This window comes from Billgrantia pellis (assembly GCF_008297955.1).
Lineage (GTDB): Bacteria > Pseudomonadota > Gammaproteobacteria > Pseudomonadales > Halomonadaceae > Halomonas > Halomonas pellis.
Genome location: NZ_VTPY01000007.1, coordinates 224474 through 279928, shown reverse-complemented (window position 1 = coordinate 279928; position 55455 = coordinate 224474). Strand labels below are relative to the sequence as shown.

Sequence of the window (55455 nt, the reverse complement as noted above, 5' to 3'; positions counted from 1 at the left end):
GTCACCCTGCGGCGCCCAGCCAGAACGCTACCGGCAGGCCCGGCAGGCCGCCGTTGACTTGCCCCATTCTGCCGCAGGCGAGGAGCTTACCCAAATGCCATCCCGTTTCGAACTGGCCAACGCCATTCGCGCCCTGTCCATGGATGCCGTACAAAAGGCCAAGTCCGGCCATCCCGGCGCCCCGATGGGCATGGCAGATATCGCCGAAGTGCTGTGGAACGACTACCTGAAGCACAACCCCAACGACCCGAAATGGCCCGACCGTGATCGCTTCGTGCTCTCCAACGGCCACGGTTCGATGCTGCTCTACTCCCTGCTGCATCTGACCGGCTACGAACTCGAGCTCGAGCAGTTGCGTAACTTCCGTCAGCTGCACTCCAAGACCGCCGGCCACCCAGAGTTCGGCTACGCACCGGGCATCGAGACCACCACCGGTCCGTTGGGCCAGGGTCTGGCCAACGCCGTCGGCATGGCGATTGCCGAGAAGACCCTGGCGGCGCAGTTCAACCGCCCCGGCCACGAGATTGTCGATCACCACACCTACTGCTTCGCCGGCGACGGCTGCATGATGGAAGGCATCTCACATGAGGTGAGTTCACTGGCCGGCACCCTGGGGCTGGGCAAGCTCACGGTGTTCTACGATGACAACGGCATCTCCATCGACGGCGAGGTCGAAGGCTGGTTCACCGACGACACCGCCAAACGCTTCGAGGCGTATGGCTGGCACGTGATACCCAATGTCGATGGCCACAATCCCGACGAAATCAAGGCCGCCATCGAGCTGGCCCGCAGTCACGACGATCGCCCCAGCCTGATCATCTGCAAGACTATCATCGGCTTCGGCGCGCCCAACAAGCAGGGCAAGGAGGAGTGCCATGGCGCCCCGCTGGGCGACGAGGAGGTAGCCGCAGCACGCCAGCAGCTCGGCTGGCCGCACGCCCCGTTCCACGTGCCCGAGCCGATCTACCAGGCCTGGGATGCCCGTGCCCAGGGCCAATCGCGCCAGGACGACTGGCAGGCCCGCTTCGCCCGCTACCGCGACGAGCATCCTGAACTCGCCCGCGAATTCAGCCGTCGCGTGCAGTGCAAGTTGCCGGCGGAGATCACCAGCGAGGCCTTCATCGAGAAGATGCAGCAGAAGGGCGAGACCCTCGCCACGCGCAAGGCATCGCTGCTGTGCCTCAACGAGCTCGGCCCGCAGTTGCCGGAGCTGCTCGGCGGCAGCGCCGACCTGGCGCCCTCCAACCTGACCTTCTGGAGCGGCGCCAAGCCGATCTCACGGGAAAACCCGGGCGGCAACTACCTGCACTATGGCGTGCGCGAGTTCGGCATGGGTGCGATCATGAACGGCATTGTGCTGCATGGCGGCTTCGTCCCCTACGGCGCCACCTTCCTGATCTTCATGGAATACATGCGCAATTCGGTGCGCATGGCGGCACTGATGGGCAAGCGTGCCATCTACGTGTTCACCCACGACTCCATCGGCCTGGGCGAGGATGGCCCTACCCACCAGCCGATCGAGCAACTGACCAACCTGCGCACCACGCCCAACCTGTGCACCTGGCGCCCCTGTGACGCGGTGGAAACCGCCGCCGCCTGGGACGCCGCGATCAAGCGCAATTCCGGCCCCACGGCGCTGGTGCTGTCGCGCCAGAACCTGCCGCACCAGGCGCGCTCCAAGTCGCAATTGGCCGAGATCCAGCGTGGCGGCTACGTGCTGAAGGACAGTGAGGGGGCCCCCGAGCTGATCCTGATCGCCACGGGCTCCGAGGTGGCGCTGGCCATGGATGCCGCCGCCGAACTGGAAAATCAGGGCCGCGCGGTGCGCGTGGTCTCCATGCCCTCCGCCTACCGCTTCGACGGCCAGGATGCCGAGTACCGCGAGAGCGTGCTGCCGAGAGCGGTCACCAAGCGCATCGCCATCGAGGCCGGCCACACCGATTACTGGTACAAGTACGTGGGCCTCGACGGCCGCGTGATCGGCATGACCACGTACGGCGAGTCCGCCCCGGCGGGCGAGCTGTTCAAGTACTTCGGCTTTACCGTCAAGAACGTGGTCGAGCAGGCGGGCGAGCTGCTGGGCTGATTCCCGTCAGCACTGAGTGCAACGAGAAAGGGCACGACCTCGCGGTCGTGCCCTTTTCCTACTTGCTGGCGATTCGCGCGCACAGGCATTGAGCGCTTCCTCAGGCCACCGTCACCTTCTTGTCCAGATAGACGTCCTGAATGGCCTGGAGCAGTTCGACGCCCTCGCCCATGCTCTTCTGGAACGCTTTGCGCCCCGAGATCAGGCCCATGCCGCCGGCACGCTTGTTGATCACTGCGGTGCGCACCGCCTCGGCCATGTCGGAGTTGCCCTTGGCGCCGCCGCCGGAGTTGATCAGCCCGGCACGGCCCATGTAGCAGCATGCCACCTGATAACGGGCCAGATCGATGGGATGGTCGGAAGTCAGTTCGCTGTAGACCTTGGCGTGGGTGTGGCCGAAGCCGATATCCTGATAGCCGCCATTGGTTTCGGGCAGCTTCTGCTTGACGATGTCCGCCTTGATCGTCGAGGCGAGATGGTTGGCCTGGCCGGTGAGATCGGCGGCCACGTGGTAGTCCTTGCCCTCGTGCTTGAAGGCCGGATTACGCAAGTAGGCCCACAGCACCGTGGCCATGCCCAGCTGGTGGGCTCGCTCGAAGGCTTCGCTGATCTCCATGATCTGGCGACGGCTCTCGGGTGAACCGAAGTAGATGGTCGCCCCCACCGCGACGCAGCCCATGTCATGGGCCTGTTCCACCTCGGCGAACAGGGTCTGGTCGTACATCGCGGGGTAGCTCAACGTCTCGTTGTGGTTGAGCTTGAGCATCATCGGAATGCGATGGGCATAGCGGCGCGCCACCGACGACAGCACACCCAGGGTGGACGCTACCCCGTTGCAACCGCCCTCGATGGCCAGCTCAACGATGTTGGCCGGGTCGAAATAGCGTGGGTTGGGAGCGAAGGAGGCACCGGCGGAGTGCTCGATGCCCTGGTCCACCGGCAGCAGGCTGAGGTAGCCGGTACCGGCCAGCCGGCCATGGTCGAACAGCGCCTGCAGGCTGCGCATCACCGCCGGGCTGCGGTCGCTGTCGGCGACGACTCGGTCGACGAAATCCGGCCCTGGCAGATGGAGCTGCTCGCGGGGAAAGCCACGGCAGCGATGGTCGAGCAGGTATTCGGCTTCTTCACCCAACAGTTGGGGTATGTCGGTCATGTCTTCCTCTCCATGGTGTCGTGATTCGCTATTCCCAGCGTAGTGAAAACCGTACCGAGCGTACGCCTCGCTTGCAAACGGAAGCGCCCTTCCCATACGGGAAGGGCCCTCGCCGGGGGTCGCTCAGGCCGCCTTGACCTCGATACGGCGGCGCTGGTGCGATGGCTTCTTCGGTAGTTGCAAATGCAGCACTCCGTTCTCGATGCGCGCCTCGATGGCGTCGCTATCGATCTCGTGGCTGAGCGTGAAGCGGCGTGCAAACCGCTGGGCCCGGACTTCGGCATAGATGGCTGTCATGCCCTCGGGCATCTCCAGACGAATCTCGCCTTCCAGGCTTAGCATGTTGTTGTCCACCTCGATGCTCAGCGACTCCGGCGTGACGCCGGGAAGATCGGCCAGCAAGTGCAGGGCGTTACCCTCCTCGAAGATATCGACCGGCGGCGGCAGCGCCCGGTCGCGTTCGCTGCGGGAACCCTCGCTCCCCTGCACCTGGGGCTGACGGGTCGCTTCTTGCCGAGTGATCTCGTTCATTGCCGTTCACCTCCTTCTGTCTCGACCATCATGCCGCCTGGATCTCGATACGCCGCGGTTTGAGCTCCTCGCGCTTAGGCAGCGTGATCTCGAACACGCCATGGTGCCAGCGCGCCTCGGCCCGGTCGGCATCAAGCCCCTCGGGCAGGGCAATGGAGCGGGCGAAGCCGCCATTCGCACGTTCGCGGCGGAAATAGGGGCGCCGCTCGTCGCCCTCCGATTCGTCGGCGGCAGCATTGCGCTCCCCCCTCACGGTCAGGACATTGTCCTGAAGGCTGAGTTCGAGATCGCCTGCCGTAAGGCCAGCGGCGAACACGTAAACGCGCACCGCGTCGTCGGTACGGCCGATATTGATCATCGGGTAGGTCCCGCGCGGTACCGCACGGATGTCGGTCGCCCCGGGCTCGGGAAATATCTCGTCCAGCCATTCCCGGAACCAGTCCACACCCCAGGGAGACCCGGTATCGAAACGCCTGAGATCTCCGAACATGACGAACACCTCCTACGCTTTGCATTACCAGGAACGGGATGCGACCGACCGCGGCAACCACGCCGGCCGGTAACGTCCCGTAAGGAAAATAAGGGCGCTCAGTGCGCTTTCAAGCCCCTGCGACGCGCCATATAACGCTCCGCGAGCCGGGACGCCGCGACGCTTTTGCGGTAGAATTCCCGCTTTCCGTTCGAGGAGAGCCAGGCAAGCATGGCCCAGCGCATCGCCATCAATGGATACGGCCGCATCGGCCAGTGCGTGCTGCGCGCGTTGGTGGAGCGCCAGCAGACCCACCCCGACGCCGCGGCGCTCGAGGTGGTGGCGATCAACGAACTTTCCGACCTGGACACCATCGCCTACCTCACCCGCTACGACACCACCCATGGCCGCTTCCCCGGCCGGGTGAACACCGCCGCAGGCCGCCTGGTCATCGATGGTCGCCCCATCGAGGTGCTGAACGAGCCCGACCCCATGCGTCTACCCTGGGGCGAGCTGGGCATCGACCTGGTGCTGGAATGCTCGGGCAGTTTCAAGGATCGCGCCACCGCCGAGCGGCACCTCGCCGCCGGCGCCGGGCGGCTGCTATTCTCCCAGCCGGCCGAGAACGACGTCGACGCCACCATCGTCTGCGGCATCAATGACGCGGCGCTCGTTCCCGCGCATCGCATCGTCTCGGCAGCGTCGTGTACCACCAACTGCCTGGTACCGGTGCTCACCGTGCTCGACGAGGCGCTGGGCATCGAGCACGGCGTGACCACCACGGTGCATTCGGCGATGAACGACCAGCCGGTAATCGACGCCTACCACCAGACCGACCTGCGGCTGACGCGCTCGGCGATGCACTCCATCGTGCCCGTCGACACCAGCCTGGCCCGCGGCATCAACCGCCTGATGCCGCACCTGGCCGGGCGCTTCGAGTGCCTGCACATGCGCGTGCCGACGATCAACGTCTCGGCCATGGACATGTCGATCTGCGTGCGCCGCGATACCTCGACTCGCGAGGTCAACGAACTGCTGCGCCACGCCAGCGAGTCCCGCCTGGCGGGCCTGCTCGGCTACACCGAGGAGCCCATGGCCTCGGTCGACTTCAACCACGACCCCCGCTCGGGTATCGTTGACGCCACTCAAACCCGGGTTGCGGGCAACCGCTTGATCAAGCTGCTGTGCTGGTTCGACAACGAGTGGGGCTTCGCCCATCGCATGCTCGATGTCGCCCAGCGCCTGGCGGCTCTGCCGCCGGTAGCTTCGTGAAACCGGCTTCGGTTCCCCATCAACGAGGATGATGCCTGATGAACGTGCTCAAGATGACCGACCTCGACCTGCGTGGACAGCGCGTGCTGATCCGCGAGGACCTGAACGTTCCCGTCAAGCACGGCAAGGTGAGTAGCGACGCCCGCCTGCGGGCCAGCCTGCCGACCATCAAGGCGGCCATGGAGGCTAGCGCCAAGGTCATGCTGATGAGCCACCTGGGGCGCCCGACCGAAGGCGAACCGGCCGAGGAGTTCTCGCTGGCGCCGGTGGCCAAGCGTCTGGGCGAGCTGCTCGGCCGCCCGGTGCGGCTGGTCGAAGAGTATCTCGACACCGCTCTCGATCTGGCCGACGGCGAGGTGGTGCTGCTCGAGAACGTGCGTTTCAACCAGGGAGAAAAGAAGGACGACGAGACGTTGGCCAAGCAGTACGCCGCGCTTTGCGACATCTACGTGATGGATGCCTTCGGCACCGCTCATCGCGCCCAGGCCTCAACGCATGGCGTGGCCCGCTTCGCCCCGCAGGCCTGCGCCGGCCCACTGCTTGCCGCCGAGCTCGACGCCCTGGAAAAAGCGCTGGCCACGCCCAAGCGCCCCATGGTTGCCATCGTCGGCGGCTCCAAGGTGTCGACCAAGCTCGACGTGCTTAACGCGCTCTCCGAGAAGTGCGATCAGCTCATCGTCGGCGGCGGTATCGCCAACACGTTCATCGCCGCGGCCGGCCACAACGTCGGCAAGTCATTGTACGAGGCCGATCTGGTCGACCAGGCCAAGGCGCTGATGACCAAGGTCGAGATCCCGCTGCCCACCGACGTGGTGGTGGCCACCGAGTTCTCCGAATCGGCCGAAGCCGCGGTCAAACCGGTCGACCAGGTGGGTGACGACGAGATGATCCTCGACATCGGCCCCGACAGCGCGGGCCGGCTGGCCGGCCTGCTCAAGGATGCCGGCACCATTCTGTGGAACGGCCCGGTGGGCGTGTTCGAGATCGACCAGTTCGGCCACGGCACCGAGGCGCTGTCACGCGCCATTGCCGAAAGCAACGGCTTCTCCATCGCCGGCGGCGGCGATACCCTGGCCGCCATCGACAAGTACGGCATCGATGACAAGGTCTCCTACATCTCTACGGGCGGGGGCGCGTTCCTCGAATACGTGGAAGGAAAGACCCTACCCGCCGTCAAGGCGCTGGAAGACGCCGCGCGCTGATAACCCTTGGGGCCGTCCGGCGCCTACCGACCGGCCTCGACCGCCCTGCCCAGACAGACTGCATACAGAAAACAGGTGAGTTCATGGCACTGATCAGCATGCGCCAGATGCTGGACCACGCCGCCGAGCGCGGCTATGGCATTCCAGCCTTCAACGTCAACAACCTCGAGCAGATGCGCGCCATCATGGAAGCGGCCGACGCCACCGACTCCCCGGTCATCGTCCAGGCTTCCGCCGGTGCGCGGAAGTACGCTGGCGCGCCCTTCCTTCGCCACCTCATCCTGGCCGCGGTGGAGGAGTTTCCCCATATCCCCGTGGTGATGCATCAGGATCACGGCACGTCTCCTGCAGTGTGCCAGCGCTCGATCCAGCTCGGCTTCTCCTCGGTGATGATGGACGGTTCGCTGGGAGAGGACGGCAAGACACCGATGGACTACGACTACAACGTCGACGTCACCCGCCGCACCGTCGAGATGGCCCACGCCTGCGGCGTTTCGGTGGAGGGCGAGCTGGGCTGCCTGGGCAGCCTGGAAACCGGCATGGCTGGCGAGGAGGACGGCATCGGCGCCGAGGGCGTGCTCTCCCACGACCAGCTGCTCACCGACCCGGAAGAGGCCGCGGACTTCGTCAAGGCGACTCAGGTCGACGCCCTGGCCATTGCCATCGGTACCAGCCACGGCGCCTACAAGTTCACCCGACCGCCCACCGGTGACACCCTGTCGATCCAGCGCATCAAGGAGATCCACGCCCGCATCCCCGACACCCACCTGGTAATGCACGGCTCCTCCTCGGTGCCCCAGGAGTGGCTTGCGATCATCAACGAGTTCGGCGGCGAGATCCCCGAGACCTACGGCGTGCCGGTCGAGGAGATCGTCGAGGGCATCAAGCACGGCGTGCGCAAGGTCAACATCGACACGGACCTGCGCTTGGCCTCCACCGGCGCGGTACGCCGCTTCCTGGCCAACAATCCCAGCGAGTTCGACCCGCGCAAGTTCCTCAAGGAAACCGTGTCCGCCATGCGCGAGATTTGCATCGCCCGCTACGAAGCCTTCGGCGCCGCCGGCAACGCCAGTCGCATCAAGCCGATCAGCCTCGAGGCGATGTTCGAGCGCTACGACCGCGGCGAGCTCGATCCCAAGGTGAAGTAAACGTTTCATCTAAGTCGAAAAGGGCGGCCCCCGGGCCGCCCTTTTCTTTTTCTGCATTGCCACGCACTGCCTCCTTCTTCCCATCTTTACGGCGTCTCTCGCGCTCGTACTTGCCCCGGCGCTTCGCACAACCTAGGATGGGAACGTTCCCATTGTGAGCGATGCCATGTCCGTGCGCGCTTCCCGACACGCCACCCTGCTCGAAGTGGCTCGCGAGGCAGACGCCTCCAAGACCAGCGTGTCGCGCTACTTCGGCGGCGAGCGCGAGCGGCTCTCGCCCGCGCTGCGCCAGCGCATCGGCGAGGCCGCACGCCGACTCGGCTACCGCCCCAACCAGATCGCCCGCGGCCTCAAGGGTGGCCGCTCGCGGCTGCTCGGCATGCTGGTGGCTGACATTCGCAATCCCTATTCGATCGCGGTGATGCACGGCGTCGAGCAGGCCTGTCGCGAGCACGGCTATTCACTACTGGTGGCCAACACCGACAACGACCCCGCTCAGGAGCGCACCCATCTGGCCTTGCTGGCCTCCTACCGGGTGGAGGGGCTGGTGGTCAATGTCGCCGGCAGCCCCACCCGCGAGCTGCAGGACATGGCCGACCAGGGCTTGCCGCTGGTACTCCTCGACCGTTGGCTGGCGGAGGTGGAAGCGGACGTGGTCGGGCTCGACAATCCTCTGGCCATCGACATGGCGGTCGATCACCTGCGCCGTCAGGGCTACCGGAACTTGCTGTTTCTCAGCGAACCCTTGGGGCAGGCCAGCCCGCGCCAGCAGCGCTGGCAGCGTTTCGAGCAGCGTCTGGCCGACGAGCCGACGCTTTACGGCGAACGCCGCGCCCCGCCGCTCGGTGGCGAGGCCGTAGAAGACGTCGTACGCGATTTCCTCGCCCGGACAGGCCGGTCCGCCGCGCTGCTCTGCGCCAACGGCAACGTGACGCTGGCCGCTACCCGCGCGCTGCAGGCGCTGGGCGTTCCCCTGGGCGAGGTCGGCCTGCTCGGCATCGACGAGCTCGACTGGTGCGGCCTCGTCCCGCCCGGCATCAGTACCCTGGCGCAGCCCACCGAAGCCATCGGTCGCGCCGCCGTGCAGCATCTGTTGGCACGCCTCGACGACGCGACGCAGCCGCCCCGCCGCACCCTGTACCCGGCCCGGCTGAACGCACGCGGTTCGACCCGCCTCGAAGGCTTAAACGACAACAAGGAATGGCAATGAACACGAACGCCTCCCCCCCCGAGATTCTCGCCTTCGGCGAGGCCATGGCCCTGTTCGTGGCCGAGACAACCGGCGCGCTGGCCGACGTGGAATGCTTCCGGCGCGGTATTGCGGGGGCCGATACCAACGTTGCTATTGGCCTCGCCCGGCTCGGTTTCCGGGTTGGCTGGCTGAGCCGTGTCGGCCTGGACGGTTTCGGCACTTATCTACGGCAAGCGCTTGAGTCCGAGGGGCTCGATTGCCGCTACATGCGCCAGGACCCCGACCACGCGACCGGTCTGGTATTCAAGGAACGCGCCGAGGGTGGCGCCGATCCCAAGGTGGCGTATTTCCGCCGTGGCAGCGCCGCCAGCCATTTAATGCCGGCGGATGCCGCCCAGGTGGACTTCGTCGCCGCTCGCCACCTGCATGCCACCGGCATCCCCCCAGCGCTTTCCGACAGCTGCCGGGAGCTTACCTGGCACATGCTCGACCAGGCCCACGCTCACGGCGCCAGCCTCTCCTTCGATCCCAATCTGCGCCCCAGTCTGTGGCCCAGCGAAAACGCGATGCGTGAGACACTCAACGCCATGGCGGCCAAGGCCGACTGGGTGCTGCCGGGCCTGGCCGAGGGCCGCCTGCTGACCGGGCTCGACACGCCCCGCGATATCGCCGCCTTCTATCTCGAGCGCGGCGCCCGGGCCGTATTCCTCAAGCTCGGGCCGGAGGGCGCCTACTACCGCGGCGTGCTGGGCGGCCGCGAAGCGGAAGCCACCGTGCCGGGTTTCCCGGTCACGCATGTCGTGGACACCGTGGGCGCCGGGGACGGCTTCGCCGTGGGCGTAATCAGCGCCCTGCTCGATGGCCTCTCCCCCCAGGCCGCTGCACGCCGCGGCAATCTGATCGGCGCCGAGGCCGTGCAGGTGCAGGGCGACATGGAGGGCCTGCCGAGCCGCACGCGCCTGACCGAGCTCGAGCGCAACCTGCCAGACTTGCCATAACTGACCGCCAGACCAACCCGGAGCGAGACAATGACAAAACGCATCGTCGCCTACAGCCGCCTCAAGCCGACGCATCTCGATCAGCTCAAGCAGCGCTTTCATGTCGACTACTTCGAAGCCCTGAAGAACACCGACGATCCCGGCTTTCGCGAAGCGCTGGGCAAGGCCCACGGTATCGTCGGCTCGAGCCTTGCCATCACCCCCGAGCTGCTCGACCAGGCGCCGCACCTCGAGGCCATCGCCAGCATCTCGGTGGGCTACGACAACTACCCCGTCGAGGCGCTGACCCAACGCGGCATCCTGCTGTGCAACACCCCGGACGTGCTTACCGAGACCACCGCCGACACCGGCTTCCTGCTGATCATGGCAACGGCCAGACGCGCAGTGGAGCTGGCCGAGTTCGTCAAGCGCGGCGACTGGCGGGAGAGCATCGGCGAGGCGCAGTTCGGCAGCGACGTGCACGGCAAGACGCTGGGCATGATCGGCCTTGGCCGTATCGGCGCCGCCGTGGCCCGCCGCGGCGCACTGGGCTTCGGCATGCAGGTGCTCTATTCCAACGCCTCGCCCAAGCCCGAGCTGGAGCGGGAACTGGGCGTTGTGCGCTGCGAGTTGGACGAGCTGCTGGTCCAGAGCGACTTCGTCTGCGTGACCGTGCCGCTGTCGGCCGAGACGACGCACCTGATCGGCAAGCGTGAATTCGGCCTGATGAAGCGCTCGGCGATCTTCGTCAACATCGCCCGCGGCAAGGTGGTCGACGAAGCGGCGCTGATCGGCGCGCTGGAGAACGGCGAGATTCATGCCGCCGGGCTCGACGTGTTCGAGCAGGAGCCGCTCTCGCCGGAGTCGCCGCTGCCGCACATGCCCAACGTGGTGGCGCTGCCGCACATCGGTTCGGCGACCCACGAGACCCGCGATGCCATGGCCCAACGCGCGGTGGACAACATCCTGCTCGCGCTCGATGGCAAGCGACCGATCAGCCTGGTCAACGAGGCGGCTTTCGTCTAACCCATGCGTCACGTCGCCGCCATGTCGGCGTGACGCCTCTCACCAACGAGGTTGCTCATGCCCGCTCCGCTCTGCCTGCTCTTCGACTCCGACGGCACTTTGGTCGATAGCGAAATCCTGCTCGCCGACGTCATGGCCGAGGTCCTGCCTCGCCATGGGCTGCCCTTCACTGCGATGCAATACATGGACGAATTCCGCGGCGTTCGCTTCCTGTCGATCGTGCTCGAACTGGAGAGCCGCCATCAGTCCCTCAGCGTCGCCCGGCGTCAAGCCATGGAGAACGAGATGCGGGCGCTGATGGAAGCGCGCATGCGCGAACGTCTGGTCCCGATCGCCGGCATGGCCGAAGCGTTGGGAGCCCTGAGCGGGCATCCTCGTGCGGTGGTGTCCAATGGCCCCGAACGCAAGATTCGCTGCGCCATGGAGAGCGTCGGCTTCACGCATCACTTCGGCGACAACCTGTTCAGTGCCTATACCTTGGGCGTCTGGAAGCCGGACCCCGCTCTCTACCTCAAGGCGGCCGAGGCCATGGGGCACCCGCCGGAGCGCTGCGTGGTGATCGACGACGCCGCCGTCGGCGTCGCCGCTGGCCTCGCGGCCGGCATGCAGGTGATCCACCTCAACCATTTCCCCGACGTGGAAACGACGCCAACCGGGTCCATCGCCATTCATCACGCCAGTGAATTGCCGGCCGCCGTGGCCAGGCTCACTCGGCTTCGGAACAGCGCCAAGTGCCTTCCCTGACCTCACCTGAAGGGATGGGTTCTTCTTGGCTCAGGCAATATTGCATTGCAGCATGAGATGGCCTAAGTGTGTTAAGGTGAGCTGCGACGCCCCACACGGACAAGGAGGTCAAGATGCCAACCCGTAACTCGTTCCCCCTGATACCCGTCACGCCTGCGGCGATGATGGATGTTTGGAAGCTCGGCGTGATGATGACCGAACTCTGGACATCTTCCTTTTCAACCATTGCCATGCGCCACAACCTGTGGCAGACCCAATCCCCTGCCAGTGCCAGAATGATCAAGGAAAACCAGCGCATGGTGAGCGAGAAGATAGAAGCCGGTATGGAAACCGGTCTCGTGCTGCAGAAAGCCATGCTCGGCATGATGTTCGGCCAGACCACCCCCTGGTGGGTGACGAGCCGCCGCTCGATGCAGCCTTATCATCGCCGCAGCAGTGCCAACTCGCGCCGCCTTTCCCGGAAATGATCGGCGAGGCGAGGGCATGACGACGCTCGTCCTCGTCCTTGCCACAATTCGTTCATGCCTCCTAGAGTGAAATAGACAGGCTTCACTCAGGAGGGCTGATACGATGTCGAGCACGCGACTCTTGCGTCTGGCGAGTGCCATGGTAGTACTCGCCGGATCGTCTCTGGCCATGGCCGCACCGGATACCGCGGAAACCGATGGCGACGATCCCATGCAGGTGGAAGGCATGAGTCCCGCAGAGAACGAGGACCAGTTGGATGCCACGTCGGACCCGGTCGATCGGGCCAAGGTAACGGTCAGCGAGAAAGCCCCCTACGGTCGCTACCTCACCAATCAGGACGGCAAGAGTCTTTATCTTTTCGACCGGGACGAACAGGGTGGCGACTACAGCACGTGCAAGGAAAGTTGCGCCATCGCCTGGCCGCCTTATACCACCGAGGCCCCCCCCGTTGCCGGCGACGGGGTCGACGACGACCGGCTCGGCGCCATCGAGCGCGACGACGGTACGCGGCAAGTCACCTACGATGGCTGGCCGCTCTATTTCTTTGCCCGCGACGTCTACCCCGGCGACGCCCTCGGCCAAGATGTCGAGCACATGGGCGGCCATTGGTACCTGCTTTCACCGAACGGCGACCTCATCGAGACCGAGGCGCGCGAAGCGGCCGAGCCAGCGGAACCGGGCGAATAACGTACGGAAAGCGAGAAAAAGGGTCCGGCAGCATCCTGCCGGACAAGCAGCTATGTCATCGCTTTCTGTTCTCGGCCCCTGACAAGACAAAATCCGCCCCGGCATGACCGGGGCGGATCCGAGGCGGCTGTTGAAAGCCTTCAGGTGACACGCCGCATCCCTGCGGCTATGGCCCATCCTTGAGCCTTGGTCTGTTCTGTTCCGATCTCATCGCCTTCCTTGGCAATTTGTGTCTCCGTGCCGCTGCGAAGATCGAAACAGACGGCATCCTCCTTGTTGCCAAGCCCTTCCGTGGGCGTCAGACCTTACCAATCCTGGTCGTCATCCTGATCCTCTTCCCATTCTTCCTCTTCGTTCTCTTCTTCCCACTCGTCAGTCTCGAACTCGTCATTGGTTTCGAACCCGGTGTCACCTTCCGCACCGGCACCTACATCGGCACCTGCCCCGGTACCGCCCCCGACACTAGAATCGGTACCCGCGCCAACGCCAGCGCCGCCTTCGGCGCTACCGCCCATTCCGGCATCGCCACCAGCGGAATCGGTACCAACACCCATGTCGCTATCGGCACCGGCACCGGCACCAGATTCAGCTCCCGGCACCGTTTCCTGTGGCATGGCACCCTCGTCCTCTTCTTCATGGAAGTCGGCAAGTGCCAGCGGGCTGGCGGTCAGGCCAAGCGTGATACCGACAATGCCGATTTTCTTGAGAAATTCCTTGGACATCATGTTCGCACCTCCAATGGAGTTGAACGCGAGTTTGCAGTGTTGAAGCCTTGGCTTCATGTCATGCCGGCTGGCATTTCCGCCGGCATATCGTACTCATCCTGTACCTGCAGCTGTTGGGCCAGCTTGGCCAGATAGAATAAAAACCCTTTTTTATCAAAAAGTTGAAAAAACGATAACGTGTACCTTACGGAGCGAGAAAGGCGCTCGCGCGATGACCATTTCTGACACATGAGTCTCATCTAGGCAGGCATGCCCTGCCCAGCGAGCTCCCTTTTGGGCAATAAGCGCCCTGCTTGTCCTCGCTGGACTTGAAGCGACGGCGGTATGGCGCAATACTTAGGAAACAGCGTTCACTAACCTGTCAGCGCGGCGAGATGGGAATGGGCCTGCCTCAGCCTCAATTTTTTCCGGCGCTTGCCGATACCATGGGTATGGTGCTCGACAGTCCCTGACTGCGAAGGATATTGGTGATGATCCGCCCCCTCTGCCTGTTGTTCGATTGCGACGGCACGCTGGTCGACAGCGAGCCCCTGCTGGCGGCCGAAATGGCCGTCAGCCTGACCCGGCTGGGGCTACCCTTCCAGGCCAGCGACTACATGGGCGAGTTTCGCGGCAGCCGCTTTCGCAACATTGTGGCCGCCCTCGAGGATCGCTATGGCAGCGTCGACCCGCTGCACCTAGCCGAAACCGAGACCGAGATGCGCAGCAATCTCAATCGACGCCTGGCAACCGAACTGACGGCCATTACCGGCGCGCGCGAGGCGCTCAACGCCCTGGCCGATTTCCCCTGTGGCGTGGTCTCGAACGGACCGGAGAACAAGATCCGCACTTCCCTCGAGGCGATCGGTCTCGCCGACGTCTTCGGCCGCCATCTCTACAGCGGTTACACCGCCAACTGCTGGAAGCCCGACCCTCGCCTCTATCTTCATGCCGCCCAAGGCATGGGATTCGATCCCGAGGACTGCATCGCCGTGGACGATGCCTTGGTCGGGGTACGGGCCGCACTGGATGCCGGCATGACGGTGGTCCATCTCAACCGCTTCCCTGATGCCGAGGAAACCCCCGAAGGCGCCATCATGATCAGCAGCATGTACCAGTTGCCCACCGTCATCGAGAACCTCGTTCACGCCCGGGCCATGGACTACCGCCAGGTGGCGCTCGGGCGTTGAGCACACGGTCCGAAAGCCGCCCGCGACATGCAGAACCCGCGCCGTGGCGTTATCATCACGCCATATCGACAGCGCAAGGAGCCCCACATGGCCTCTCTGCAGGATCAGTTGCGCGGCCTGGTCTACTCTACCGAGCACGGTGATATCTGCCCCGACTGCCGCTCTCCCCTCGCCGAGTGCCGCTGCGCCGCACTGGCCGAACAAGAGCGCATCGCAGCGCTCGACGGCATTGTGCGAATTCGTCGGGAAACCAGCGGACGCAAGGGCAAGGGCGTAACGACGGTGAGCGGCGTGCCGCTCCCCGACGCGGAACTCAAGGCACTGGCCAAGACACTCAAGCAGCGCTGCGGCACCGGCGGATCGCTGCGTAACGGCATCCTCGAGATCCAGGGCGACCATCGCGAGACGCTCAAGGCCGAACTGGAGCGCCACGGCTATCGCGTCAAGCTGGCCGGCGGCTGAACAGGAGACGACCATGTTCGCCACAATCACACCTCGCCGCCTTCGCCATGCCTCCATCGCGCTGGGCCTGGTGCTGGCAGGATGTGCCGGCTCGCCCGACTTCGCCGAGATTCCCATCCGAGTGGAGTCGCCCGCCCAGTTTCGGCTCGTCGAAGGCGCCGAGTTGAGGGTTCGCCTGAGCGATGCCGACGGCCCCTTGGCCGAGACCCAAGTCGAGCCGAGCGACAGTGGCCCCTGGCCGGTCGTCCTGCGCTACGACCGGCGCGCGCTCGAGGCAGCTCGCACACTGCGCCTGAGTGCGACGCTGCGCCAGCAGGGGCGGCTGACCCACGCCACGGCCGAGTCCGTCGAGCTGGAAACGCCACGACCGGACGCGCCGATCAGCTTGTTACTCGTTCCCCTCCGCTGACCGCATCGGCCAGGGCCGTCAGCGTATCCCCGACCGGGGCCTCCAGCTTCAGCGCGTAGAGCGGATCGGCGCGGGTGCGCCCGAGATTGAGACAGGCGACGGGCTTGCCCGCCTCGACCGCCTGGCGCACGAAGCGGTAGCCGGAATAGACCATCAGCGACGATCCCACCACCAGCAGTGCCTCGGCGGCGTCGACCAGCGCCCTGGCGCGCGCCACCCGCTCGCGCGGCACGCTATCGCCGAAGAACACCACGTCGGGCTTCCAGATACCCCTACCGCAGCGCCCACAGCCGGGCACGTCGAAATCGGAGAAATCCGTTTCCAGATCGGCATCCCCATCCGGGCGCACACTGGCCTTCATCTCCCGCCAGCGCGGATTACGCTCGGCCAGTTCGGTATGCAGGTCATGGCGCATTCGAAGCGCACCGCATCCCATGCAGCGCACCTGTTCGGCGCGACCATGCAGATCGATCACCCGGCGTGAACCGGCTTTCTGATGCAGGCCATCGACATTCTGCGTGATGAGCCCCTGCACGATACCCGAGGCTTCCAACCGGGCCAGGGCCCGATGAGCGGCGCCGGGACGCGCTCCATGCAGCGTGCGGAATCCCACCAGCGCCCTCGCCCAGTAGCGCTGCCGGGCGGCATGGCTGGTCATGAACTGTTGATGCTGCATGGGCGGGGCGCTTTTCCACGCCCCGCTGGCGTCGCGATAATCGGGAATGCCGCTCTCGGTGCTGACGCCGGCACCGGTCAGTACCGTCAGGCGCGAGTGACATGCCACGAACCCTTGCAAACGCCCGATATCGGCTGCTGTGTCCCGCTGTCGAGTCAGATCCATCGTCCCTCCACGGAATCGGCGCCGAACGGCCTGCATTGAACATGGCCCCGGACACCTCGGGTTGTCTAGAATGTAGTGCTTATATGATGCTCACAGGCAAGGACGAACGCCGATGGCCTGGCTGGAATACCTCTTACCTCTCATCTTCCTGTTCCCGCTTGGGGCCATGGCCGTCATCGTCGTTGCCCTGCGCAACTTGCATGACGCCCGGGTAAGCTCCCCGTTCAACGCCCGCCAGCTGCGCGAACCCGGCCAGGCGCTGCGCGACCGGCTCGATCGCGCCTTCGCCACACTGTTCCTCAACGGTGCCCTGGGACCCATTGTGACATTGGCCCCGCTGGTCTACGGCATGGGGCGCATGCTCTTCGCCAGCCAGCAGAACTGGCTCGAGTGGGCGCTCTACGGGGCGCTGAGCACCGTCTTGGTGTTGATCTACTGCTTCCTGCTGATACGCGACTTTCAGCATATTCGCCGCATCAAGCTGGGGTTGGCCTGCGAACTGGCCGTCGGCCAGGAGCTCGAGCGGCTGGTGCATCCCGAAGCCCACCCCTATTTCGTGTTCCATGACGTACCGTCCAATACCGGCATCATCGATCACGTCGCCGTGACACCTCATGGCGTCTTCGTGGTCGAGACCCGCGCCCGAACACGGCCGTTTGCCGCGGACGGACGCGAGATCAACCGGGTCACCGTCGAGCCGGAACGCTTGCGCTTCCCCGGCTGGAGCGAACGACGCCCCCTGCTCGAGACGCTACGAGCCGCGCGCTGGCTGGCCGGCTGGCTGGAGCAGCGCTGCGGCAGGCCGGTACCGGTGGAAGCCGTACTCGCCCTGCCGGGCTGGGACATTGCCTGCGACGGCGTGCCGGAGGGCCTGCTGGTCGTCAGCGGCGAGTCGCTCTCCCAACAGCTCAGCGAGCGCAAGATCGGCCAACTCGATGACACGCTGCATGACGAGGTCATCGCCGCCCTCATCGAACGTACCGCCGAGCTGGAGAGATATGAGGCCTTGAACCCGCCCTCGATCTGACGGGATTTCAGTCTAGCGTGGCGATGTGCACGCGGTTGGCGCAGCGCCCCCGCCCCTGGCGCACCAAGCTGTCGCCGGCAGGAAAGTCGGCCAGCCGCTGGGCATCGATGCCGATGCGTATTTCAGTCAGGGTCCGGTTGCCGCGGCCGCGACACTCCAGGCGCAGGGCGCGGCCCGTATCCTCGCCAAAGGCCGCTTCGAAGGCAGCCAGCAGGTCGTTACGGTTCACCTCTCCCCCCTGGTGAAGTTCCACGAAAGCACCGAAGGCGCTGTCGTTGACGGCCTCGAGCAGCGCCACGGCCGCGGCGAAGTAAGCCGCCTCGGGAAGCTCGAAGCAGGCGGCATGCTTGGCATATTGGTAACGGTCGAGGCAGCTCGCCCGCCCCGGCATGGCATCATCCAGTTTCTGCTCCAACGCCTCGTCGATCCCCAAGGGGGGATGCGCACGGCAGAAACCGCCATCCGCGCGAGGCCGCTCGAGAAAGCACCCTTCTTGCCACCAGCGCTGCCTGTCGATCCCCCGCTCGGCCAGCCGCTCGGGCAGCGAGGGCCACAGGCCATGCAGCACGAAGCCGCGCTGCGTGCCTTCCCGCCGTGCGGCTTCCCGACATTCCCGTGGCGGGTCGCGATGGGTATCGCAAAAGCCCGGATGCCAGGTCAACGCCAAGGTATAGTGATCGAAGCTCTCCGCATGTAGCCGCTCCAATGCCGCATCGGCCAGGACCGCCGTCGACAGCAGCATGACCAGGCTGGCGGCAACGCTCCTCCATGCGCGTCCCATCGCTCAGTCGCCCCGCAGGCGCCCGCCCATTTCCTGGGCCAGGTCCACTGCATAGTGATCGGTCATGCCACCGATGAAGTCGAGCATGCGTCGGTAACTGTCGTAGAGGGTCCAGGAAGGGCGCGGCGTGTTCTCGCCGATGAGCGCCAGCACCCGCTGATGCTTGAAACTCGACTGGCCCGTATAGTGGAGTTCGTGGGCAGCGCCGATAAAGGCTTCGAGCAGGATGCCAAGGGTGGTATAGGCGCCGATCTCCAACTTGGCCTTGCGCTCGTTCTGGAAAATACGTTCGCGAGCCAGCTGCTTGGCCGCCGCCACGCCCCAGCCCAGGTCGGGGTGGCAAAGCTCCAGCAGATCGGACGTCAGGGCTCCGTTGAGCAGCGCCATCTCGTGCTCGACGAACACGGCTCCCACATCGTTCACCGCCCGCTCCATGGCGGCACCGCGCAAGGCGGCGATGCGTCGCCGCTGCGATACGCCATCGCGCGCCATGTTCGGGTAGTCCGGCGGAGGGTCGCCGGCGATCTGCAGCAGCACGTCGGCCACCTCGTCGAAGCGCAGGATGCCCATTTCCAGGCCGTCTTCGAGATCGAGCAGCGCATAGCAGATGTCGTCGGCGGCCTCGACCAGCCAGGCCAGCGGATGACGGCACCAGCGCCCCTCTCCCCGCGGCAGCAATCCCAGGCACTGGGCGACGTCGGCGAGCATCGCCTTCTCCGATTGGTAGCAGCCGAACTTGCCGGCGCTGCCGCCGTACTCCACCGTCCAAGGGTATTTCAACAGCGTGCCCAGCGTCGCCGCGGTCAGACGCATGCCGCCGCGAAACTGGTTGTACTCGATCTGGGTCACCACGCGGAACCCCTGAGCGTTGCCCTCGTAGGTCAGCAGGTCGGCCCGCTCGTTGTCGGAGAGCCCCTCGAGCAGCCCGCTGCCGTCGCGTTCGGCGCGCTTGAACCAGTCGCGGATGGCATACTCGCCGGCATGGCCAAAAGGCGGGTTGCCGATGTCGTGGCCCAGGCAGGCGGCCTGCACGATCACTCCCAGGTCGGCGGGAGTGATCCAGCTCGGCAACCGCTCGCGCAACAGTTCCCCGACGATCATGCCCAGGCTGCGGCCCACGCAGCCCACCTCCAGCGAATGGGTCAGGCGGGTGTGGATATGATCGTTGTCGGTCAGCGGGTGCACCTGGGTCTTGCGGCCCAAACGGCGAAACGAGCCGGAGAAGACGATACGATCGTGGTCCTTGTGGAACGGACTGCGGCCGATCTCGTCACGGCCGCTGGTGCGCTGACCGTGCAGCCGCGAGGGGTCGAGCAAGTGCTGCCAATGCATCTGCGTCATGGACGTCCTCCTTGAGCGCCCATTCTGGCACCGCGCAGGTTGGCTGGCCATCCGCACGGTCATTTCGTACCGGCGCTTCGCTTGTCGCACTGCGCGGGCTTGCCTAACTTGTCAGGGCAAGCCCCAACCCCGCCATTGGCGGGATCACCCACCGGCAAGGAGGCGGATATGGCAGACAAGCCCGATACGACCCGGCCGGAGCAGCCGGGCGACGTGGCCCCACCCGGCACCCCGGGAACCGGGCAGAACGTGTGCCCCAAATGCAAGGGCGATGGCCGGGTCGAAAACCGCACCTGCCCCGAGTGCGGAGGTTCCGGCTATGTGATCGAAGGCATCGGCGGCGGTTGACCCATCGCAGATGCGCTCATCGAGGTGAACGCAGATGTCGAGTTGAACGCAGGAGGGCCGAACCCAAGGTTCGGCCCTCCTGCGTTACCCCAGCGGCCAGGTTGAAGGCCGCGTCGCGCTCAGTAGTCGTAGTCGCTGCCGCGAACGCCGCCCGTGCTGGTGGGACGCGAACCGGAAGCCGGCGTCCTCAAGCCCGGCGAGCGGGCTGGCGATGGCAGCGCGGCAGGGTGCGCTCCGCCGCTTCGGGCCGCCGCGCCACGGGCCTGGGCAACGCCTTGGGGAAAGCCGCTGCGACCGCTGTAGTCGGGGGTGCGTCCGCCCTGGTAGGCGTGCCGCTCGCTCTGCGCTCGCGCACAGTAAAGGGTGGCTGCGGCCGAGGCGGCGACCATGCCCATGGCCAGCTTGACACTGCCGCGCTTGGGATGGTCGCGATCGGCGAGCAGAAAGCTCAGCGCCGCCAAGTCGAGGACATCGCCGGCCGCCTTCGCCCAGAGCGCCGGCTTGGGATCTTCGGTCAGCGCGCCGATGCCGGTCACGACGCCGCGAAACCCGCAGGTGCGCACCAGTGCCTCCGACCCTTCGACGCCCAACGAACGAGTCACGCTGCGTGGTGCCAATAGGCTGTAAAGCCCTATGCCAATGCCCAATAAACCGATTCCACGGGCCAATCTGTCGGTGCCTTGCAGGGAACGACTCCTATCGAGATTCATGCTCACCTCCTTGTCCATTCTAGCTGGGATGCGGTCGACGCTCAGGGCTTGAGCACCACCTTCACGCAGCCGTCCTGCTTGTTGCGGAACGTGTTGTACATGTCCGGGCCTTGTTCCAACCCGGCGGTATGCGTTACCACGAAGGAAGGGTCGATCTGATCCTCGTCGATCAGGCGCAGCAGGTCGTCGGTCCAGCGCTTGACGTGGGTCTGGCCGGTGCGCACCGTCAGCCCCTTGTTCATCAGCGGCCCCATGGGCACCTTGTCGATCAGGCCGCCGTAAACCCCCGGAATCGACAGGATGCCGGCCGGGCGACAAACGTAGATCATCTCGCGCAGCACGTGGGCCCGATCGCTCTCCAGCATCATGGCCTGCTTGACCCGGTCGTAGACCGAATCGATCGAACGCGGCACGTGAGACTCCAAGCCCACCGCATCGATGCACTTCTCCGGCCCCTTGCCGTGAGTCAGCGCCTGCAGCCGGCCGAGCACGCTCTCCTCGTCGAAGTTGATCGTGATCGCCCCGCCGGCCTCGGCCATGGCCAAACGCTCGGGTACATTGTCGATTACCACGACCTGCTCGGCGCCGAGCAGCACGGCGCTGCGCACGCAGAACTGGCCGACCGGCCCCGCCCCCCAGATCGCCACGGTATCGGTGGGCTCGATCTCGCAGGCCACGGCGGCCTGCCAGCCGGTGGGGAAGATGTCGCCGAGGAACAGCACCTGCTCGTCGGTCAGGCTGTCCGGCACCTTGATGTGCGTCTGGTCGGCAAAGGGTACGCGGACGTACTCCGCCTGGCCGCCGGCATAGCCGCCGGTGAGATGGGAGTAGCCGAACAGCCCCGCCCCGCCGTGGCCGAAGACCTTGTCGGCCAACGCCTTGTTGCGGTTGGAGCGCTCGCACACGGAGTAATTGCCGCGCCGGCACTGGTCGCATTCGCCGCAGGTGATGGTGAAGGGCACCACGACCCGGTCGCCGACCTTGAGATCGCGCGTGTCGTGACCCACCTCCATGACTTCGCCCATGAACTCGTGACCCACCACGTCGCCGGACTCCATGCCGGGAATGAAATGATGGTACAAATGCAGGTCGGAACCGCAGATGGCGCAGCTGCTCACGTTGACGATGGCGTCACGCGAGTGCTCGATCTGAGGGTCGGGAACCGTTTCATAGCGGATATCGTTCTTACCGTGCCAACACAGCGCTTTCATGGACTCTCTCCCTGGTGTCCGAACGAAGGCTCTCCCACCACCATAGTTCAGCCGCCTGGGGCCGCAGGTAAGGGAATTGAGCAGCTGGGTAACGGACCTTATCCAAGAGCGCTTCGAGCTAGCCCAACGGCGTGACGTTCAGCCCCTCGACCAAGCCTTCCAGCGCATGGCGGCCGGCGATGGAGTTACCGTAGCTGTCGAGCCGCGGCGACCAGACGCAGATGCTCATGCGACGCGGCAGGATGGCGACAATACCGCCCCCCACCCCGCTCTTGCCCGGCAGGCCGACCCGCCAGGCGAAGTCGCCCGCCGCGTCGTAGAGTCCGCAGGTCAGCAGCAGCGCGTTCATCTGACGGGTCTGAACCGGGGAGAGCACCGCCTGGCCGTCGAACGGATTGACCCCGTGATTGGCCAGGAAGGCGAAGCTCCGGGCCAGCTCGACGCAGTTCATCGCCAGCGAACAGCTGTGGAAGTAGGCGTCGAGCACCACCTCGACGTCGTTGCGAATGTTGCCGTAGGCCTGCATCAGGTAAGCAAGCGCGGCGTTATGCGCCTTGTGCTCCATCTCCGAGCGCGCCACGGTCTCGTCGAAGTCGACGCTAGGCGTGATACTCAGCCGGCGGACATGCTCGCGGATCGTCTGCTGCGGCATGAACAGCTGCGAGACCAACATGTCGGTGACCATCAATGCACCGGCATTGATGAACGGGTTGCGCGGCACGCCGTTCTCCACTTCAAGCTGGACGATCGAATTGAAGGCCTGTCCCGACGGCTCGCGCCCCACGCGACGCCAGATCTCCTCGGGTGACAGCTCGCGCATGGCCAGCACCAGCGCATGGGTCTTGGAGATCGATTGGATCGAGAAGCGTGTCATGGCATCGCCGGCGCACTGCACGCTACCGTCGGCATGGCACACGGCGATACCGAACCGGTCGGGTTCGACCTCGGCGAGAGCGGGAATGTAGCTGGCCACCTTGCCTTCGCCGAAGCAACGCGGCGCATCCGCCGCCAGACGATCGAGCAGGGCCTGCAGCGCCTCGCGGGAGATCGGCTGGGGAATATCGATATCGAGCACGGGATCTCTCGGCAGTGAAGGGCGTGCCGATCAGTCTAGGCAATGCATTGGCACGACGCGCCCAGCTCGTGCTCGGCACCGTCCCGTGCCAGCGCCACGTGCGGCGGCAGCGCCAGCGGCACGTCCATGGCCTCGGCATCAACCGCATGGCTCAGGTGGGTCAGCCACGCCTGCCGCGGGCTTAGCCGCTCGAGGATCTCCAGCGCCATCGGGACCGTATTATGATTGCGAGGCGAGGCGTGGCTGGCGGGGTGAGTGGCATCGAGCACCACCGCATCGGGCCGCCACTCGCGCAGAAACCGCTCGGTCCCGGGCGGCAATCCGCAGGTATCGGTCAGGTAGGCCAGTCGCGAGCCGCCGTCGTCGAGACAGTAACCCAGGGTCGGCTTGCTGTGGTTGAGCGGGACCGGGATCACCTCCATACCCTCGAGGCGCAGCGGGCGGAACGGCTTGAGCCCCGGCTGGAAGGCAAGCACGCCGGCGTGCTGGTGCAGATCGGCGCAGCCCTGAGGATCCTTGGGACCATGGACGGGAATCGGCTCGCCGGTGCCCCAGCGCAGGTGAAACAGGCCCTGCACATGGTCGACATGGTAATGCGTGAGCAGGATCGCCGCGGGGCGCCTGCGTTCGCAGCTCTCGGCGAGGTCCATGCGCCCCGCGTCGAGCAGGTAACGCTGCCCGTCCACCCACACCTCGGCACAGCAGGGACCACGCCGATGACTGCTGAGGACCCGCGCTCGCTGGCAGGCCGCGCAGCCACAGCCGAAGCGCGGCACCTGGGCGCTGTCACCGGTACCCACGAAGCGCAGCCTCACGAAACGCACTCCTCGGCCAGCCAGGCCTCCAGCGCCGCCAGCGTGGTCTCGAGCGCTCCGCTGTTGTCCAGGCGGCGCACGCCGGGGCAGGCTCGCTCGAGCTGGCGATGCCGCTCGAGCCGGGCCGCGATCTGCTCGCGGTTCTCGCGCCCCCGCCGCTGGAGACGCTCGCACAGCACCTCCGGCCGTGCCGTCACCAGCACCGGCAGGAGATGACGTGGGAAGCGCGTCTCAGCCAGCGGCAGGGCGCGGCGGCTACCGTTGACCAGCACCGTGGCACCGTGCTCGAGCCAGGCACGCACCTCGAGACCCAGCCCGTAGTCGAGCCCATGCGCCCGCCAGTCGAGGCAGAACAGTCCCGCCTGACGACGCCAGGCGAACTCCTCGGGGCTCAGACTGACGCTGTCCTCGCTCGCGCTGCTCGGCCGGGTGATGTAGCGATGTGCCACCAGCCATTCGGGATGTCGTCGGCGCGCGGCGTCGAGCAGACTGTCCTTGCCCACGCCACTGGGCCCCATCACGTAGACGAGCCGTCCCCCCGCCTCGGCCAGGGCGCCCATCAGTGCACCTGCCGCCCGGCGGACCATACCCGCTCGACCAGCGGATGGTCGTCGCACAGCCGCACCCGGACCAGGTCGGCGCGCAGCCCGGGGGCGAGGCGGCCGCGGTCGGCGAGCCCCACCGCCTCGGCGGGCAGCCGCGTGGCCGTGGCCACGGCCCGCGACAGCGCGTAGCCGTTCTCCATCCGCGCGATGCGAAACACGGCGTCGAGCAGCGCCGCCGGGTAATAGTCCGAGGAGAGCACGTCCAGTACGCCCTGCGCGACCAGCTCGGCGGCGGCGATGTTGCCGGAGTGCGAGCCGCCGCGCACCACGTTGGGCGCGCCCATCATCACCGCCATGCCGGCCCGGTGCGAGGCCTCGGCGGCCTCCCGCGTGGTGGGAAACTCGGCCACTCGCGTACCGTATTCATGGCTCTCGGCGACATGCTCGAGGGTGGCGTCGTCGTGGCTGGCCAACGCCAGTCCGCGCGCGTGACACTCCGCGGCAATGGCGCGCCGATGCTCGGCGCTGTAGCGGGCACTGCTCGCAACCTGCTGCTCGACGAACGCCGAGAGTTCCTCGTCGCTCAGGCCGTACTTGCCCTGGTAGTAGGTGCTGTAGGCCTCGAACGAAACGAACTGACGCTGCCCGGGGGTATGGTCCATCAGCGACACCAGGCCCAGTCGCGGCAGATCGGCGAGCTCGCGGAAGCGCGCGAGCGTCTCGGCCTGGCTGACCTCGCAGCGCAGGTGCAGGCGATGATCGACCCGCGCCAGCCCGCTATCGACGATATCGTCGATCGCCCGGCACATCTCGTTCAGGGCCTGGTGGCGCATGCTCTCCTTATTGACGTCGCCGATGGCCACGGCGTCGAACACCGTGGTGATGCCGCTCGCCGCCATCTGGGCATCGTGAGCCAGCGCCGCCTGTCGCGCCGGCCAGGCCACTTTGGGGCGCGGCTGGAAGTACTTCTCCATGTTGTCGGTGTGCAGCTCGACCAGCCCGGGCAACAGATAATCGCCATCGCAGTCGACCGCTGCGGGATGGCGGCTCGGCGCGGTATCCAGTTCGGCGATCCGGCCATCGCGGATCGCCAGGCTACCGCGTACCACCTCGTCATCGAGCACTAGCTGGGCGTTGCTGAGAATCTGTTCACGCATGGGGAAGACCTCGGGAAGTCGACGGTTGAGCGGCAGGGGCGAGGGACGGCGCCATGAACGATTCCAGCGGCAGCAGGCGGTCGGCCACCCGCTCGCGCACGTCCTCGTCGTGAAAGATGCCGAGCATGGCGGCACCTCGCGCCTTGGCCTCATGGATCAGCTCGACCACCACCGTGCGATTGGCGGCATCCAGCGAGGCAGTGGGCTCGTCGAGCAGCAGCAGCGGATGCTCGCCGATGAAGCCGCGAGCGATATTGACGCGTTGCTGTTCGCCGCCCGAGAAGGTACCGGGCGGAAGCGACCAGAGCCGCTCGGGCAGGTTGAGCCGCGCCAGCAGCGTCTCGGCCCGCGCACGAGCCTCGGCGGTATCGGCGCCGCGCGCCAGCAGAGGCTCCATCACCACTTCCCGCGCCGAGACCCGCGGCACCACGCGCAGAAACTGGCTGACGTAACCGATCACGTCGCGGCGCAGAGCGTGCCAGGCGTGGGCCGGCAATTCGGTGAGGGAGAGCGGCCCGTCGCCGAAGTGCAGGCGAATACGCCCGTCACCGGCCAGGTAGTTGCCGTAGAGCATCTTGAGCAGCGTGCTCTTGCCGATGCCGCTGGGGCCGGCCAGCACCAGGCACTCGCCCCGGTGGAGTTCGAGGGAGAGGTCGCGCATCACCGAGAGCGCGAGCCCGCCCTGGCCGTGCAGCACGAAGCCCTTGCCGAGGTGCTCGACGGTGAGAATCGGGGTCATGGTCGTCTCCTCGGTCATGGGGTCAGCACCGACGACACCAGCAGCTGCGTGTAGGCGTGCTGCGGGTCGTCGAGGATCTGGTCGGTGAGGCCGGCTTCCACCACCCGGCCGCGGCGCATCACCAGCAGGCGATGGGCGAGCAGGCGGGCCACGGCGAGATCATGGGTGACCAGCACCACCGAGAGCCCGAGCTGGCGCACCAGAGTGCGCAGCATGTCGAGCAGACGCGCCTGCACCGAGACGTCGAGCCCGCCGGTGGGCTCGTCCATGAACACCAGCCGCGGCCGGGTGACCAGAGTGCGGGCGATCTGCAGGCGCTGCTGCATGCCGCCGGAGAAGGTGCGCGGCGCATCGTCGATGCGTGCCGGGTCGAGTTCCACCTGCGTCATCCAGTCCTGGCCGGCGGCGCGCAGCTGGCCGTAGTGGCGCTGGCCCAGCGCCATCAAGCGCTCGCCGACGTTGGCCCCGGCCGAGACGCCCATGCGCAGCCCATCGCGCGGGTTCTGGTGCACCAGACCCCACTCCAGACGCAGCAGCGCGCGGCGGCGCGCCTCGCCGATGGCGTAGAGGTCGGTCTCGCCGGCATCGCCCGGCCGGTGATAGACCACCCGGCCGGCATCCGGCGCCTCCAGCCCGGCGAGTACGCGCAGCAGCGTCGATTTGCCGGAGCCGGACTCGCCGACGATCCCCAGCACCTCGCCGGCATGCAGGCGGAAGTCGATCGCCTCGCAGCCCTTGCCGGGGCCGTAGAGGCGCGTGATGTCCTGCACGTCGAGCAGCACGGGGCGGTCCAGCTCGGGCCTGGCCAGGGCTGGAGCGGAAAGGGCGGGACGTTTCATGACAGCTCTCCCCGGCGTGTCAGGCAGTAGTCGGTATCCGAGCAGACGAACATGCGCCCGCCGGCATCGTCGGTGATCACCTCGTCGAGAAAGCTTTCGGCGCTGCCACAGAGTGCGCAGCGCGCCTCCCAGCGCTGGATCTCGAAGGGGTGATCCTCGAAGTCGAGGCTCTCGACATGGGTGTAGGGCGGGATGGCGTAGAGCCGCTTCTCGCGCCCGGCGCCGAACAGCAGCAGCGCCGGGCTCATGTCGAGCTTGGGGTTGTCGAACTTGGGGATCGGCGAGGGATCCATGACGTAGCGCCCGTCGACCTTCACCGGGTAGGCGTAGGTGGTGGCGATATGACCATGGCGGGCGATGTCCTCGTAGAGCTTCACGTGCATCACCCCGTACTCCTCCAGGGCATGCATCAGCCGGGTTTCCTGCTCGCTGGGTTCGATGAAGCGCAGCGGCTCGGGGATCGGCACCTGGAAGACCAGGATCTGGCCCGGCTCGAGCGGCGTCTCGGGAATGCGATGGCGGGTCTGGATGACGCTCGCGGCCGGGGTCACGGTGGTGGTCTCGATCCCCGCCACGCGCTCGAAGAAGGCGCGGATGCTGACCGCGTTGGTGGTGTCGTCGGCGCCCTGGTCGATCACCTTGAGCACGTCGTCGGCACCGAGAATGGCGGCGGTGAGCTGCATGCCGCCGGTGCCCCAACCGTAGGGCATGGGCATCTCGCGCCCGCCGAAGGGTACCTGATAGCCGGGGATGGCCACCGCCTTGAGCAGTGCGCGACGGATCATGCGCTTGGTCTGTTCGTCCAGGTAGGCGAAGTTGTAGCCGTTCATGGGTGGTCTCCTGACGTGGCGGTGCGCTCGTCGGTCGTCGTTTCAGGCGAGTCGACCTCTTGGCACGCCCCGTGCCTTCCCGCCTCGTATTCCTGCCTAAGACGGCGCAGCAATTCGAGCTCGGACTGGAAGTCGACGTAGTGCGGCAGCTTGAGATGCGAGACGAAGCCCGAGGCCTCGACGTTATCGGCATGCGCCAGCACGAATTCCGCCTGCTGAGCGGGGCCCTGGACCTCTTCGCCGAGCTCCTCGGCACGCAGCGCGCGATCGACCAGCGCCATGGCCAGGGTCTTGCGCTCGTTGTGGCCGAAGGCCAGCCCGTAGCCGCGGGTGAATTGCGGCGCGGCCTCACGGGAGCCGCCGAACTGGTTGATCATCTGGCACTCGCTGAGCGCGATCTCGCCGACACAGACCGTCTCGCCCCACTCCTCGACGAAGATCTCCACCTCCACCTGGCCCTGTCGGATCTCCCCCGCGAAAGGATGGTTGCGCCCGTAGCCCCGCTGGGTGGAGTAGCCCAGCGCCAGCAGGTAGCCCTCGTCGCCGCGCGCCAGCATCTGCAGCCGGGTGGCACGGTCGACTGGGTAGTCGGGCGGGTCGCGGGTGATATCGCAGGGCTCCGTGCCGTCGTCACGCTCTCGCTCGATCAGGCCCTCGGCATCCAGCAGTTCCAGGATCTGCGGGCACGGCGCCAGCGGCTGCTCGCCGGGCTCCGCCGCCGGCGCCTCGCCCCCGGCGAGCAGCAGGAAATCAAGCAGGCGGTGGGTGTAGTCGTAGGTCGGCCCCAGTACCTGGCCACCGGGAATATCCTTGTAGGTGGCGCTGATACGGCGTTCGATGCGCATGGCGCCGGTATCCAGTGGCTCGCTCACCGCCAGGCGCGGCAGCGTGGTGCGGTAGGCGCGCAGCAGGAATACGGCTTCGATCATGTCGCCACTGGCCTGCTTGATGGCAAGCGCGGCGAGTTCGGGGTCGTACAGCGAAGCCTCGCTCATCACCCGATCGACGGCCAGGCGAAGCTGGGCCTGGATCTGACCGACTTCGAGCTCGGCCTGGTCACGATCGCCACGGCGCCGGTCGGCGAGCAGGCGATGGGCGTTGGCGATGGCACGCTCGCCCCCTTTCACGGCAACGTACATCAGGCAACCTCCTCGATGCGGGTGCTGCGCGGCAACGCGGCGAGTCGCGGGCCGCAGGTGAGGATGGCGTCGAGCCCGCATGGGAAGCGATCCCGGTTGGCGACGAGTCGTGACATCAGGGGTCCGGCCGCATCTCCCAGGCCCAGTTGACGCCGATCGGCGATACCGGGTCCGCTGAGCCGCCACTTGCCGGCGGGCTCGAGCGTGTCCAGGGCGACCAGCAGCGTGGTACTGCGCTCGGGATACTCGTCGCTGCCCAGAGCGAACTCCCTGGCCTCCGCCAGCACGGCCGGCGTGACCAGGGCGAAGTCGGCGTCCGCCGGTTTAGCGGTCAGGCGGCATCCGATATGCAAGGCCAGCGCCTCGCGCAGGGCGGGGCCGTCCAGCTCGGGGGCGAGCCATACTCGGGTATCCAGGTCGCACAAGGTCAGTAGCGTGCCCCAGAGCGCGGGGCCGAGTTCGCCACCTGGCGGCGACGGCGCCTCCAGGGTATGCAGCGTACCGGGCTCGCTCATCGCCGAGAGGAGTTGGCGAAACAACCGCTGGCTGTCGTGTACGGGGTCGTTCAGGGTCGGCCAGAGCATGGGTCACTCCCCTCTCACCAGGGTGAAGAAATCGACGCGAGTGGCGGCGGCGGTACGCGAGGCTTGGGCGCGACGGGCCTGCAGCGCCTCCTCGAGCGGGGCGATCAACTCGTCATCGATGCGCCGGGCCCAGGTCTCGCGTTGGGCACAGGCATCGACCAGGGCGATCAGCTCGGCGTGGCGCCGGTCGCGACCGCGAACCCAGCCATGTCCCAGTGAAGCGTCATCCTCGGCGCCGTCATCGAGAGCGACGCTGGCCCGGGTCAGGGTCATCTCGCCGAGGTGAAAGGCATTGCCGGTACCGCCCATGCGGCCGCGCAGCATGGCCATGCCGGTCTCGGGGCCGCGTACGCAGCGATACGCGGCACGAATGCCGAGCGTGGCCCAGCGGGCCTCGAGCTGGTCACGGGGCGTCAGCGCCAGCACCCGCTGGCGTCGCGTCTGCGGCTTGCGCCGATCAGGTAACTGAGTCATGAGGACACCTCGTCGGAGTCGAAATCGATGTGGTAGGCGAGCCGGTCGGCCCGGGCGCGGCTGACCGATATCTCGACCAGCGCGCCGTCGCGATCGACGTTGTCGCTTACGAGCTGCAGCAGCGGGGCGCCGAGCGGGCAGCGCAGGTGGCGAGTGTCGCTGCGGGTGGCGCTGGCGGCCTCGATGCGCACGCGCCGGCGAAACAGTTGCAAGCCGTAGTGCTGGTCGAGCAGTGCCCGGGTCGAGCCGCCGCGATAGCGGCGCTCCCAGCCGGGTACCCGCTCGGGATCGAACCAGTGCCACAGCAGCATGGCCGGCGCGCCGTCGACGTGGCGCAGGGTATCGACGCATAGCAGGCGCTCGCCGGGGGAACGCCCGAAACGCTGGGCGATGGCTTCGGGCGGCTCGCGCAAGCCTTGGGCCAGGCATTCGGTCTGGGTGGCGATCCCCAGCGCGGCGAGGTTATGAGTCACCTTGCTGGCGGCGCTGACGGCGTAGTCGAGACGGCGGTCGACGACCTGGGTGCCGCGGCCCTGATGGCGGCTCACCATTCCGGCGGCCACCAGCTCGTCGAGTGCGCGGCGCACGGTATGACGATTGACGCCGAAGCGCCGCGCCAGGGCCACCTCGGCGGGCAGCAGCTCGCCGGGGGCATAGTCGCTGCGGATCTCGCGGGCCAGGGTGTCGGCCATTTCGCGGTAGCGCGGCGACCTGTCGAGCGGTGCCTTGGCGAGTTGTCTAGACATATTCACTCCGGGAAAAGCGCAGTTTTGACGGAAAGGGCCGCTCTCGTGGCCGGTCGCTACTAGATGAAACGCTTGCGAACGGTTTGGGAAAGCATGTCCAGCACGGTGACGGCGATGATGATCACCAGCATGATCGTGGCGGTCTCGGCATACTGGAAACCGCGCATGGTTTCCCAAAGCGCCACGCCGATGCCGCCCCCGCCGACCATCCCCAGCACGGTGGCCGAACGGATGTTCGACTCGAAGCGGTACAGGCTGACCGAGATCCACAGCGGCAGTACTTGCGGAATCAGGCCGAAGACGATTTCCTCCATGCGCCCGGCGCCGGTCACGCGAATGCCCTCCATGGGGCCGGCCTCGCTGGCCTCGACGGCTTCGGAGAACAGCTTGGCAAGCACGCCGGTGGTATGAACGAACAGCGCCAGGGTGCCGGCGAAGGGGCCGAGCCCCACGGCCACCACGAAGAGCATGGCGAAGACCAGCTCGTTGATGGCACGGCAGGCATCCATCAGCCGGCGCATGGGCTGGTAGACCCACCACGGCACCAGATTCTCGGAAGAGAGCAGGCTGCAGGGGATGGCCAGTACGATTGCCAGCAGCGTGCCCCAGATGGCGATCTGAATGGTCACCAGCATCTGGTCGATGTAGCGATCCAGGTTGCCGAATGCCGGAGGAAAGAAGTCGCCGGCGAGTTCGGCCATGTTGCCGGCGTTGGCGACCAGCGCGCCGGGATTCATCTCGGTGCCCTGCCAGGCCCAGGCCAGCACGCCCAGGGCCATGGCCCAGCCGAACAGGTTGAGCCAGCTGCGCTTGGCCGAAGCATCCACGGACGTAAAAATCGTTGCGGTCATGAAATGTCTCCGGAGAGGGGCCAGCCCGGCCCCTCGGGACTCGATTGCCGTATCGGGCTCGGTTACTGAGCCATCGCCGTGGTCACACCTGATTCCCCCTGCTCGGCATCGGCGGCCTCGCGCGCCCTGAGGCGTTCGTCGAGCTCATCGAGCTGGGCATCGAGCTCGGCCAACTGACGCTGCTTGTCGGCATCGTCGAGCGAGTCGTCGGCGGCGAGCTGGGCGCGCTGCTTGAACAGCTCGAGCTGACGGATCGGCAGCAGCTGATCGTTGTCGGAAGCATCGAAGCGTGCCCACTGCAGCGGAGCGATCTTCTCGCGCTGCGCCTCGGTCTCGCCGTAGCTCAGGATGAAATCGCGCAGCCGGCTCTTCATCGACTCGGGCAGGTCTTGGCGCCAAACCAACGGATCGGACGGGATCAGCGGCGACTGCCAGATCACCTTGAGCTGCTCGGCCTTGTCGGGGTGCGCTTGCTCCAGGCGATCCATGCTCTCGGTGTTGAACGTGGCGACGTCCACTTGGCGGTTGGCCACCGACAGCGCGTTGGTTTCGTGATTGGAGTTGAGGGTGCGCTTGAAGATCTCGCTGGCCTCGACCCCGTTCTGGGCGAAGACGTAATAGCTCGGCACCAGGAAGCCGGAGGTGGAGTTGGGGTCGCCGTTGCCGAAGGTCAGCTCAGAGGCATTGGCCAGGATGTCATCGACGCTCTCGTAGGGGCTGTCCTGATGCACGATAAGCAGGCTCCAGTACCCCGGCTCACCGTTCTCGGGCACGGTCTGGGCGAAGATCTCGCCGCCGGCCCGGTCCACTGCCTCCATGGCCGACTTGTTGCCGTACCAGGCAAGGTCGATCTTGTCGAAGCGCATGGCCTGGATTACCGCGGCGTAGTCGTTGGCGAAGAACGGCTCGACCTCGACACCGAGCGTCTCGGCCATGTCGTCGAGGAACGGTCGCCATAGCGGCTCCTGGTTCTGGCTGGCCTCGGTGGAGATGATGCCGAAACGCAGAGTGTCGATCTCTTCCTCGGCGGCAGCGAACTGGCTGCCCATCAGGCCGAGGCCGGCGATCAGCGGCAGGGCGAGACGGCGAAGATTGGGGCTCATGGCGATACCTCTTGGTGGCGATTGGCGATGGTCAGCTGGCGGCGCCCAGGGCGACACGAGCAGTGACGGGAACGGCCGACTGACGCGACTCGTCGAACCCGGCGTTTTCGTAGAGCGCCTGGAGTCGCGCCTCGGTGAGGCCTTCGGTCCGGCCGTCGTAGTAGAGACGGCCTTGCTTGAGGGCGATGGCCCGCGGGCAATAGCGACGTGCGTAGTCGACCTGATGCAGGGAGACGAGCACGGTACGGCCATCCTCGCGATTGATGCGCTGAAGGATATCCATGACTTCCCGCGCGCTGCGCGGATCGAGCGAGGCGATGGGCTCGTCGGCGAGAATGATGTCGGCGTCCTGCATCAGCACGCGGGCGATGGCCACGCGCTGCATCTGCCCGCCGGAGAGGGTGTTGGCGCGCTGCTCGGCGAGCTCGGCAAGGCCGACGCGGGCCAGGGCCTGGCGAGCCTGGGCGCGCTCCTCATCGCTGAAACGCCCGAGCAGTGCGCGCCAGCGCGGCATCGAGCCAAGCCGGCCGACCAGCACGTTGGTCAGCACACTGAGGCGGCCGACGAGATTGAACTGCTGGAAGATGTAGCCGCAGCGGCAGCGCTGAGTGCGCGAGCCGCGCAGCAGCCGACCGCTTCGCTGAATGTCGCGCCCCATCACGCGGATGTGGCTGTCGGCCTTACGGTTGGCGGTAGTCAGCCCCACCAGGTGACGCAACAGGGTGGACTTGCCCGAGCCGGACGGCCCGATCAGGGCCACCATCTCGCCGGCATGGATGTCGAAGCCGACGTTCTCGAGGACGCGGGTCTGACCGAAGGTCTTGCTGAGCCGTTGCACGGCAATCGTGACGCTGGACATGTGACGCCTCCTGTATCGGATGGCGCCAGTGTCGCTGGCTCAGGTTAAGGTGAGTTGTCTAGACAATAACGTTTCGGTGACATTTCCCAGCCCCAGAGGTCGCCCCGGGACGGGAAGGCGGCTTTCGGTGGTTTGAAAAACAAAGCCTTGGAATGAGGCGAAGCGGAACTGTCACACCGTTGCCATCGCAGCGTCATGTTCACGGCAAGCGCCCGCCGGTTGGGCAGGGCGCGATGAGGGAGAAATGCGGTTCAGTGGCCGGAGTCGGGATCGTGGGCTTCTTCGGAATGGAAGACCTCGGGATTCTCCTCGCCGTTGACGTGGAGGAAGCCGGCCAGCCCCTTCTCCAGGCGGGAGAGCGCGTGATCCACCAGGATGTACCTGCCCGGGTAGTCCACCTGGAACTCGACCAGGGTGGCACCGCCCGGGGGCACCAGCGTGGTCTGCACGTCGCTCAGCGGCGGGCTGGTCAGCGAGGCCTGGTCGTAGACCTTGTCGAAGATCTCGCCGATGACGTGGAAGCTGGAGGTTGCATTGGGGCCGCCGACGCCGAAAAAGATGCGCACCTTGTCGCCCACGTCGGCCTCCATCTTGTGCGTCTGGGTGAGCGCATCCATGTTGCCGTTGAACATCAGGTGCTCGGGGCGCTCGTCGAGCAGCTTGTCGAGAGAGAACTCCTGAAGCCCCTGGCTGCCGTGGCGCTGGGCCGTGTAGAGCTCCCCCTGCATGATGTAGAACTCGCGATCCACCGGCGAGAGCCCACCTTCCGGTTCGACCAGGATCATGCCGTACATGCCGTTGGAGATGTGCTGAGCGACCATCGGCGTGGCGCAATGATAGACGTAGAGGCCTGGGTTGAGCGCCTTGAAACTGAAGCTCTTGGTCTGGCCCGGCGCCGCCTGGGTCACCGCCGCCCCGCCGCCGGGCCCGGTCACGGCGTGGAAATCGACCGAGTGGATATGGGCGCTGTCCTCGGCATTGCTCATGTTGACGGTAACGGTATCGCCCACGCGTACCCGCACGAAGGGGCCCGGCACGGTATCGTTGAAGGTCCAGTAGCGGTAGCTCGACCCATCGGCCAAGCGGCCCTCCCGCTCGGTCGTCTCAAGGTTGACGGTCACCTCCTGTGGGCCGCGATCGCCCACCGGTTCACCCACGGCATGGGGGTCCATCGACAGGTCCGGGGCCGCTGCGCGCGCCTCGTCCGCCATCGGATCGCCGACGATGAGATTGCCCACCATGCCGGCCGCCTTGTGTCCGGGAAGGCCGCACAGGTATTCGAAACGCCCCTCCTCGTCGACCCGGAACGCCACGGCGGTGGCCGCACCCTTGCCACTGATGTCGTCGGAATCGACGCCGAACTCGGGCAGCGCGATGTCGTGCATGGCGCCGTCGCCATTGATCAGGTTGATCTGCACCACCGCCCCGACGGGGGCGTGCAGGTCGGGATTGACCACATCCCGAATGCTGCCCTTATCGCCAATGAATACCAGCTTGCCGTCCGCGACGGCGGTGCGCAGTGTATAGGTGACGTCGGGCGTGACGCTGGCGGGGCTAAGCACCTCGCCGTGGGCGGCGAAGGCGGGATTGGCAAGTGCCGCACTGGCAGCGAACAGGGCGACGGCCCGGGCGAGAACACTACGTTGGAATCTCATCGTCTCTTCCTCGCGGAGGAATTACACTTGGTGACGATTCGAAAGTAGCATTCTGATTACTTGTTTTGATTGACCCAAGTCACGTCTCCTTCCGGAGACCGCGACTTTCGTCAAAGCGGGAGCAGCAGACGCTCCTCTCCGCACGCCTAGAGGCGCTGGCGTATCATCCAGCTGTAGACCAGCCCGGCCACGATCAGTGCGATGGCGAAGGCGTAGATACCGATGGTGATGCCGCTGTTCCACAGGATGCTCCAGTCGCCTCCGGAGATCGACATGGCGCGGCGCAGGTTGTACTCCATCTGCCCGCCCAGCAGCAGGCCCAGCACCACCGGCACGGCGGGCATCTCGAGCTTGCGCAGCACGTAGCCGAGCACGCCGAAGGCCAGCATCATGTAGAGATCGAAGGCACTGTTGCCGAGCGAGTAGACGCCGACGAAGGCCACCATTACCACCATGGGCATCAGGAACCAGCCAGGCGCCTGCAACACCTTCGCGAACAGTCCCACCAGCGGGATGTTGAGGACCAGCAGCATCACGTTACCGATGAACAGGGCCGCCACCAACCCCCAGACCATTTCCGGCTGCTGCGCGAACAGCAGCGGACCGGGCGTGATGTTCATCGACAGCAGCAGTGCCAGAAGGATGGCCGTCGTGCCGCTGCCGGGAATGCCCAACGACAGCATGGGGATCAGCGCGCCGCCGGCCGCCGCGTTATTGCCCGCTTCCGGTGCCGCCACGCCGCGCGGGTCGCCCTGCCCGAACGTGCCGCGACGTCCCAGCCAGCGGCGCTCCAGGGTATAGGAGAGGAAGCTGCCCAGCGCCGCACCGGCGCCCGGCAGCACGCCGGCAACGAAACCGATGAACGAGCTACGCCCAATGGTCGGCGCACATTTACCGGCACTGCGAATGCCGGGAATCGCCGAGCCCACCTTGAGGGTCGGCTTATTGCTGCCGCGAGTATCTTCGAGAAAGATCAGGCACTCGGAGATCGCAAACAACCCGACCAGGGCGACGATGAAGTCGATGCCGTCGTAGAGTTCGTACCAGCCGAAGGTATAGCGCGGTACGCTACTCACCGAGTCGATGCCCACGGTGCCCAGCAGCAGGCCCAGGCAGGCCGCGAGGAAGCTTTTCACCAGGCTGCCGCTGGTCACGCCGCCGATGGTGGCGAAGGCCAGCACGAACAGGGCGAAGTACTCGGCCGGCCCGAAACGGATCGCGAATCCCACCAGCAGCGGAGCGAACAGGGTGAGCCCGATGGTGGCCACGGTGGCACCGACGAACGAGGCCACGCCGGAGAGCCCCAAGGCCTCGCCGCCACGCCCCTTGAGCGCCATGGGGTAACCGTCGAGGGTGGTCATCACCGCCGGCTCGTCACCGGGAATGTTGAGCAGAATCGAGCTGATCCGCCCACCGTACATGCAGCCGTAGTAGATGCTGACCAGCAGGATCAGCGCGGCGGTCGGCGTCAGGCCGAAATTGAAGGTCAGCGGGATCATCAGCGCCACCCCGTTGACCGGGCCAAGCCCCGGCAGCGCCCCGATCAGCGTGCCCACGGCGCAGCCGACCAGCGCCAGGAGCAGGTGCTGGGGCTCGAGCGCCACGGCGAAGCCTTGGGCGAGAAAAGCCAATATATCCATCGTGACGCCTTACCAGTCGAGACCCGGCATGTTGGGTAGCGGCATGCCGAGAGCGAATTCGAACAGCAGATAGAGCGAGACCGTCAGCAACGCGCCGCAGGCCAGCGAGGCCCTCCAGGTCGCGCCGAACAGACGAATCAACAGCACCACGCAGATCAGGCTGGCGGGCAAAAAACCCAGGGGCTTGAGGAAGCCCGCATAGATGCCGAGCAGCAGCAGCGCCGCCCCCTGCCTGAGCAGGGCGGCGCGCTGCGGCCAGCGCTGATTGACGCCGGGGCGTATCACCAGATAGGCCGCGAACAGGCCCATCGGCACGCTGACGAGACGCGGAAAGGCCCCGGGCCCCACGACCTGGCCGAAGCCGGCCGGGAAGGCGTGCGAATACCACCACGCGCCCACCGCCATCAACAGCAGCACGACGCCGGCAATACGGTCGGCGACGGCGCCCGAGACCTGATCCGGGTTCAGCCCGGGTTCACTCACTCGATGACCCCGATCTCACGCGACACGGACTCGACCTCGTCGATGGTCTCGTACACGTAGTCGGTGAACTCGTCGCCGCCGCGCCACAGCGGTACCAGGCCGTTCTGCTGTGCGGTTTCCTGCCACGCGTCGCTCTGGTAGAGCGTCTCGAGGGTTTCGACCATGCTTGCGTAGTCCTCGTCGGAGACCTCGCCACCGGTATAGAAGCCGCGCCAGTTGTAGCCGGTCACGTCGTAGCCCTGGGATACCGCGGTGGGCAGCTCGGCGAAGGGCTCGGGCAGCGGCTCGTCGGAGAGCACCGCCAGCACCCGCACATCGCCGGACTCGATGAAGCCCGCGATCTCGCCGAGATCGGTGGAGACCATGTCGACGTGCCCTCCCATCATCTGGGTCACCGCCGGACCGCCGCCGTCGAACTGCACCCAGCGCACGCTGGCCATCTGCTCGGCCGGCATGCCCGCCTCCTTGGCCAGCAGCAGCGCGCGGATGTGATCCCAGCCTCCGGCGCCGCTGGAGCCGGCCATGGCCACCGCACCCGGATCCTCGATCATGTCGTTCAGCAGTTCTTCAAGCGTTTCATAGGGGCTCTCGTCATCCACCAGAATCACGCCCACATCGGTGCCGAGCATGGCCAGCCAACGCATGGTATCGGCGTCGCCGGGGTACTGGCCCTGGGCGATCTGCGTCATGCCCACGGTGCTGGTCGCCACGATCAGGTCGCTGTCGTCGGCGCGACTGCTGGCCACGTTGGAGAACGCCACGGCCCCCACGCCGCCCGGCATGTTGGTGACCTGCACGGCACCGTCGGTCAGTTCCAGCTCGCGCAGCAGCTTGGCCACCGAACGACAGGTGAAATCCCAGCCACCGCCGGGGTCGGCCGGGGCGATGCATTCGCTGATGGGCAGCGCCTGGCTCGGGGCGCTGAACGCCAGGCCCAGTCCCAGCAGGGCCGAGGCGGTGAAACCGTGGTGAACGTGCTTGATGATGCGCATTGTCGTGTCCCTCGTTGTTGTTGTGCTGCTGATGGTGGATATTGCCGCGTGGAGCCACCGGGGCACCGACGCTTGTTGCAGGTTAGCTCATATAATGCCGCGCGCTTGCATGGCCGTGATCGCCGCGTCTTCAACGCCCAGCTCGCGCAGGATTTCATGGGTATGTTCGCCGAGCCGTGGCGCGGGATGATGCACCGCCGCAGGGGCCTCGCGCATCTTGACCGGGAAGCCCGTCGCGGGAATCCGCCCCAGCTCGCCCTGGTCGATCTCGATTTTCATCTCCTGAGCCTGGACCTGGGGATCGTTGAAGGTGTCGCGCAGGCTGTAGACGCGCCCGCACGGCACCCCGGCGCGGTTGAGATGCTCGATCCACTCCTCGACGCGACGCTGCGCCGTGACTCGGTTGATGATCTCGCGAAGCGGCTCACGGTGAGCCATGCGCCGGGCGTTGTCGGCGAAGCGCTCGTCGTCGAGCAAGGGGAGGAGGTCCAGCGCACCGAGCAGGCGTTCGACCATGGCATCGCTACTGGGGGCAATCGCCACCTCGCCGTCGCTGGCCCGGAACAGGCCGTAGGGATAGAGCATGGGATGATCGTTGCCGGTCCGCGCCGGCACCTGGCCGGTGGCGAAAAACTCCGCGGCCAGGTAGCCGAGCATGCCGATCAGCCCGTTGGTCAGTGCGGTCTCGAGAATTTCGCCCTGACCGGTACGCTCGCGTCGTACCAGTGCCGCGCAAATGCCGAAGGCCAGGTTCTGGCTGGCCACCATGTCGCTGATGGGCGGCGCTGCGCGCATGGGGTCGCTATCGGGTGGGCCGTTGACGCCCATGAAGCCGCTCATGGCCTGAGCGATGAAGTCGTAGGCGGGACGGTCTCGGTAGGGGCCGGTGGAGCCGAAACCGTTGATGCGCCCCACCACCAGGCGCGGATAGCACTCGCGCAGCGTGGCATCGTCGAGGCCCATCTTCTCCAGCACGCCGGGGCGAAAGTTCTCCACCAGCACGTCGGCATCCTCGAGCAGGCGATGCAGGATCGCCCTGCCCTCGTCGCTGCGCAGATCGAGCGTCAACGAGCGTTTGTTGCGATTGAACTGGGCGAAATACCAGCTGAAGCCGTTGACGATGTTGCCCTGCGAGCGCAGCACGTCGCCACGCTCTGGCGGTTCGATCTTGATCACCTCGGCGCCGTGGTCGCCAAGCATCTGGGTGCAGAACGGTCCCGAGATCACCCGAGTCAGGTCGATCACGCGGATACCGGCGAGCGCCCCCGCCGCTTGCGTGCGTGCGTGCGTCATGCTCACCCTCTCGCCGTGGCCACGCTCGCGCTGTCGCTGAGCGCCAGCCGCGGCCCCGCCTTGGAGACCTGGGCCGGCAGGGGACGTCCCATCAAGCGGGTGGCGAGCTGTGCGGCCTCGATCATCCGATCCAGATCGATGCCGGTCTCGATGCCCATTTCGCTGAGCAGATAGATCAGATCCTCGCTGGCGATATTGCCGGTCGCCTTCGGCGCGAAGGGACACCCCCCCAACCCGCCGATCGAGCTCTCGTAACGGTCGACGCCGAGCGCAAGGCCCTGCATGACATTGGCCAGCCCGATGCCGCGAGTATTGTGAAAGTGCAGGGTGGGTGAAATGCCGGGGACCACCTCGCGAAGATGGGAAATTCGCTCCGTGACCAGCGGCGGCGTTGCCATGCCGGTGGTGTCGCCGAGCGACACGTGGCGAGCGCCGAGGTCGGCGAAATGACGGGCAATGCGGCCTACCGCGGCGACGTCTATATCGCCCTCGAATGGGCAACCAAAGCAGGTGGCGATGGCGCCGCGCAATTCAATGCCGCTGCCTTCGAGCCGCCGGGCCACCTGCTCGAAGCTCGCCAGCGACTCATCGACGCTGGCGTTGACGTTCTTGGCGTTGTGGCTCTCCGAAGCCGAGACGAACAAGACCACCGAGTCAATGCCGGCCTCCAGGGCCCGCTCGGCGCCGCGCAGATTGGGCACCAACGCCGAGAAGTGCGCTCCCTCGATGTCCTTGAGTTCGGCAACGAGCTCCGCCGCATCGGCCAGTGCCGGCACCGCGCGCGGGCTGACGAAGGAGGTCAGCTCGAATTCACGAACGCCGGCCGCGACCAGGGCACGCACCAGTTCGGCCTTCTGTGCCGTGGAGAGGAGCACCTGCTCGTTCTGCAGGCCGTCGCGCGGCCCGACTTCGGTGACGTGGACCTGCCGAGGTACCCGGATCGCTTCAAGCATGCTGGTTAGACCTGCAAGGGGTTTCCCCGACTGTACGTAGCCGGCTCGCTCCACAGCCATGCGCCTTTCGTTTAATGTCCCCTTCTATCGGACCTTAGCGGCACGCGCTCGGCCGATATTGCCAGCCACTGCGCGCTAATCGCCGAAATAGGAATCGAAGATCACGTCAAAGGTGCCATCTGTTTTCAATTCGGCCATGGCCTCATTGAATGCCTCCGCCAATGCCTCGTCCCGTGGACGGAAGGCCGCTCCGATGCCTGGCCCGTAAATCGATTCGGGGCCGGTGACCAACTCACCCTGCCGAGAGAAGCGCTCATCATGGAGCATGGTTTCCTGTGCCAATGGAAACGCGGTGAAAACCAGATCGAGACGTCCGGCATGCATGTCCGCGACCACCGACCCCGAGTCCCCGTAGCGCCGAATCTCGGCATGGGGGTAGAACTGGGTGACGTACTCATCCTGAATGGTTCCCTGCTGGACGCCAATCGCCGCGCCCGCGAGATCGCCCTCAACATCTCGGTCCTCACCGGCCTTTCCGACCCAGACCGAAGGCACCTGATAATAAGGTTCCGAGAACAGGACCTGGCGCGAGCGCTCTTCGGTGATGTTCATCGCCGACGCAATGAGATCGAACTTCCGCGCTTGAAGCGCCGGAATGATGCCGTCCCAGGCCTGCTCGACCCACTCGCACTCGCGCTGCATCCGCTCGCAGGCGGCATTGACGAGTTCCACCTCGAAACCGGTGATGGCACCGTCCGGCAGCTTGTACTGATAGGGCTCGTAGGGAAGATCGACGCCGATGCGCAGCGGTCTGTCTTCCGCATTGGCCACCCCGCCGAGCAGCGCAGCCGATACCAGCAGAGTGAAGAGGGGGTGTAATCTCATGGGGGTGTCCTCGCAGTTTGTTTTATCGTGTGAGCGTGGGTGGTGCCAGGTCGACCTGGTTGCCGACGTTGTTATGGGTGAAGGACGGAGCGGGTGAACCTCGCCCCGGAGAATTCGGCGTATTCGTGTCCCAGGCTGTCCTGCAGGATCGATTCGGCCAGATCGCCGGCATGGAAGGCTGCCAGGCTGATACCGCTGTGACTGCTCAGGCCATAAGCTCCCGGGTACTGCCTGGAAGCTTCGTAGAGGGGATTGCCGTCCGGCGTCATGACGCGCAGCGCTCCCCAGGCGCGCACGAGTCGCGCATGGTCAAGAAACGGAAAGATGCGTACCGCGCGCTCGGCCAGCTGCTGCATCAGCGTCAGGGTCACCCCTCTATCGAAGCCGACCGCCTCCTGGGTGTCCCCGACCAGGTAGCCACCGCTCGCCGTTTGCCGAATCTGCGGGGTGGGCAGTTGATCGATCTTCGGCATGCGCTCGGTTACCAGGACCTGGCCTCGCACCGGGTGCACCGCCCCGCTGAGCCCTACCATCGGCGCCAACGCGGCACTGCCCAGGCCGGCCGCGACGATCAAGCGCTCGGCCTCGTAGGCACCGCGCGAAGTGTCCGCTCGAAAACCGTTTTTGAGAGGGGTGAGCGAAAGCACCTCACTGGCTGGACGATAATCAAGCCCGAGCGTGCGGCTCGCGGCAAACAGGGCACGCAGCAGGTACAGGGGATTGCAGTGGCCGTCATGAGGCGACCAGGTACCGCCATGCACTCCCTCGCCGAGCCCCGGAAGATGCGCGGCGAGCGACCCGCGGTCGAGATACTCCCAGCGGAACCGACGCGCCAGGGAAGGGGATGCCGCCTGGATCGCCGAGTATTCGCGCTGGCGCGCCTCGGCCTCTTCCTGATCGAAACAGAGGTCGACCCCGCCACGGCGTTCGTATTCGAGGTCTATCCCGGTGCGTTCCTTGAGCTCGTCAGCAAACTCCGGCCAGGCCAGGCTCGCTTCGAAGCTGAGCTCGGCGTAGGCCGGCATGCCTGCGCCCTTGCCCTGCACCCAGGTGAGGCCGGCGTTGCCCCGCGAGGCGCGTAGGGTGTCGTCGCTGCCGTCGAGCACAGTCACTCGCTGCCCGGCCCGCAACAGTCCATAGGCCACCGCCATACCGACCACGCCACCGCCGATGATCAGGAAATCCCGCTGCATGCCGTTCGCTTCTTGTGAGTGGTATGGCATCGACGATAGCGAGGTGAACGGTATACGATCCAATACCAATAATTGCCATGACGATATACGAATATTATGAAACCTCCCCATCTACGCGATAAGCAGGTTCTCGCCTTCAAACATGTCATGGAATGCGGCACGGTTTCCGGCGCCGCCAGGCGCATGCTCATTGCTCAGCCCGGCGTCACCCGTTTGCTCAAGCAGCTCGAGCATGACCTGGGCTTTCACCTGTTCGAGCGGGTGCGCGGTCGCCTGGTACCGACGCCTGAAGCACGCCTCTTCCATCGTGAAGTCGAGCGGGTATGGACCGGGATCGAACATCTGCGCGATACCGCACGACGAATACGCGATCGCGAAGTGGGAGGGCTGAGGATCAGCGCCATGCCTCTCCTCGGCATGACCTTTCTGCCCGATGTCCTGGCCGAATTCGCCCCCGCTCACCCGGATACCCGTATCGAACTCGCCACCTTTCGCTCGGCACAGGTCATCGAGGATGTCATCACCCAACGCAGCGACCTGGGCTTTGCCATCGTCGCCGACAATGACGACCGCATGGACAGCGAACGCTTTCGTCTCGACAGCCTGTGCTTGCTGCCCAATCGGCATCCGCTCACTGCACGCGAGCGCATTCGCGCAGAGGACCTGCAGGACCAGGCGTTGATATGTTTTGAACCCCAGGACCCGCTGCGCCTGGCACTCGACCGGCTGCTGGACGAAAAAGGCGTACAGCCGTGCCGATATCTTGAAGTCTCGCTGGCCCTACAGGCGGCGCGCCTGGTCGCCAAGGGATTCGGCATCGCCATTCTCGACCCCCTCAGCGCCAAGGCCTTCGGCGAGAACACGCTGACGCTGCGTCCCTTCGAGCCCAATCTGGGCGAGGACTTTGCGTTGCTGACGCCACGCGACCAGCCGCTCTCCCGGCTTGCCCGGGATTTTATCGCCGCCTTCCGCCAAGGCTTCGATCAGGCCACCTCGTCTTCCCCGGCAGCCGGCTGAGCGGTCTGCGCAAGCGCCTCGCTGCCTCCTTGACGACGCCACCATGCATATCATTCCTGCATAGCAAGGCCAACTAACGGCATTGGTTCTTATACTTCCTGCAATGCTAGCTTTCCCTCTGGCCTGGCTCGAACCCGATGCACTTGGCCGCCAAGCGTTCGGATTCCCAGAGAGGGTCCCTTTCACTGCGGAGAGATTCGATGTTCCAGCGTCTATCCCTGCCTGACATGCCCCGGGGGTCAGAGGTGTCCTTCCGCTTCGGCGAGCAAGAGTTGCAGGCCCGTGAAGGCGATTCCGTAGCGGCCGCCCTGTTGGCCTCCGACGTGCTGGCATGTCGTTCCACGCCGGTGAGCGGTTCACCCCGCGCGCCCTACTGCATGATGGGCGTTTGCTTCGAATGCCTGGTGGAGGTCGACGGCGTGCCCAATGTCCAGGCCTGTCAGGTTCCGGTCCGTGATGGCATGCGGATACGCCCCCAGCATGGTACCGAGGGAGGCCGGTGAAAATGCATGATGTGGTCATCCTGGGTAGCGGCCCGGCAGGCATGTCTGCCGCCATCACGGCCGCCGAGTATGGCCTGGCGCCGCTGGTCGTCGACGAGCAGCCCGCACCGGGCGGACAGGTTTACCGGGCCATCCAGGGCACGCCGCTGCGCAACCGCACACTGCTGGGCGAGGCATATTGGCAGGGCGAAGCCTTGGTCGACCGGCTACGCGACACTCGGATCGACTATCGTCCCGCGACCCGTGTCTGGCAATTGACCCGACAGCGCGAAATCGGCCTGCTGCGTGGTGAGCGCGCCGAGTTAGTGCAGGCGCACCAGGTGATTCTGGCCACCGGCGCCATGGAGCGCCCCTTTCCGATCCCCGGCTGGACATTGCCGGGCGTCATGACGGCCGGCAGCGGCCAGATTCTGCTGAAAAGTTCAGGCGTGGTTCCGCAAGCCCCATTAGTGATCGCTGGCACGGGGCCCCTGCTGTTGCTGCTCGCAGTACAGTACCTGCGGGTCGGCGTGCCCATCGCGGCCCTGCTGGACACCACTCCCCCCGGCCGTTACCGCCAGGGATTGCCTCATCTTCCCGGAGCCCTGCGCAACCCGCGAACCCTGGCCAAGGGGCTGCGATGGCTGCGCGAACTGCGCCATGCCGGCGTGCGCCACATCAAGCAAGTCAGCTCGCTACGCGCCGAGGGCGACGAACGGCTTGAGCGCGTCGCCTGGCAATGCCACGGTCAAGACGGCTGGAAAACGCTGGAGGCGTCGACCCTGTTGCTGCATCAGGGGGTGATACCTCATACGCAGATCACCCAAGCGCTCGGCTGCGAACATGAATGGGATGCACGACAGCTTGCTTGGCGCCCTCGCCTCGACGAATGGCTGCGCACCGACATCGAGGGAATTGCCGTCGCGGGGGACGGCGGAGGTATCGTCGGCGCTCAGGCCGCCGAGCTGCAGGGCCGCCTGGCCGGCCTCGGCGCCGCTCATGCACTCGGGGCCATCCCGGCCGGCCAGGCGGCGAAGGAAGCGCATCGGCAGCGCTCCCGGCTCGCCAGAGAAACCGCCATCCGCCCCTTCCTCGATACGCTATACCGACCCGCCCCCCAATGGCGGCTGCCTGCCGACGACACCTTGGTATGTCGTTGCGAGGAGGTGACCGCAGGCGAAATACGTCGCATGGCCGAGCTGGGCTGTCGCGGTCCCAATCAGACCAAGGCCTTTACCCGCTGCGGCATGGGGCCCTGTCAGGGACGCCTGTGCGGGCTCACGGTCAGCGAGCTGCTTGCCGATGCCAATGGGCAAAGCATCGAGGAAACCGGCTACTACCACCTGCGCCCACCTTTCACGCCGATCACGCTGGGGCAATTGGCCGCAGCGTCGCAGGCAAGTAAGGCGCTATCCGCCGGCCCGGGAGCAAGCCCGCCGTCACCGGAGCCGCACTGACGCAACCGAACGGTGGCCCGACACCATGCCGGACGGGAGCTTCGTTGCCGAATCGCATGGCTCCCACGAACCGTATCCGCCTCCTCCCATGCGGGAGCCGGCTCAACCATCGCCTGCACAGGCATCACTGGAGCACTAGCGTCATGATCAAGCGCCATATCCGCACCCCCATCATGCATCGCGCCGTCGAGGCCAACGGCTTTGTCTTCTTCGGCGGCATCGTCGCCGACGATTGTACATTGGACATGGCCGGCCAGACGCGCCAGGTCCTGGAAAAGCTGGAGGGCTATCTCACCGAGGCCGGAACCGACAAGACGCGTATCGTTTCGGCAACGGCATATGTCTCGGATCTGAACCTGAAGCAAGGCATGAACGAGGTGTGGACCGAGTGGTTTGCCGCCGAGCACCTTCCCGCCAGGGCAACGCTGGGCGTAGGCGATCTCGGCGAGGGAGCGCTGCTGGAGCTGGTGGTTACCGCCGTGAAATAAGCGTACGGCCGCAGCCGGCATCGTCCAACGCGCACTGTGGACGTGCCGGCCATTGCGGCCTCAATCCTCGGCCAGCGCCGGCAATAGCGCCTTCAATTTGCGCGTCAGCGTATTTCGCCCCCAACCCAGCAGTTCGGCGGCTTCGCCCTTGCGCCCACCGGTATGCTTCAGCGCGGTCTCGATCAGGATGCGCTCGAAGTCCGGCACGGCTTCCTCCAGCAGATGGGTGTGGCCCGCGGCCAGAGCGCGGTCGGCCCAGTCGCGGAAGGCGGCGCGCCAATCGCCGGCGGGCGACTCTCCGCCATCACGACTGCGCAGCTCCGGCGGGAGGTCCTCGACCAGGATCTCGCGCCCCGATGCCATTACGGTCAACCAGCGGCAGATATTCTCCAGCTGGCGTACGTTGCCCGGCCAGGGCAGCCGGGTCAGGTGCGCCTCGGCATCGCGGGTCAGCACCTTGACGTCGGTAGCGAGCTCCTTGGCGGCCTCGGCCAGGAAATGCCGCGCCAACCGCGGAATATCCTCGCGCCGCTCGGCGAGCCGCGGCAGATGCACCCGAATCACATTGAGGCGATGAAAGAGGTCCTCGCGGAAGCGTCCATCCTCCACCAGCGCCTCGAGGTTCTGGTGGGTCGCCGCAATGATGCGCACGTCCACCTTTACCGGGGTATGGCCACCGACCCGGTAGAATTCGCCGTCGGCCAGCACACGCAGCAGCCGGGTTTGGGTCTCGGCGGGCATGTCGCCGATCTCGTCGAGGAACAGGGTCCCGCCGTCTGCCTGTTCGAAACGCCCCTGGCGTTGGGCGGTGGCTCCGGTGAAAGCCCCCTTCTCGTGGCCGAACAGCTCGGATTCGATCAGATCGCGCGGGATCGCCGCCATGTTCAGGGCGATGAACGGTTGGCCGGTGCGTGGACTGTGCTGGTGCAGGGCGCGGGCCACCCGCTCCTTGCCGGTCCCCGACTCACCATTGATCAACACCGTGATATGGGAATGCGACAGCCGGCCGATGGCGCGGAAGACCTCCTGCATCGCCGGCGCTTCACCGATGATCTCGGCATCCAGCCCTTCGGGCACGCTCACCGGCCGCTTGCGCTCCCGCGCATGAGCGACGGCACGGCGTACCAGGGCCAACGCCTCGTCAACGTCGAACGGCTTGGGCAGGTATTCGAAAGCGCCGCCCTGGTAGGAGGCGACGGCACTGTCGAGATCCGAGTGCGCGGTCATGACAATGACCGGCAGGTCGGGATGGGCCTCGCGCACCCGCGACATCAGGTCCAACCCGTCGATCCCGGGCATGCGAATATCGGTGATCAAGACGTCGGGGGGATCGTCCAGCAGCCGGCTGAGCGCCAGATCAGCCCGTTCGATGCACTCGACTTCGAGGTCTGGCTGGGCCAGGGTGCGCTCCAGCACCCAGCGAATGGCGCGGTCGTCATCGACCACCGCGACACGTGCGACATCAGTCATGGCGCCTCTCCAGTGGAATAAGCAGACGGAATTCGGTATGGCCGGGGCGGGACTCGCACTCGATGAGCCCCTGATGTTGATGCAAGATGCCCTGGGCAATGGAGAGCCCCAGCCCGCTGCCGTCGGCCCGGCCCGATACCATGGGATAGAACAGGGTTTCTTCCAGGCTCTCGGGAATGCCGGGGCCGTTGTCGATCAGGGCTACCTCGCAGACCAGGCGATGGCGCTCCGCACCCAGCGTGAACTGGCGCCGCGCCCGAGTCCGCAGCAACAGGCTGGGAGACTCGGTGCCGGCTTCGGTCATCGCCTCCACCGCGTTACGCGCCACGTTGAGCACCGCCTGGATCATCTGGGCCTCGTCGCCCGGAAAATCCGGCAGGCTGGGATCGTAGTCGCGCTCGATCGTCACGCCGGGCGTCTCGGCGACCAACAACGTGCGCACACGCTCCAGTACCTTGTGGATGTTGAGCGGCTCGTAGCGCGTCACCTGGTTGGGACCGAGCATGCTGTCGACCAGGTCGCGCAAACGGTCTGCCTCCTCGACGATGACCCGCGTGAACTCCTTGAGTGCGGGGTCGTCGAGGTCGCGCTCGAGCAATTGGGCGGCCCCACGAATGCCGCCCAGCGGGTTTTTGACCTCATGGGCGAGACCGCGCGAGAGCACCTTGATCGCCTCCTGCCGGTTGAGCAGCGCCTCCTCGCGGGAGATGCGCAGCAGGCGGTCGCGCGGCTCCATCTCCACCAGCAGCTCGGTGGCCGAGAGCGGAGTGACGGTGTAATCCACGGTGGCTGCGGCGCCACCGAACAGCGCCAGCCTCACTTCGCGCTGGGTAAAGGGGTGCTGGTCGTCTCGCGCCTTGGCCAACACCGCGCTCATGCCGTCATCCTCGGCCAGCAGCGACGGCAGACGGTGTTTTTTCACTCGCCCCAGGCTGATCGCCAACAGCGCCTCGGCCGCCGGGTTCATCCAACGCAGGCGCAGCTCGTCATCCAGCAATAGCACCGCGGTGGTGAGGTGTTCCATCAGGCGTCGATACATGTCGGCCTTCCCTTGGTGAATGCAGATGAACGAAGAGCAAGCGCCTGCATCGTCATGGCGCAGCGACGCCTCAGCGTCATGCCCCGTGGCATTCCTATGAGCAGTTCAAGCAAGAAGCGCGCCAACCGATAGGAGTGAGGCATGGCGCCGTTTCGGGGCAAGTCGGACAGGGCTCTGCGCACCATAATGGTGCATGGGGAAATCGATCACCAGTCCGTCAGGCACCTTGCGCGCTGTATTGGCGCAACCGCAAAGCCTGACGGCAGGCGCTCAGTCGTCGCGCTCGACGGTGAAACTGACAGGCGGGGTGCGATGGCGGACCTCGCCACGGCCATCCAGCAGTTCGGCCTGCAATTCGTACCCACCGCGATCGAGGTCATTGAGCACGAAGGCGGAGGTATGCATGGCGGATTGACTGACCTGACCGTCAACCAACAGACGCACGCGGTGATCCGGGCGCAGCGACGGCTCAATGGCCAACTCCACCTGCAGGTTGCCCGCCTGGCTGGCGGGTAGCTTCGTCAGCTGCGCCGGCGAACGGATACGGAAAGTGTCGTAAGGCATAAAGGGCTGGCCGGGCGCCTGATTCGTCGGAACCTCGCTCCCCGCAGGAGGGCTCAGCGGAGCCAGGCGACCATCGCGTGACGGCACCACCGTCAGCGGCGCCAGGTCGACCGGCTCGCCGCCACTGTCGGGGTCGTCGGTAAAGACAACGTTGCCCTGGGCGTCGGTCGTGCGATAGATCGTCGTGGCCAATGCCATGTCGGCCAGCAGAACCCCCACCAGCCCTACCATGAGTCCCCTGAGCATGAACCTTCCTTCGTCGGCATTCCGGCTCCGCTGACAGCCACGGCCGCGTCCGTCCGCGCGAACGCGTCTCGCGCACCGTTACAGCACTTAGTGTACGTCAAAAGAAGAGCCCCGCGATGCGGGGCTCCTCGGTCGACCAGCGGTCGTGGCTGTCGGCTTGGAAACGGCTCAGCAGCTGTAGTACATATCGAACTCGATCGGATGCGTGGTCATGCGGATACGCTCGACGTCTTCCATCTTCAATTCGATATAGGCGTCGATCATGTCGTCGGTAAACACGCCACCCTCGGTGAGGAAGGCACGATCCTTGTCCAACGCCTCGAGGGCCTGATCCAGGCTATGCGCCACGGTCGGCACCTTCTTGCCCTCTTCCGGCGGCAGGTCGTAGAGGTTCTTGTCCATGGCGTCGCCGGGGTGGATCTTGTTCTTGATCCCATCGATACCGGCCATCAGCATCGCCGCGAAAGCCAGGTAGGGGTTGGCGGTCGGATCGGGGAAACGAGCCTCGACGCGCTTGCCCTTGGGGCTCGCGGTGTACGGAATGCGGATGGACGCGGAGCGGTTGCGAGCGCTGTAAGCCAACATGACCGGCGCCTCGAAACCCGGCACCAGGCGCTTGTACGAGTTGGTCGACGCATTGGTGAAGGCGTTCAGGGCACGCGCATGCTGGATGATGCCGCCGATGTAGTAGAGCGCCATTTCGGACAGCCCGGCGTACTGGTCGCCGGCGAACTGGTTCTGACCGTCCTTCCAGAACGACTGGTGCACGTGCATGCCGCTACCGTTGTCGCCGACCAGCGGCTTGGGCATGAAGGTCGCCGTCTTGCCGTAGGCGTGAGCCACGTTGTGGATCACGTACTTCATCTCCTGGACTTCGTCGGCCTTCTTGACCAGGGTGTTGAACTTGACGCCGATCTCGTTCTGACCGGCGTTGGCCACCTCGTGATGGTGCACCTCGACGCTCTGGCCGATGGCTTCCAGCGTGTTGCACATCGCGCCGCGGATGTCGTGGAAGCTGTCGACCGGAGGCACCGGGAAGTAGCCGCCCTTGACGCGCGGCCGGTGCGCGAGGTTGCCGCCCTCGACCTGACGGTCGGTGGCCCAGGCACCCTCTTCGGAGGTGATCTTGTACATGGCACCTTCGATGTCGGCCTTCCAGTGCACCTCGTCGAAGATGAAGAATTCCGGCTCGGGACCGAAGAAGGCGGTATCGCCCAGGCCGGTGGACTGCAGGTAGGCCTCGGCACGCTTGGCGATGGAGCGCGGGTCGCGCTCGTAGCCCTGCATGGTGGCCGGCTCGATGATGTCGCAGCGCAGCACCAGAGTGGCGTCTTCGGTGAACGGATCGAGGAAGGCGGTGCCGTCTTCCGGGCGCAGGATCATGTCGGACTCGTTGATGCCCTTCCAGCCGGAGATCGAGGAGCCATCGAACATCTGACCGTTCTCGAAGAATTCCTCGTCGACTTCACGCGCCGGGATGGTGACGTGCTGTTCCTTGCCCCGCGTATCGGTGAAGCGCAGGTCGACCCACTTCACATCGTGTTCTTCGATCAGGGCGAGTGTCTTGGCAGACATGATGTCCTCCGTTGAGCTGTGGCTCGATTCGTTGGCTGATGTTCCATTGGCGCCGATGGATCAGCGCCTGTTGTAGCACGCTGTGGGCCTGATGCCCACGATCGCCATGCCCGCGCATGGTGAGCTGGCCAATTCAATGCAGGCGACATGCCAACATTGCACCACATGCGCCCGGCCAAAGGTGACTCATTGTTTTAAAAAGAAAAATAGTTGCGCCCTGATGTGCCGTCATGCACCAGTTCCGTCCGAGGCGGTTCATGCAACCGGCAATAAATGCAAAAACGCACCCTGTTGGTGCGACATGAAGATGGAGCGCACCATTCGGGTGCGCAGAAGCGGATTTCGCTCTAGGCTGACTCGATCGTCACTCTCGCCTGGCAGGCACGAAGGCGATGGAGCAATTCGGGAAGCGCCTCGGCATCCAGCTTCGGGTCTAACCCGCCGATGCGTTCGAACCAATCGCGTGCCACCCAGAACGTATCCAGGGGGGAGGTGCGCTGCAGGCGATGCCACCAATGCCGCAAGCGGCCCTGGCGGGGAGTTCGCAGCACGGCGGCATCCCAAGCCCCGGCCTCGTCGGCGGTTCTCAGCCGGTGACTCAGCCAATCGACGGCGCGCCGCGGCCCCAGCCCCGGAAACAGCAGCACATCGCCCCGACTGACAGCCACAGCAACGTTCAGGCGGCTGCCCAGGGATACGCCGGAACAGTGAATCAGCATGGCCTCATGGCGCCGTGTCAGGGCCGGGAGCCGGGCATCGCCGGTATCGTCCACCACCAGCAGCTCATGGCTGCCGTACCATTGCTTGGACGCGCGCTGCAGCATGGCGAGATGGCGCGGCAGTTGCGCGCCGGCAGTGCGGGCATCGAGAAGAACACTACTGAGTAGCATCAAGCGGCTCCACGAGAGCGGAAAGGCGCCTCGAATCGGCACGTTTTGTCATATTTTGTGTCGTTAAGTGTACAAAAGTATCGAAAGGCTCCCCTGCTGAATTTTTCCCCACTGCGTTGTCCAAGTCCTGCCCAGTCAGCGCTTAACCTGTTCATGCGCCGCGGCACGCACCGGTGAGTGCCACCCCCACGTCACGGGTTGATAGCGGCCACCTCGCGAGGTTGTGCTATTCCCCTACCCCGCTTGTCTGTACAATGCGCCACCACTCCCCTACCCCCGCGCCTAGGGTACGTCTTTCGATGTGTACATAGGTGCGTATATATGATGAGTCACACCCTATGAACACAGCTGTAACCCCCTCTCGCATCGAGAATTTGCGCAATATTGCGATTATCGCCCACGTCGACCACGGCAAGACCACCCTGGTCGACAAGCTGCTGAGCCAGTCCGGCACGCTCGACCGCAAGGCCGAGGGACAGGAGCGCATCATGGATTCCAACGACCAGGAGAAAGAGCGCGGTATCACCATCCTGGCCAAGAACACCGCGATTCGCTGGCGCGACGGCAACGGCCGCGATTTCCACATCAATATCGTCGACACGCCGGGGCACGCCGATTTCGGCGGTGAGGTCGAGCGCGTGATGTCGATGGTCGACTCGGTGCTGCTGCTGGTCGACGCCGTCGACGGCCCCATGCCGCAAACCCGCTTCGTGACCCAGAAGGCCTTCAATCAGGGCCTCAAGCCGATCGTGGTGGTCAACAAGATCGACCGCCCCGGGGCACGCCCCGACTGGGTCATCGATCAGATCTTCGACCTGTTCGACAACCTCGGCGCCAGCGACGAGCAGCTCGACTTCCCGATCATCTACTGCTCGGCGCTCAACGGCATCGCCGGCATGGACCCCGAAGAACTCGCCGAGGACATGACGCCGATGTTCCAGGCCATCGTCGACATCGTCGAGCCACCGGCGGTCGAACTCGACGGCCCTTTCCAGATGCAGATCTCGGCGCTGGACTACTCCAGCTACGTGGGTGTCATCGGTCTTGGCCGCATCAAGCGCGGCGCGGTGAAGCCCAACCAGACGGTTACCGTAATCGGCACCGACGGCAAGACTCGCAAGGGCAAGGTCGGCCAGGTAATGACACACCTGGGCCTGGAGCGCGTGCAGACCGAACAGGCCACGGCCGGCGACATCGTCTGCATCACCGGTATTGACGAACTTTCCATCTCCGACACCCTGTGCGACCCGGCCGTCGTGGAGGCGCTGCCGCCGCTGTCGGTCGACGAACCCACCGTCTCCATGACCTTCCAGGTCAATGACTCGCCCTTCGCCGGTCGCGACGGCAAGTACGTCACCAGCCGCAACATCAAGGATCGCCTCGAGCAGGAGCTGATCCACAACGTGGCGCTGCGCGTCGAGCAAGGCGAAAGCCCCGAGAAGTTCAAGGTCTCCGGCCGTGGCGAGCTGCACCTTTCGGTGCTGATCGAGACCATGCGTCGCGAGGGCTTCGAGCTGGCGGTGGGCCGCCCCGAGGTGATCATCAAGGAGATCGACGGCGCCAAGCAGGAGCCGTACGAAGAAGTGATCATCGACTGCGAAGAGCAGCACCAGGGCGCCATCATGGAGGAGCTCGGCTACCGCAAGGGCGAGCTGACCAACATGAACCCCGACGGCAAGGGCCGTGTGCGCCTGGACTTCATCATCCCGGCGCGCGGGCTGATCGGTTTCCGCGGCCAGTTCCTGACCCTGACCTCGGGCACCGGCATCCTCACCAGCCGCTTCGACCACTACGGCCCGCTCAAGCCCGATGCCGCCATCGAGCGCCGCAACGGCGTGCTGGTGTCGATGGTCGACGGCAAGGCGCTGGCCTATGCGTTGTACGCCCTGCAGGAGCGCGGCAAGCTGATCATCGACCACGGCACCGAGGTCTATGAAGGCATGTTGGTGGGCATCCACAATCGCGCCAACGATCTGGTGGTCAATCCCACCAAGGGCAAGAAGCTCGACAACATGCGCGCCTCGGGCAATGACGAGAACATCGTGCTGACGCCCCCGGTGAAATTCACGCTGGAGCAAGCCATCGAATTCCTCGATGACGACGAGCTGGTGGAGATCACTCCCAACCACATTCGTCTGCGCAAGAAGTACCTCAAGGAGCACGAGCGCAAGCGCGCCAAGAAGTAAGCCTCGCTCGCTTCCCAACGACACCCGCCATTCGGCGGGTGTCGTCGTTCTGGATAAGCCTTCTTGCCCCTCACGCGACAGCGGCGGGATAACGATGGTGGCATTCGCAGGCGCCTGGCCTAGACTCAACGTCAGCGCCCGCACGCGGGCCAAGCCTCGATCGCGAAGAAGACCCCAAGGGACGCTGCCATGAACGGACTCCCCCTCAAGCCGCTCTGCTGCGGCGCGGCACTCGCCGCCATGCTCAACGCCGGTGCCACCAACGCCGAGCCCGTCGCCACCAACGCCGACCAGGCGGTACTCTCCGCCGTCGAACAGCATGAGGCACCGCTGCTCGAAACGCTCGAAACCCTGGTCAACATCGATTCCGGCACGACCTATGAGCCGGGCCTGGCCGAGGTTGAGGCGATTCTCGACGAGCGCCTGCGTGAGCTGGGCGCCGAGGTCGAGGCCCATCCGTCCGAAGAACTCGGCGGCAATACCTTAGTCGGCACCCTGCAAGGCAGCGGCGAACGCGACCTCATGCTGATGATTCACTACGACACCGTCTTCGAGGAAGGCATCGCGGCCGAGCGGCCGTTCCGCATCGAGGATGGACGCGCCTTCGGGCCCGGCGTGGGCGATGCCAAGGGCGGCGTGGCGATGATTCTGCATAGTCTGGCGATACTCGAGGAGCTCGAGTACGACGACTACGGCACGCTGACGGTCGTCTTCAACCCCGACGAGGAGCGCGGTTCGCTGGGCTCCCGCGACCTGATTCAGCAGTTGGCCGCCGAACAGGATGCGGTACTGGTCTTCGAGCCAACCCTGGGCGAGGACGGTATGGACGCCGTCACCACCGTGACCAAGGGTATCAACTACGCCTTCCTCGAGGTGACAGGCCGCGCCTCCCATGCCGGCAGCGCTCCGGAGGAAGGGCGCAACGCGGTGATGGAACTCGCCCACCAACTGCTGCAGCTCGGCGAGCTTGGCGATACCGACAAGGAAACGACCCTCAACTGGACGGTGGTCGAGGGAGGCGGCACGCGCAACATCATCCCCGAGCGTGCCCGGGCCGAGGGCGACATGCGTTATTTCGAAGCCGACGAGTACGAGCGCGTGACAGAGGAAGCCAACGAGATTATCGCCAATCGGCTGATCGAGGACACCGAGGTGGAGTTCCGCCTGGAACGCGGCAGGCCGCCACTACCCGAAAATCCGCAGACACAGGAG

57 protein-coding genes (1 of these 57 running past the window's edge) are annotated in these 55455 nt (G+C 65.7%); 21 read left to right on the top strand and 36 right to left on the bottom strand.

The genetic code is table 11. The features are described 5' to 3' along the window. Positions 1-94: 94 nt before the first annotated feature. The gene (gene tkt / locus F0A17_RS18535) at positions 95-2086 is read left to right on the top strand and encodes a transketolase (protein WP_149329838.1); all 1992 of its coding nucleotides are present in this window, start codon (positions 95-97) and stop codon (positions 2084-2086) included. A 100-nt stretch (positions 2087-2186) separates the two neighbouring features. Here the strand turns inward: tkt and F0A17_RS18530 are convergent, their stop codons facing one another. From F0A17_RS18530 to F0A17_RS18520, 3 genes are all read right to left on the bottom strand, one after another. Continuing rightward, positions 2187-3239 (bottom strand): class I fructose-bisphosphate aldolase, encoded by a 1053-nt coding sequence (locus F0A17_RS18530; RefSeq protein WP_149329837.1) that lies wholly within the window; start codon positions 3237-3239, stop codon positions 2187-2189. Positions 3240-3362: 123 nt separating this feature from the next. After that, positions 3363-3770 (bottom strand): Hsp20/alpha crystallin family protein, encoded by a 408-nt coding sequence (locus F0A17_RS18525; protein ID WP_149329836.1) that lies wholly within the window; start codon positions 3768-3770, stop codon positions 3363-3365. Positions 3771-3798: 28 nt separating this feature from the next. Continuing rightward, positions 3799-4260 (bottom strand): Hsp20/alpha crystallin family protein, encoded by a 462-nt coding sequence (locus tag F0A17_RS18520; RefSeq protein ID WP_149329835.1) that lies wholly within the window; start codon positions 4258-4260, stop codon positions 3799-3801. 210 nt (positions 4261-4470) lie between these two features. Between F0A17_RS18520 and F0A17_RS18515 the strand changes: the two genes are divergently transcribed. The 9 genes from F0A17_RS18515 to F0A17_RS18475 all read left to right on the top strand — a co-directional run bounded on the left by F0A17_RS18515 (position 4471) and on the right by F0A17_RS18475 (position 12955). Beyond that, positions 4471-5511, top strand: a complete 1041-nt coding sequence (locus tag F0A17_RS18515) for a type I glyceraldehyde-3-phosphate dehydrogenase (protein ID WP_149329834.1) — start codon at positions 4471-4473, stop codon at positions 5509-5511. 38 nt (positions 5512-5549) lie between these two features. Beyond that, positions 5550-6713 carry a phosphoglycerate kinase gene (locus tag F0A17_RS18510; protein WP_149329833.1) on the top strand — a complete coding sequence of 388 codons (1164 nt, stop codon included), beginning with the start codon at positions 5550-5552 and terminating at the stop codon, positions 6711-6713. A gap of 83 nt (positions 6714-6796) precedes the next feature. Further along, on the top strand, positions 6797-7861 hold the full coding sequence (gene fba, locus F0A17_RS18505; protein WP_149329832.1) for a class II fructose-bisphosphate aldolase: 1065 nt from the start codon (positions 6797-6799) through the stop codon (positions 7859-7861). 166 nt (positions 7862-8027) lie between these two features. Further along, the gene (locus F0A17_RS18500; protein ID WP_149329831.1) at positions 8028-9071 is read left to right on the top strand and encodes a LacI family DNA-binding transcriptional regulator; all 1044 of its coding nucleotides are present in this window, start codon (positions 8028-8030) and stop codon (positions 9069-9071) included. Further along, positions 9068-10051 (top strand): sugar kinase, encoded by a 984-nt coding sequence (locus tag F0A17_RS18495; protein WP_149329830.1) that lies wholly within the window; start codon positions 9068-9070, stop codon positions 10049-10051. Before F0A17_RS18500 ends, F0A17_RS18495 begins: the two co-directional genes overlap by 4 nt. A 30-nt stretch (positions 10052-10081) precedes the next feature. Next, positions 10082-11056: a 2-hydroxyacid dehydrogenase gene (locus F0A17_RS18490; protein WP_149329829.1), complete on the top strand. Its 975-nt coding sequence runs from the start codon at positions 10082-10084 to the stop codon at positions 11054-11056. A gap of 57 nt (positions 11057-11113) precedes the next feature. Next, positions 11114-11800, top strand: a complete 687-nt coding sequence (locus tag F0A17_RS18485) for an HAD family hydrolase (RefSeq protein ID WP_149329828.1) — start codon at positions 11114-11116, stop codon at positions 11798-11800. A gap of 113 nt (positions 11801-11913) precedes the next feature. After that, on the top strand, positions 11914-12267 hold the full coding sequence (locus F0A17_RS18480) for a hypothetical protein (RefSeq protein WP_228716955.1): 354 nt from the start codon (positions 11914-11916) through the stop codon (positions 12265-12267). Positions 12268-12370: 103 nt separating this feature from the next. Next, on the top strand, positions 12371-12955 hold the full coding sequence (locus F0A17_RS18475) for a COG4315 family predicted lipoprotein (RefSeq protein WP_149329827.1): 585 nt from the start codon (positions 12371-12373) through the stop codon (positions 12953-12955). Between the two features lie 305 nt (positions 12956-13260). Here F0A17_RS18475 and F0A17_RS18470 read toward each other — a convergent pair whose 3' ends face one another. Next, a complete protein-coding gene (locus tag F0A17_RS18470; protein WP_149329826.1) occupies positions 13261-13680 on the bottom strand; it encodes a hypothetical protein in 420 nt (139 codons plus the stop codon). Positions 13681-14150: 470 nt separating this feature from the next. Between F0A17_RS18470 and F0A17_RS18465 the strand changes: the two genes are divergently transcribed. The 3 genes from F0A17_RS18465 to F0A17_RS18455 all read left to right on the top strand — a co-directional run bounded on the left by F0A17_RS18465 (position 14151) and on the right by F0A17_RS18455 (position 15720). After that, positions 14151-14849 (top strand): HAD family hydrolase, encoded by a 699-nt coding sequence (locus F0A17_RS18465; protein ID WP_149329825.1) that lies wholly within the window; start codon positions 14151-14153, stop codon positions 14847-14849. Positions 14850-14936: 87 nt separating this feature from the next. Next, a complete protein-coding gene (locus tag F0A17_RS18460) occupies positions 14937-15311 on the top strand; it encodes a translation initiation factor Sui1 (protein ID WP_149329824.1) in 375 nt (124 codons plus the stop codon). Positions 15312-15324: 13 nt separating this feature from the next. Beyond that, positions 15325-15720 carry a YbaY family lipoprotein gene (locus F0A17_RS18455; protein ID WP_149329823.1) on the top strand — a complete coding sequence of 132 codons (396 nt, stop codon included), beginning with the start codon at positions 15325-15327 and terminating at the stop codon, positions 15718-15720. On the opposite strand, the gene F0A17_RS18450 is transcribed toward F0A17_RS18455, so the two are convergent. Further along, positions 15692-16561: an NAD-dependent protein deacetylase gene (locus tag F0A17_RS18450; RefSeq protein WP_149329822.1), complete on the bottom strand. Its 870-nt coding sequence runs from the start codon at positions 16559-16561 to the stop codon at positions 15692-15694. The two genes, F0A17_RS18455 and F0A17_RS18450, sit on opposite strands and share 29 nt — an antisense overlap. Positions 16562-16673: 112 nt before the next feature. Between F0A17_RS18450 and F0A17_RS18445 the strand changes: the two genes are divergently transcribed. Continuing rightward, entirely contained in the window at positions 16674-17588 is a 915-nt protein-coding gene (locus F0A17_RS18445; RefSeq protein WP_149329821.1) for a nuclease-related domain-containing protein, read from the top strand. A gap of 7 nt (positions 17589-17595) precedes the next feature. Here F0A17_RS18445 and F0A17_RS18440 read toward each other — a convergent pair whose 3' ends face one another. Together F0A17_RS18440 and F0A17_RS18435 are read right to left on the bottom strand one after the other, a co-directional pair. Then, the gene (locus F0A17_RS18440; protein ID WP_149329820.1) at positions 17596-18369 is read right to left on the bottom strand and encodes a ribonuclease T2 family protein; all 774 of its coding nucleotides are present in this window, start codon (positions 18367-18369) and stop codon (positions 17596-17598) included. 3 nt (positions 18370-18372) lie between these two features. Next, complete coding sequence (locus tag F0A17_RS18435; RefSeq protein WP_149329819.1) at positions 18373-19710, bottom strand: deoxyguanosinetriphosphate triphosphohydrolase; 1338 nt, start codon at positions 19708-19710, stop codon at positions 18373-18375. Positions 19711-19878: 168 nt separating this feature from the next. On the opposite strand from F0A17_RS18435, the gene F0A17_RS18430 reads away from it, so the two are divergent. Next, positions 19879-20058 carry a hypothetical protein gene (locus F0A17_RS18430; protein ID WP_149329818.1) on the top strand — a complete coding sequence of 60 codons (180 nt, stop codon included), beginning with the start codon at positions 19879-19881 and terminating at the stop codon, positions 20056-20058. Between the two features lie 119 nt (positions 20059-20177). Here the strand turns inward: F0A17_RS18430 and F0A17_RS18425 are convergent, their stop codons facing one another. The 24 genes from F0A17_RS18425 to F0A17_RS18310 form a co-directional block, all read right to left on the bottom strand. Then, positions 20178-20768: a hypothetical protein gene (locus tag F0A17_RS18425; protein ID WP_149329817.1), complete on the bottom strand. Its 591-nt coding sequence runs from the start codon at positions 20766-20768 to the stop codon at positions 20178-20180. A 41-nt stretch (positions 20769-20809) separates the two neighbouring features. Then, positions 20810-21979 carry a zinc-dependent alcohol dehydrogenase gene (locus tag F0A17_RS18420; RefSeq protein WP_149329816.1) on the bottom strand — a complete coding sequence of 390 codons (1170 nt, stop codon included), beginning with the start codon at positions 21977-21979 and terminating at the stop codon, positions 20810-20812. Between the two features lie 118 nt (positions 21980-22097). Continuing rightward, entirely contained in the window at positions 22098-23054 is a 957-nt protein-coding gene (gene glsB / locus F0A17_RS18415) for a glutaminase B (protein WP_422671089.1), read from the bottom strand. A gap of 35 nt (positions 23055-23089) precedes the next feature. Further along, entirely contained in the window at positions 23090-23869 is a 780-nt protein-coding gene (gene phnP, locus F0A17_RS18410) for a phosphonate metabolism protein PhnP (RefSeq protein WP_149329815.1), read from the bottom strand. Then, a complete protein-coding gene (gene phnN / locus F0A17_RS18405) occupies positions 23866-24429 on the bottom strand; it encodes a phosphonate metabolism protein/1,5-bisphosphokinase (PRPP-forming) PhnN (RefSeq protein WP_149329814.1) in 564 nt (187 codons plus the stop codon). The genes phnP and phnN overlap by 4 nt, the downstream gene beginning before the upstream one ends. Further along, positions 24429-25571, bottom strand: a complete 1143-nt coding sequence (locus F0A17_RS18400; protein WP_149329813.1) for an alpha-D-ribose 1-methylphosphonate 5-triphosphate diphosphatase — start codon at positions 25569-25571, stop codon at positions 24429-24431. The genes phnN and F0A17_RS18400 overlap by 1 nt, the downstream gene beginning before the upstream one ends. After that, positions 25564-26310 carry a phosphonate C-P lyase system protein PhnL gene (gene phnL / locus F0A17_RS18395; protein ID WP_149329812.1) on the bottom strand — a complete coding sequence of 249 codons (747 nt, stop codon included), beginning with the start codon at positions 26308-26310 and terminating at the stop codon, positions 25564-25566. The genes F0A17_RS18400 and phnL overlap by 8 nt, the downstream gene beginning before the upstream one ends. A gap of 14 nt (positions 26311-26324) precedes the next feature. Then, the gene (gene phnK, locus F0A17_RS18390; protein ID WP_149329811.1) at positions 26325-27149 is read right to left on the bottom strand and encodes a phosphonate C-P lyase system protein PhnK; all 825 of its coding nucleotides are present in this window, start codon (positions 27147-27149) and stop codon (positions 26325-26327) included. Beyond that, positions 27146-27979 carry an alpha-D-ribose 1-methylphosphonate 5-phosphate C-P-lyase PhnJ gene (locus F0A17_RS18385; RefSeq protein ID WP_149329810.1) on the bottom strand — a complete coding sequence of 278 codons (834 nt, stop codon included), beginning with the start codon at positions 27977-27979 and terminating at the stop codon, positions 27146-27148. Before F0A17_RS18385 ends, phnK begins: the two co-directional genes overlap by 4 nt. Further along, a complete protein-coding gene (locus F0A17_RS18380) occupies positions 27976-29118 on the bottom strand; it encodes a carbon-phosphorus lyase complex subunit (protein WP_149329809.1) in 1143 nt (380 codons plus the stop codon). Before F0A17_RS18380 ends, F0A17_RS18385 begins: the two co-directional genes overlap by 4 nt. Further along, on the bottom strand, positions 29118-29702 hold the full coding sequence (gene phnH, locus F0A17_RS18375) for a phosphonate C-P lyase system protein PhnH (RefSeq protein WP_149329808.1): 585 nt from the start codon (positions 29700-29702) through the stop codon (positions 29118-29120). Before phnH ends, F0A17_RS18380 begins: the two co-directional genes overlap by 1 nt. A 3-nt stretch (positions 29703-29705) precedes the next feature. Beyond that, positions 29706-30176 (bottom strand): phosphonate C-P lyase system protein PhnG, encoded by a 471-nt coding sequence (phnG, locus tag F0A17_RS18370; protein ID WP_149329807.1) that lies wholly within the window; start codon positions 30174-30176, stop codon positions 29706-29708. Further along, positions 30173-30922, bottom strand: a complete 750-nt coding sequence (gene phnF / locus F0A17_RS18365; protein ID WP_149329806.1) for a phosphonate metabolism transcriptional regulator PhnF — start codon at positions 30920-30922, stop codon at positions 30173-30175. The genes phnG and phnF overlap by 4 nt, the downstream gene beginning before the upstream one ends. A 59-nt stretch (positions 30923-30981) precedes the next feature. Then, positions 30982-31773, bottom strand: coding sequence for a phosphonate ABC transporter, permease protein PhnE (gene phnE / locus F0A17_RS18360; RefSeq protein ID WP_149329805.1), 792 nt, complete (start codon positions 31771-31773; stop codon positions 30982-30984). Between the two features lie 62 nt (positions 31774-31835). Continuing rightward, entirely contained in the window at positions 31836-32876 is a 1041-nt protein-coding gene (gene phnD, locus F0A17_RS18355) for a phosphonate ABC transporter substrate-binding protein (RefSeq protein ID WP_149329804.1), read from the bottom strand. Between the two features lie 31 nt (positions 32877-32907). Beyond that, positions 32908-33735: a phosphonate ABC transporter ATP-binding protein gene (gene phnC, locus F0A17_RS18350; RefSeq protein ID WP_149329803.1), complete on the bottom strand. Its 828-nt coding sequence runs from the start codon at positions 33733-33735 to the stop codon at positions 32908-32910. Between the two features lie 251 nt (positions 33736-33986). Continuing rightward, the gene (nirK, locus tag F0A17_RS18345) at positions 33987-35390 is read right to left on the bottom strand and encodes a copper-containing nitrite reductase (protein ID WP_187774738.1); all 1404 of its coding nucleotides are present in this window, start codon (positions 35388-35390) and stop codon (positions 33987-33989) included. A 146-nt stretch (positions 35391-35536) separates the two neighbouring features. Beyond that, positions 35537-37030, bottom strand: coding sequence for a tripartite tricarboxylate transporter permease (locus F0A17_RS18340; RefSeq protein WP_149329802.1), 1494 nt, complete (start codon positions 37028-37030; stop codon positions 35537-35539). Positions 37031-37039: 9 nt separating this feature from the next. Next, entirely contained in the window at positions 37040-37513 is a 474-nt protein-coding gene (locus F0A17_RS18335; protein ID WP_149329801.1) for a tripartite tricarboxylate transporter TctB family protein, read from the bottom strand. Beyond that, positions 37510-38505: a Bug family tripartite tricarboxylate transporter substrate binding protein gene (locus F0A17_RS18330; RefSeq protein WP_149329800.1), complete on the bottom strand. Its 996-nt coding sequence runs from the start codon at positions 38503-38505 to the stop codon at positions 37510-37512. Before F0A17_RS18330 ends, F0A17_RS18335 begins: the two co-directional genes overlap by 4 nt. Positions 38506-38592: 87 nt before the next feature. Then, positions 38593-39798 (bottom strand): CaiB/BaiF CoA transferase family protein, encoded by a 1206-nt coding sequence (locus F0A17_RS18325; protein WP_149329799.1) that lies wholly within the window; start codon positions 39796-39798, stop codon positions 38593-38595. A 2-nt stretch (positions 39799-39800) separates the two neighbouring features. Then, complete coding sequence (locus F0A17_RS18320; RefSeq protein WP_149329798.1) at positions 39801-40751, bottom strand: hydroxymethylglutaryl-CoA lyase; 951 nt, start codon at positions 40749-40751, stop codon at positions 39801-39803. Between the two features lie 135 nt (positions 40752-40886). Beyond that, positions 40887-41636 (bottom strand): transporter substrate-binding domain-containing protein, encoded by a 750-nt coding sequence (locus F0A17_RS18315; protein ID WP_149329797.1) that lies wholly within the window; start codon positions 41634-41636, stop codon positions 40887-40889. Positions 41637-41707: 71 nt separating this feature from the next. Next, positions 41708-42829, bottom strand: a complete 1122-nt coding sequence (locus tag F0A17_RS18310; protein WP_187774737.1) for an NAD(P)/FAD-dependent oxidoreductase — start codon at positions 42827-42829, stop codon at positions 41708-41710. Between the two features lie 96 nt (positions 42830-42925). Here F0A17_RS18310 and F0A17_RS18305 point away from each other — a divergent pair, with 96 nt between their 5' ends. The 4 genes from F0A17_RS18305 (at position 42926) to F0A17_RS18290 (ending at position 46273) form a co-directional block, all read left to right on the top strand. Then, the gene (locus tag F0A17_RS18305; protein ID WP_149329795.1) at positions 42926-43846 is read left to right on the top strand and encodes a LysR family transcriptional regulator; all 921 of its coding nucleotides are present in this window, start codon (positions 42926-42928) and stop codon (positions 43844-43846) included. 200 nt (positions 43847-44046) lie between these two features. After that, the gene (locus tag F0A17_RS18300) at positions 44047-44349 is read left to right on the top strand and encodes a (2Fe-2S)-binding protein (RefSeq protein ID WP_149329794.1); all 303 of its coding nucleotides are present in this window, start codon (positions 44047-44049) and stop codon (positions 44347-44349) included. Positions 44350-44351: 2 nt separating this feature from the next. Continuing rightward, positions 44352-45785, top strand: a complete 1434-nt coding sequence (locus tag F0A17_RS18295; protein WP_187774736.1) for an NAD(P)/FAD-dependent oxidoreductase — start codon at positions 44352-44354, stop codon at positions 45783-45785. 143 nt (positions 45786-45928) lie between these two features. Beyond that, positions 45929-46273 carry a RidA family protein gene (locus F0A17_RS18290; protein WP_149329792.1) on the top strand — a complete coding sequence of 115 codons (345 nt, stop codon included), beginning with the start codon at positions 45929-45931 and terminating at the stop codon, positions 46271-46273. Positions 46274-46333: 60 nt separating this feature from the next. On the opposite strand, the gene ntrC is transcribed toward F0A17_RS18290, so the two are convergent. The 5 genes from ntrC to F0A17_RS18265 form a co-directional block, all read right to left on the bottom strand. Next, on the bottom strand, positions 46334-47743 hold the full coding sequence (gene ntrC / locus F0A17_RS18285) for a nitrogen regulation protein NR(I) (RefSeq protein ID WP_149329791.1): 1410 nt from the start codon (positions 47741-47743) through the stop codon (positions 46334-46336). Then, positions 47736-48782: a nitrogen regulation protein NR(II) gene (gene glnL / locus F0A17_RS18280; RefSeq protein WP_149329790.1), complete on the bottom strand. Its 1047-nt coding sequence runs from the start codon at positions 48780-48782 to the stop codon at positions 47736-47738. The genes ntrC and glnL overlap by 8 nt, the downstream gene beginning before the upstream one ends. A 270-nt stretch (positions 48783-49052) precedes the next feature. Next, entirely contained in the window at positions 49053-49592 is a 540-nt protein-coding gene (locus F0A17_RS18275) for a DUF4124 domain-containing protein (protein ID WP_149329789.1), read from the bottom strand. Between the two features lie 168 nt (positions 49593-49760). Further along, positions 49761-51167: a glutamate--ammonia ligase gene (gene glnA / locus F0A17_RS18270; RefSeq protein WP_149329788.1), complete on the bottom strand. Its 1407-nt coding sequence runs from the start codon at positions 51165-51167 to the stop codon at positions 49761-49763. Positions 51168-51514: 347 nt separating this feature from the next. Beyond that, positions 51515-52057 carry a glycosyltransferase family protein gene (locus tag F0A17_RS18265; RefSeq protein ID WP_149329787.1) on the bottom strand — a complete coding sequence of 181 codons (543 nt, stop codon included), beginning with the start codon at positions 52055-52057 and terminating at the stop codon, positions 51515-51517. Positions 52058-52395: 338 nt separating this feature from the next. Here F0A17_RS18265 and typA point away from each other — a divergent pair, with 338 nt between their 5' ends. Next, positions 52396-54243 carry a translational GTPase TypA gene (typA, locus tag F0A17_RS18260; RefSeq protein ID WP_149329786.1) on the top strand — a complete coding sequence of 616 codons (1848 nt, stop codon included), beginning with the start codon at positions 52396-52398 and terminating at the stop codon, positions 54241-54243. A gap of 189 nt (positions 54244-54432) precedes the next feature. Next, positions 54433-55455, top strand: the 5' portion of a protein-coding gene (locus F0A17_RS18255) for a glutamate carboxypeptidase (protein WP_228716954.1). It continues 249 nt past the right edge of the window; the window shows 1023 of its 1272 coding nt (coding positions 1-1023); it begins with the start codon at positions 54433-54435; its stop codon lies beyond the right edge, outside the window.

Coding starts and splice junctions, on each gene's coding strand:
- phnE (WP_149329805.1), bottom strand. CDS start 31,773: ATGACCGCAACGATTTTTACGTCCGTGGATGCTTCGGCCAAGCGCAGC.
- F0A17_RS18295 (WP_187774736.1), top strand. CDS start 44,352: ATGCATGATGTGGTCATCCTGGGTAGCGGCCCGGCAGGCATGTCTGCC.
- glnL (WP_149329790.1), bottom strand. CDS start 48,782: ATGTATCGACGCCTGATGGAACACCTCACCACCGCGGTGCTATTGCTG.
- F0A17_RS18520 (WP_149329835.1), bottom strand. CDS start 4,260: ATGTTCGGAGATCTCAGGCGTTTCGATACCGGGTCTCCCTGGGGTGTG.
- F0A17_RS18430 (WP_149329818.1), top strand. CDS start 19,879: ATGGCAGACAAGCCCGATACGACCCGGCCGGAGCAGCCGGGCGACGTG.
- F0A17_RS18330 (WP_149329800.1), bottom strand. CDS start 38,505: ATGCGCATCATCAAGCACGTTCACCACGGTTTCACCGCCTCGGCCCTG.
- F0A17_RS18510 (WP_149329833.1), top strand. CDS start 5,550: ATGAACGTGCTCAAGATGACCGACCTCGACCTGCGTGGACAGCGCGTG.
- phnK (WP_149329811.1), bottom strand. CDS start 27,149: ATGAAACGTCCCGCCCTTTCCGCTCCAGCCCTGGCCAGGCCCGAGCTG.
- F0A17_RS18480 (WP_228716955.1), top strand. CDS start 11,914: ATGCCAACCCGTAACTCGTTCCCCCTGATACCCGTCACGCCTGCGGCG.
- F0A17_RS18440 (WP_149329820.1), bottom strand. CDS start 18,369: ATGGGACGCGCATGGAGGAGCGTTGCCGCCAGCCTGGTCATGCTGCTG.
- fba (WP_149329832.1), top strand. CDS start 6,797: ATGGCACTGATCAGCATGCGCCAGATGCTGGACCACGCCGCCGAGCGC.
- phnH (WP_149329808.1), bottom strand. CDS start 29,702: ATGCTCTGGCCGACCCTGAACGACCCCGTACACGACAGCCAGCGGTTG.
- F0A17_RS18475 (WP_149329827.1), top strand. CDS start 12,371: ATGTCGAGCACGCGACTCTTGCGTCTGGCGAGTGCCATGGTAGTACTC.
- glnA (WP_149329788.1), bottom strand. CDS start 51,167: ATGTCTGCCAAGACACTCGCCCTGATCGAAGAACACGATGTGAAGTGG.
- F0A17_RS18465 (WP_149329825.1), top strand. CDS start 14,151: ATGATCCGCCCCCTCTGCCTGTTGTTCGATTGCGACGGCACGCTGGTC.
- F0A17_RS18485 (WP_149329828.1), top strand. CDS start 11,114: ATGCCCGCTCCGCTCTGCCTGCTCTTCGACTCCGACGGCACTTTGGTC.
- F0A17_RS18445 (WP_149329821.1), top strand. CDS start 16,674: ATGGCCTGGCTGGAATACCTCTTACCTCTCATCTTCCTGTTCCCGCTT.
- F0A17_RS18340 (WP_149329802.1), bottom strand. CDS start 37,030: ATGGATATATTGGCTTTTCTCGCCCAAGGCTTCGCCGTGGCGCTCGAG.
- F0A17_RS18320 (WP_149329798.1), bottom strand. CDS start 40,751: ATGCTTGAAGCGATCCGGGTACCTCGGCAGGTCCACGTCACCGAAGTC.
- F0A17_RS18315 (WP_149329797.1), bottom strand. CDS start 41,636: ATGAGATTACACCCCCTCTTCACTCTGCTGGTATCGGCTGCGCTGCTC.
- F0A17_RS18525 (WP_149329836.1), bottom strand. CDS start 3,770: ATGAACGAGATCACTCGGCAAGAAGCGACCCGTCAGCCCCAGGTGCAG.
- F0A17_RS18325 (WP_149329799.1), bottom strand. CDS start 39,798: ATGACGCACGCACGCACGCAAGCGGCGGGGGCGCTCGCCGGTATCCGC.
- F0A17_RS18470 (WP_149329826.1), bottom strand. CDS start 13,680: ATGATGTCCAAGGAATTTCTCAAGAAAATCGGCATTGTCGGTATCACG.
- F0A17_RS18515 (WP_149329834.1), top strand. CDS start 4,471: ATGGCCCAGCGCATCGCCATCAATGGATACGGCCGCATCGGCCAGTGC.
- F0A17_RS18380 (WP_149329809.1), bottom strand. CDS start 29,118: ATGTACGTTGCCGTGAAAGGGGGCGAGCGTGCCATCGCCAACGCCCAT.
- F0A17_RS18305 (WP_149329795.1), top strand. CDS start 42,926: ATGAAACCTCCCCATCTACGCGATAAGCAGGTTCTCGCCTTCAAACAT.
- F0A17_RS18455 (WP_149329823.1), top strand. CDS start 15,325: ATGTTCGCCACAATCACACCTCGCCGCCTTCGCCATGCCTCCATCGCG.
- phnF (WP_149329806.1), bottom strand. CDS start 30,922: ATGTCTAGACAACTCGCCAAGGCACCGCTCGACAGGTCGCCGCGCTAC.
- F0A17_RS18500 (WP_149329831.1), top strand. CDS start 8,028: ATGTCCGTGCGCGCTTCCCGACACGCCACCCTGCTCGAAGTGGCTCGC.
- F0A17_RS18420 (WP_149329816.1), bottom strand. CDS start 21,979: ATGAAAGCGCTGTGTTGGCACGGTAAGAACGATATCCGCTATGAAACG.
- tkt (WP_149329838.1), top strand. CDS start 95: ATGCCATCCCGTTTCGAACTGGCCAACGCCATTCGCGCCCTGTCCATG.
- phnD (WP_149329804.1), bottom strand. CDS start 32,876: ATGAGCCCCAATCTTCGCCGTCTCGCCCTGCCGCTGATCGCCGGCCTC.
- F0A17_RS18495 (WP_149329830.1), top strand. CDS start 9,068: ATGAACACGAACGCCTCCCCCCCCGAGATTCTCGCCTTCGGCGAGGCC.
- typA (WP_149329786.1), top strand. CDS start 52,396: ATGAACACAGCTGTAACCCCCTCTCGCATCGAGAATTTGCGCAATATT.
- F0A17_RS18290 (WP_149329792.1), top strand. CDS start 45,929: ATGATCAAGCGCCATATCCGCACCCCCATCATGCATCGCGCCGTCGAG.
- F0A17_RS18490 (WP_149329829.1), top strand. CDS start 10,082: ATGACAAAACGCATCGTCGCCTACAGCCGCCTCAAGCCGACGCATCTC.
- F0A17_RS18425 (WP_149329817.1), bottom strand. CDS start 20,768: ATGAATCTCGATAGGAGTCGTTCCCTGCAAGGCACCGACAGATTGGCC.
- F0A17_RS18400 (WP_149329813.1), bottom strand. CDS start 25,571: ATGCGTGAACAGATTCTCAGCAACGCCCAGCTAGTGCTCGATGACGAG.
- ntrC (WP_149329791.1), bottom strand. CDS start 47,743: ATGACTGATGTCGCACGTGTCGCGGTGGTCGATGACGACCGCGCCATT.
- F0A17_RS18385 (WP_149329810.1), bottom strand. CDS start 27,979: ATGAACGGCTACAACTTCGCCTACCTGGACGAACAGACCAAGCGCATG.
- phnC (WP_149329803.1), bottom strand. CDS start 33,735: ATGTCCAGCGTCACGATTGCCGTGCAACGGCTCAGCAAGACCTTCGGT.
- F0A17_RS18460 (WP_149329824.1), top strand. CDS start 14,937: ATGGCCTCTCTGCAGGATCAGTTGCGCGGCCTGGTCTACTCTACCGAG.
- F0A17_RS18310 (WP_187774737.1), bottom strand. CDS start 42,829: ATGCAGCGGGATTTCCTGATCATCGGCGGTGGCGTGGTCGGTATGGCG.
- nirK (WP_187774738.1), bottom strand. CDS start 35,390: ATGAGATTCCAACGTAGTGTTCTCGCCCGGGCCGTCGCCCTGTTCGCT.
- phnL (WP_149329812.1), bottom strand. CDS start 26,310: ATGACCCCGATTCTCACCGTCGAGCACCTCGGCAAGGGCTTCGTGCTG.
- F0A17_RS18530 (WP_149329837.1), bottom strand. CDS start 3,239: ATGACCGACATACCCCAACTGTTGGGTGAAGAAGCCGAATACCTGCTC.
- F0A17_RS18435 (WP_149329819.1), bottom strand. CDS start 19,710: ATGACGCAGATGCATTGGCAGCACTTGCTCGACCCCTCGCGGCTGCAC.
- phnG (WP_149329807.1), bottom strand. CDS start 30,176: ATGACTCAGTTACCTGATCGGCGCAAGCCGCAGACGCGACGCCAGCGG.
- F0A17_RS18300 (WP_149329794.1), top strand. CDS start 44,047: ATGTTCCAGCGTCTATCCCTGCCTGACATGCCCCGGGGGTCAGAGGTG.
- F0A17_RS18450 (WP_149329822.1), bottom strand. CDS start 16,561: ATGGATCTGACTCGACAGCGGGACACAGCAGCCGATATCGGGCGTTTG.
- F0A17_RS18265 (WP_149329787.1), bottom strand. CDS start 52,057: ATGCTACTCAGTAGTGTTCTTCTCGATGCCCGCACTGCCGGCGCGCAA.
- F0A17_RS18275 (WP_149329789.1), bottom strand. CDS start 49,592: ATGCTCAGGGGACTCATGGTAGGGCTGGTGGGGGTTCTGCTGGCCGAC.
- phnN (WP_149329814.1), bottom strand. CDS start 24,429: ATGGGCGCCCTGGCCGAGGCGGGGGGACGGCTCGTCTACGTGATGGGG.